47 protein-coding genes and 1 riboswitch (2 of these 48 cut by a window edge) are annotated in these 57,671 nt (G+C 70.2%); of the genes, 14 read left to right on the forward strand and 33 right to left on the reverse strand.

What is annotated here, in order from left to right; translation table 11 throughout:
- Positions 1 to 299: the final stretch of an ABC transporter substrate-binding protein gene (locus ABD208_RS15375; protein ID WP_344104497.1), read on the forward strand. 1,042 nt of this gene lie to the left of the window's left edge; the window shows 299 of its 1,341 coding nt (coding positions 1,043-1,341); the start codon falls outside the window, past its left edge; the stop codon is at positions 297 to 299.
- 8 nt (positions 300 to 307) lie between these two features.
- Here the strand turns inward: ABD208_RS15375 and ABD208_RS15380 are convergent, their stop codons facing one another.
- From ABD208_RS15380 to ABD208_RS15430, 11 genes are all read right to left on the reverse strand, one after another.
- Positions 308 to 4,186 carry a LamG-like jellyroll fold domain-containing protein gene (locus ABD208_RS15380; RefSeq protein ID WP_344104499.1) on the reverse strand — a complete coding sequence of 1,293 codons (3,879 nt, stop codon included), beginning with the start codon at positions 4,184 to 4,186 and terminating at the stop codon, positions 308 to 310.
- Between the two features lie 27 nt (positions 4,187 to 4,213).
- The gene (locus ABD208_RS15385) at positions 4,214 to 6,619 is read right to left on the reverse strand and encodes a glycoside hydrolase family 32 protein (protein WP_344104501.1); all 2,406 of its coding nucleotides are present in this window, start codon (positions 6,617 to 6,619) and stop codon (positions 4,214 to 4,216) included.
- A 27-nt stretch (positions 6,620 to 6,646) separates the two neighbouring features.
- Entirely contained in the window at positions 6,647 to 8,275 is a 1,629-nt protein-coding gene (locus tag ABD208_RS15390) for a hypothetical protein (RefSeq protein WP_344104503.1), read from the reverse strand.
- 103 nt (positions 8,276 to 8,378) lie between these two features.
- Entirely contained in the window at positions 8,379 to 9,356 is a 978-nt protein-coding gene (locus tag ABD208_RS15395; RefSeq protein WP_344104505.1) for a glycoside hydrolase family protein, read from the reverse strand.
- Complete coding sequence (locus tag ABD208_RS15400; RefSeq protein WP_344104815.1) at positions 9,356 to 10,147, reverse strand: carbohydrate ABC transporter permease; 792 nt, start codon at positions 10,145 to 10,147, stop codon at positions 9,356 to 9,358. The genes ABD208_RS15395 and ABD208_RS15400 overlap by 1 nt, the downstream gene beginning before the upstream one ends.
- A 122-nt stretch (positions 10,148 to 10,269) precedes the next feature.
- Complete coding sequence (locus ABD208_RS15405) at positions 10,270 to 11,217, reverse strand: carbohydrate ABC transporter permease (RefSeq protein WP_425561117.1); 948 nt, start codon at positions 11,215 to 11,217, stop codon at positions 10,270 to 10,272.
- Positions 11,218 to 11,306: 89 nt separating this feature from the next.
- Complete coding sequence (locus ABD208_RS15410) at positions 11,307 to 12,596, reverse strand: extracellular solute-binding protein (RefSeq protein WP_344104507.1); 1,290 nt, start codon at positions 12,594 to 12,596, stop codon at positions 11,307 to 11,309.
- Positions 12,597 to 12,641: 45 nt separating this feature from the next.
- On the reverse strand, positions 12,642 to 13,733 hold the full coding sequence (locus tag ABD208_RS15415; RefSeq protein WP_344104509.1) for a LacI family DNA-binding transcriptional regulator: 1,092 nt from the start codon (positions 13,731 to 13,733) through the stop codon (positions 12,642 to 12,644).
- A 129-nt stretch (positions 13,734 to 13,862) separates the two neighbouring features.
- Positions 13,863 to 15,455 (reverse strand): FAD-binding protein, encoded by a 1,593-nt coding sequence (locus ABD208_RS15420; RefSeq protein ID WP_344104511.1) that lies wholly within the window; start codon positions 15,453 to 15,455, stop codon positions 13,863 to 13,865.
- Between the two features lie 59 nt (positions 15,456 to 15,514).
- Entirely contained in the window at positions 15,515 to 16,858 is a 1,344-nt protein-coding gene (locus ABD208_RS15425) for a phosphoheptose isomerase family protein (protein ID WP_344104513.1), read from the reverse strand.
- Between the two features lie 138 nt (positions 16,859 to 16,996).
- Entirely contained in the window at positions 16,997 to 20,629 is a 3,633-nt protein-coding gene (locus ABD208_RS15430; protein WP_344104516.1) for an ATP-binding cassette domain-containing protein, read from the reverse strand.
- A gap of 174 nt (positions 20,630 to 20,803) precedes the next feature.
- Between ABD208_RS15430 and ABD208_RS15435 the strand changes: the two genes are divergently transcribed.
- Positions 20,804 to 21,121, forward strand: coding sequence for a hypothetical protein (locus tag ABD208_RS15435; RefSeq protein ID WP_344104519.1), 318 nt, complete (start codon positions 20,804 to 20,806; stop codon positions 21,119 to 21,121).
- A gap of 28 nt (positions 21,122 to 21,149) precedes the next feature.
- Here ABD208_RS15435 and ABD208_RS15440 read toward each other — a convergent pair whose 3' ends face one another.
- The 3 genes from ABD208_RS15440 to ABD208_RS15450 form a co-directional block, all read right to left on the reverse strand.
- On the reverse strand, positions 21,150 to 23,252 hold the full coding sequence (locus ABD208_RS15440) for an MBL fold metallo-hydrolase (protein ID WP_344104522.1): 2,103 nt from the start codon (positions 23,250 to 23,252) through the stop codon (positions 21,150 to 21,152).
- Complete coding sequence (locus tag ABD208_RS15445) at positions 23,252 to 29,419, reverse strand: hypothetical protein (protein WP_344104525.1); 6,168 nt, start codon at positions 29,417 to 29,419, stop codon at positions 23,252 to 23,254. Before ABD208_RS15445 ends, ABD208_RS15440 begins: the two co-directional genes overlap by 1 nt.
- A 378-nt stretch (positions 29,420 to 29,797) precedes the next feature.
- Entirely contained in the window at positions 29,798 to 30,526 is a 729-nt protein-coding gene (locus tag ABD208_RS15450) for a dienelactone hydrolase family protein (RefSeq protein WP_344104528.1), read from the reverse strand.
- Positions 30,527 to 30,928: 402 nt separating this feature from the next.
- Between ABD208_RS15450 and ABD208_RS15455 the strand changes: the two genes are divergently transcribed.
- Positions 30,929 to 31,564, forward strand: a complete 636-nt coding sequence (locus ABD208_RS15455; RefSeq protein ID WP_344104531.1) for an Abi family protein — start codon at positions 30,929 to 30,931, stop codon at positions 31,562 to 31,564.
- Here the strand turns inward: ABD208_RS15455 and ABD208_RS15460 are convergent, their stop codons facing one another.
- The gene (locus tag ABD208_RS15460; RefSeq protein WP_344104533.1) at positions 31,565 to 32,503 is read right to left on the reverse strand and encodes a diacylglycerol/lipid kinase family protein; all 939 of its coding nucleotides are present in this window, start codon (positions 32,501 to 32,503) and stop codon (positions 31,565 to 31,567) included. It abuts the gene before it with no gap.
- Here ABD208_RS15460 and ABD208_RS15465 point away from each other — a divergent pair.
- Positions 32,494 to 33,147: a GNAT family N-acetyltransferase gene (locus ABD208_RS15465; RefSeq protein ID WP_344104535.1), complete on the forward strand. Its 654-nt coding sequence runs from the start codon at positions 32,494 to 32,496 to the stop codon at positions 33,145 to 33,147. The genes ABD208_RS15460 and ABD208_RS15465 overlap by 10 nt on opposite strands.
- Positions 33,148 to 33,163: 16 nt before the next feature.
- On the opposite strand, the gene ABD208_RS15470 is transcribed toward ABD208_RS15465, so the two are convergent.
- Genes ABD208_RS15470 through ABD208_RS15480 form a run of 3 tightly spaced genes read right to left on the reverse strand, consistent with a single transcriptional unit; the run spans position 33,164 to position 34,445 of the window.
- The gene (locus ABD208_RS15470; protein WP_344104538.1) at positions 33,164 to 33,655 is read right to left on the reverse strand and encodes a DUF6174 domain-containing protein; all 492 of its coding nucleotides are present in this window, start codon (positions 33,653 to 33,655) and stop codon (positions 33,164 to 33,166) included.
- Between the two features lie 56 nt (positions 33,656 to 33,711).
- Entirely contained in the window at positions 33,712 to 34,095 is a 384-nt protein-coding gene (locus ABD208_RS15475; protein WP_344104541.1) for a hypothetical protein, read from the reverse strand.
- Positions 34,092 to 34,445, reverse strand: a complete 354-nt coding sequence (locus ABD208_RS15480) for a hypothetical protein (protein WP_344104544.1) — start codon at positions 34,443 to 34,445, stop codon at positions 34,092 to 34,094. The genes ABD208_RS15475 and ABD208_RS15480 overlap by 4 nt, the downstream gene beginning before the upstream one ends.
- Before the next feature lie 136 nt (positions 34,446 to 34,581).
- Positions 34,582 to 34,645, forward strand: a riboswitch (guanidine-III (ykkC-III) riboswitch).
- An 11-nt stretch (positions 34,646 to 34,656) separates the two neighbouring features.
- Between ABD208_RS15480 and ABD208_RS15485 the strand changes: the two genes are divergently transcribed.
- Positions 34,657 to 34,971: a DMT family transporter gene (locus ABD208_RS15485; RefSeq protein WP_344104547.1), complete on the forward strand. Its 315-nt coding sequence runs from the start codon at positions 34,657 to 34,659 to the stop codon at positions 34,969 to 34,971.
- Between the two features lie 71 nt (positions 34,972 to 35,042).
- Here the strand turns inward: ABD208_RS15485 and ybiA are convergent, their stop codons facing one another.
- From ybiA to ABD208_RS15505, 4 genes are read right to left on the reverse strand one after another with little or no spacing between them, the layout of a single operon-like run.
- Complete coding sequence (gene ybiA / locus ABD208_RS15490; RefSeq protein WP_344104549.1) at positions 35,043 to 35,639, reverse strand: riboflavin biosynthesis intermediates N-glycosidase; 597 nt, start codon at positions 35,637 to 35,639, stop codon at positions 35,043 to 35,045.
- Between the two features lie 43 nt (positions 35,640 to 35,682).
- Positions 35,683 to 36,279 (reverse strand): TetR/AcrR family transcriptional regulator, encoded by a 597-nt coding sequence (locus tag ABD208_RS15495; RefSeq protein WP_344104551.1) that lies wholly within the window; start codon positions 36,277 to 36,279, stop codon positions 35,683 to 35,685.
- Positions 36,263 to 36,997: a YqeB family protein gene (locus ABD208_RS15500; protein ID WP_344104554.1), complete on the reverse strand. Its 735-nt coding sequence runs from the start codon at positions 36,995 to 36,997 to the stop codon at positions 36,263 to 36,265. The genes ABD208_RS15495 and ABD208_RS15500 overlap by 17 nt, the downstream gene beginning before the upstream one ends.
- A 52-nt stretch (positions 36,998 to 37,049) precedes the next feature.
- Positions 37,050 to 37,787 (reverse strand): SDR family oxidoreductase, encoded by a 738-nt coding sequence (locus tag ABD208_RS15505; protein WP_344104557.1) that lies wholly within the window; start codon positions 37,785 to 37,787, stop codon positions 37,050 to 37,052.
- 189 nt (positions 37,788 to 37,976) lie between these two features.
- On the opposite strand from ABD208_RS15505, the gene ABD208_RS15510 reads away from it, so the two are divergent.
- The 6 genes from ABD208_RS15510 (at position 37,977) to ABD208_RS15535 (ending at position 44,591) form a co-directional block, all read left to right on the forward strand.
- Positions 37,977 to 38,876, forward strand: a complete 900-nt coding sequence (locus ABD208_RS15510; protein ID WP_344104559.1) for an aminoglycoside phosphotransferase family protein — start codon at positions 37,977 to 37,979, stop codon at positions 38,874 to 38,876.
- A gap of 157 nt (positions 38,877 to 39,033) precedes the next feature.
- Positions 39,034 to 39,432, forward strand: coding sequence for a (deoxy)nucleoside triphosphate pyrophosphohydrolase (locus tag ABD208_RS15515; protein WP_344104561.1), 399 nt, complete (start codon positions 39,034 to 39,036; stop codon positions 39,430 to 39,432).
- Complete coding sequence (locus tag ABD208_RS15520; protein WP_344104563.1) at positions 39,429 to 42,434, forward strand: DUF3427 domain-containing protein; 3,006 nt, start codon at positions 39,429 to 39,431, stop codon at positions 42,432 to 42,434. The genes ABD208_RS15515 and ABD208_RS15520 overlap by 4 nt, the downstream gene beginning before the upstream one ends.
- A 717-nt stretch (positions 42,435 to 43,151) precedes the next feature.
- Positions 43,152 to 43,841, forward strand: coding sequence for a hypothetical protein (locus tag ABD208_RS15525; protein WP_344104565.1), 690 nt, complete (start codon positions 43,152 to 43,154; stop codon positions 43,839 to 43,841).
- Entirely contained in the window at positions 43,838 to 44,200 is a 363-nt protein-coding gene (locus ABD208_RS15530; RefSeq protein ID WP_344104567.1) for a signal peptidase I, read from the forward strand. Before ABD208_RS15525 ends, ABD208_RS15530 begins: the two co-directional genes overlap by 4 nt.
- A gap of 31 nt (positions 44,201 to 44,231) precedes the next feature.
- Positions 44,232 to 44,591, forward strand: a complete 360-nt coding sequence (locus ABD208_RS15535; protein WP_344104570.1) for a flavoprotein — start codon at positions 44,232 to 44,234, stop codon at positions 44,589 to 44,591.
- Between the two features lie 298 nt (positions 44,592 to 44,889).
- Here ABD208_RS15535 and ABD208_RS15540 read toward each other — a convergent pair whose 3' ends face one another.
- On the reverse strand, positions 44,890 to 46,419 hold the full coding sequence (locus ABD208_RS15540) for a hypothetical protein (RefSeq protein ID WP_344104572.1): 1,530 nt from the start codon (positions 46,417 to 46,419) through the stop codon (positions 44,890 to 44,892).
- A gap of 121 nt (positions 46,420 to 46,540) precedes the next feature.
- Between ABD208_RS15540 and ABD208_RS15545 the strand changes: the two genes are divergently transcribed.
- Positions 46,541 to 47,158 carry a DUF4291 domain-containing protein gene (locus ABD208_RS15545; protein WP_344104574.1) on the forward strand — a complete coding sequence of 206 codons (618 nt, stop codon included), beginning with the start codon at positions 46,541 to 46,543 and terminating at the stop codon, positions 47,156 to 47,158.
- A gap of 178 nt (positions 47,159 to 47,336) precedes the next feature.
- On the opposite strand, the gene ABD208_RS15550 is transcribed toward ABD208_RS15545, so the two are convergent.
- From ABD208_RS15550 to ABD208_RS15580, 7 genes are all read right to left on the reverse strand, one after another.
- The gene (locus ABD208_RS15550) at positions 47,337 to 47,906 is read right to left on the reverse strand and encodes a hypothetical protein (RefSeq protein WP_344104576.1); all 570 of its coding nucleotides are present in this window, start codon (positions 47,904 to 47,906) and stop codon (positions 47,337 to 47,339) included.
- 194 nt (positions 47,907 to 48,100) lie between these two features.
- The gene (locus ABD208_RS15555) at positions 48,101 to 49,000 is read right to left on the reverse strand and encodes a DNA-processing protein DprA (RefSeq protein ID WP_344104578.1); all 900 of its coding nucleotides are present in this window, start codon (positions 48,998 to 49,000) and stop codon (positions 48,101 to 48,103) included.
- A 1,129-nt stretch (positions 49,001 to 50,129) separates the two neighbouring features.
- On the reverse strand, positions 50,130 to 50,546 hold the full coding sequence (locus tag ABD208_RS15560) for a VOC family protein (protein ID WP_344104580.1): 417 nt from the start codon (positions 50,544 to 50,546) through the stop codon (positions 50,130 to 50,132).
- Entirely contained in the window at positions 50,546 to 51,118 is a 573-nt protein-coding gene (locus tag ABD208_RS15565) for a YcxB family protein (RefSeq protein WP_344104581.1), read from the reverse strand. The genes ABD208_RS15560 and ABD208_RS15565 overlap by 1 nt, the downstream gene beginning before the upstream one ends.
- A gap of 68 nt (positions 51,119 to 51,186) precedes the next feature.
- Positions 51,187 to 51,888 carry a cation efflux transmembrane domain-containing protein gene (locus tag ABD208_RS15570; RefSeq protein ID WP_344104583.1) on the reverse strand — a complete coding sequence of 234 codons (702 nt, stop codon included), beginning with the start codon at positions 51,886 to 51,888 and terminating at the stop codon, positions 51,187 to 51,189.
- Positions 51,885 to 52,286, reverse strand: coding sequence for a Cd(II)/Pb(II)-sensing metalloregulatory transcriptional regulator CmtR (cmtR, locus tag ABD208_RS15575; RefSeq protein WP_344104585.1), 402 nt, complete (start codon positions 52,284 to 52,286; stop codon positions 51,885 to 51,887). The genes ABD208_RS15570 and cmtR overlap by 4 nt, the downstream gene beginning before the upstream one ends.
- A gap of 25 nt (positions 52,287 to 52,311) precedes the next feature.
- Entirely contained in the window at positions 52,312 to 53,031 is a 720-nt protein-coding gene (locus ABD208_RS15580) for a hypothetical protein (protein ID WP_344104587.1), read from the reverse strand.
- Positions 53,032 to 53,119: 88 nt separating this feature from the next.
- Between ABD208_RS15580 and ABD208_RS15585 the strand changes: the two genes are divergently transcribed.
- Positions 53,120 to 53,842, forward strand: a complete 723-nt coding sequence (locus ABD208_RS15585) for a TetR/AcrR family transcriptional regulator (RefSeq protein ID WP_344104590.1) — start codon at positions 53,120 to 53,122, stop codon at positions 53,840 to 53,842.
- A gap of 19 nt (positions 53,843 to 53,861) precedes the next feature.
- On the opposite strand, the gene ABD208_RS15590 is transcribed toward ABD208_RS15585, so the two are convergent.
- The gene (locus ABD208_RS15590) at positions 53,862 to 54,461 is read right to left on the reverse strand and encodes a TetR/AcrR family transcriptional regulator (RefSeq protein WP_344104592.1); all 600 of its coding nucleotides are present in this window, start codon (positions 54,459 to 54,461) and stop codon (positions 53,862 to 53,864) included.
- 110 nt (positions 54,462 to 54,571) lie between these two features.
- On the opposite strand from ABD208_RS15590, the gene ABD208_RS15595 reads away from it, so the two are divergent.
- Positions 54,572 to 56,059, forward strand: coding sequence for an FAD-dependent oxidoreductase (locus tag ABD208_RS15595; RefSeq protein WP_344104595.1), 1,488 nt, complete (start codon positions 54,572 to 54,574; stop codon positions 56,057 to 56,059).
- A 17-nt stretch (positions 56,060 to 56,076) separates the two neighbouring features.
- On the opposite strand, the gene ABD208_RS15600 is transcribed toward ABD208_RS15595, so the two are convergent.
- Positions 56,077 to 57,198 carry an App1 family protein phosphatidate phosphatase gene (locus ABD208_RS15600; RefSeq protein WP_344104598.1) on the reverse strand — a complete coding sequence of 374 codons (1,122 nt, stop codon included), beginning with the start codon at positions 57,196 to 57,198 and terminating at the stop codon, positions 56,077 to 56,079.
- Positions 57,199 to 57,259: 61 nt separating this feature from the next.
- Positions 57,260 to 57,671 carry the end of a cation:proton antiporter gene (locus ABD208_RS15605; RefSeq protein WP_344104600.1) on the reverse strand. It continues 1,277 nt past the right edge of the window, so only the last 412 of its 1,689 coding nucleotides appear in the window; its start codon lies off the right edge, out of view; its stop codon occupies positions 57,260 to 57,262.

Consider the following 57,671-nt stretch of genomic DNA (forward strand, 5'->3'; position numbering starts at 1 on the left):
AGGCGCAGATCCGGTTCAACAAGGTCAAGGGCGCCATCCCGGCCCGCACCGACATCGACGAGAACCAGTTCACCGCCTACCAGAAGACCGCGATCGCGTCGTTCCAGAAGGACACCATCGTGTCCTCGATGGCCCACGGCGCGGCCATCCCCGTGGGCCATCTCACCGACATCACGAGCGCGACCACGGCCTTCAACAAGCAGGTCCTCGACGGCGGCGGCGACGTCGCCGCCTTCCAGAAGGCGCTGGCGGAGGCGGCATCCAAGGCCGGAGCCGCCACCGCCACCGCCGGGCCGTAGCCCCGGTGTCAGCCGGCCGACACCGGCACGTTGACGTCGTCGACGCTCAGGTGCCCCCACCCGCCCGTCGCCTCGTCGACGATCTCGACGTAGACCTCCTCGCCGACGTACTCGGAGGCGTCGAGGTGACGCCGCTGGTACTGCGCCCGCAGCGCCTCCTCGGCGTTGCCGCTGACCTTGGCCAGCACCTCACCGTCCGCGGCCCGGACCAGGGCCACGTAGAGCTTGTCGGGGTCGTGGCCGCCGGCGGTGAGCAGGTCGATCGCGCCGTCCCCGCCGAGCGTGAACGTCTCCGACCGCAGCCGGCCGGTCCCGGCGTCGCCGACCGCCTCGTCGAACCCCCACAGGTGGCACCGGTCGGTGCTCCCCCAGGCGTTGGCCTGGCGGAACGGCCCGCCCCAGCCCCAGTCGTCCGCGTCGGTGACGTTGGCGTCGCCGTAGGCGTCGCCGTCCACGACGGTCCAGCCGGTCAGGTCGCAGGTCTCGAAGTCGCCGTTCGGCAGCTCGCCGACACCGGGACCCGGGGCCGGCGGCGCCTCGTGGTGCGCCGGCACGACCGGCCCGTACGCGCCGTCGAGGTTCCACACCTCCAGCGACCTGACCCGGACGTTCGTCCCGCCGACGACGCGCAGGCCGACGGCGTCGGCGAGCGTCGGGTAGACGCGTGTCGTCATCGACCTCCCGCCGCCGACGAAGGCCTCGACCACGGACCGGTCGACGTACACGTGCATCGTGACCTTCCCGTCCGCGCCGATCTCGAGCGCACCCTCGTGGACGCCCTTGCGGGTGTCCGGGTCGAGGCTCGAGAAGTTCCGGTCGAGCCGGAGCTTGCCCGCCCGGTCGGCGGTCAGGACGGTCCGTTCCCGGCCGTCGCCGCTGCGCCGGAGCTCGAGCCCGACGCCGCTGCCGGACCCCGGCCTGATCCGCAGCTCGGCCTTGACCTCCAGCAGATCGCTCAGCCGGCCCTGCTTCCGGCCGAGCGCGGCGTTCGTCGTCGCGGCCGAGGCGTCGGCGATCGACACCACCTTCTCGGACCGCAGCGACCGCAGCTCCTTGACGGGCGTGACCCCGGCGTCCCCGTCCGCGGTCAGGTTCAGCTCGACGGGCAGCCCCATCGAGTGCGCCCACCCGGCGTCGTGGTGATCGGACTCGCTGCGGCCGTCCTGGGTGATGGTGAACAGCAGCGAGCGGCCCTTCGGGTCCACCATGCCGGACGGGCCCGTGAAGTGCTCGCCGTGGTCGAACAGGCGCGGCTCCTCGTGGTCGGGGACGAACCGGTGCTCGTCCCGGTCCCACTCGCCGACCCAGTAGTACGTGTTCTTCGCGGTGTTCTCGCTGTACCCGTCGAACCACGGGTTCACCACGAGCACGTGCTTCTGCTCGCCGCCGCGCTCCCCGAGCGGCAGCAGCACCGGCAGCTCCCAGACCTGCCCGGTCTTCGGGTACCTCGCGGCGTCCCCGACGAACAGCGGGTTCCGGTACTCCCAGTGCAGGAGGTCCCGGGAGGTGTACACGAGCGCCGTCCCGCCCACCTTCTTCTCCCCGTCCACGATCCCCGAGCCCACGATCTGGTACCAGACCGGCTTGCCGTCGTCGCCCGTCTCCTGCCACACGAACGGGTCACGGAACTGCCCGAACCACGGCGTACCGACGGGCGAGGACAGGTCCTGCTGCTGCACCGTGACCGGCTCGGGCTCCAGCCGCCAGTCCGCGAGCGGGCTCTCGGGCGTGCCGGGCGCGGGCCAGGCCAGGCCGGTCGCCTGGTTGGGGACCTTCGCGTCGTTGCCCGCGGTGTAGAAGAGGACGGGCTTCCCGTCCGCGTCCGTCGTCGCGCTGCCGGACCACACGCCGTCCGGCGTCACCGGCTCCTGCGGCGCGATCGCCACGGGCAGGTCCTTCCAGTGCACCAGGTCGGTGCTCACGGCGTGGCCCCAGTGGATCTGGTGCCAGTACGGGCCCTGGGGGTTGTGCTGGTAGAAGATGTGGTACTTCCCGTCATACCACAGGGGGGCGTGCGGCTCGTTCATCCAGTGCTCGGGCGGCAGGAAGTGGTACTGCGGGCGGTAACGGTCGCCGTCGTACCGCGAGCGGTCCGGGCGCAGCCCGGCCGTGGACGCGTCGCCGCCGCCGGCGGCCGCGCCCGCGATCTGCTCCGCGGTGCGGACCTCGTCCGTGACGGTGAGCTCGTCGATCGCGCCGTTCCACGAGTTGGCGTGGAACGTGCCGTTGATGACGGCGGCCTGGTTGTGCCGGCCGACCTGCAGCGGCTGACCCGCGGCGGCCAGGATCCGGGTGCCCGCCCCGAGCTTCTTCGTGGCGACCTCGTCACCGTTCAGGTAGAGCCGCATCACGCCGGAGGCGGCGTCGTACGTCGCGGCGACATGGCTCCACCCGTAGGTGGGAAGCGTCGCGCCGGCAGGCGCCCGCAGCGTGTGCCAGCCGACGCCGTCGCCCAGCTCCAGGCCCCACGCACCATGCCGGTACATGCCCAGCAGGTACCCGGCCTTCGCGGCCGCGTCGTGCTGGTTGACGATCGCCGACGCCTGCCCGCGGTCGCCCCACTCGTAGGACCGGGGCGCCACCCACGCCTCGACGCTCAGGCCGCTGCTCGGCGTCAGGGCCGCACGGCCGTCGCGCCGCAGGTACGTCGAGTACCCGTCGAAGAGCAGCGACCCGCCCCGCACGCCCTCGCGCCACAGCGGATCGGAGTCGGGCTTGTCCAACGCGTCGTTGAACACGTACGCGACGTCATCGGTCACGTCCGAGCCGTCGTCGTGCGCCTGCTTGCCGGAGCCCTCGTCGAACGACCAGTGCATCGGGTCGTTGACCAGGGTGCGCACGTGGTCGGCGTTGAGGTGCCCGGTCGTCGAGCCGTCGACCAGGCGCAGCTCGACCTGCTCCCCCTCGTGGGCGGAAAGATCCAGCACGACCTCCTCGTACGTTTCCCGCGTCGCGTCGACCCCGGCGCGCGCGAGCTCGCGCCCGTCCTCGGCGGCGTACACCGCGACGTACACCCCCGGATCCTTCGTCCCGCCCAGCAGCAGCCACACCTCACCGCGCCCGCCGACCAGGAACGGGTCCGACGTCAGCGTCCCGGTCAGGCCCTCGTCGCCGCCGCCCCACAGGTGGTAGGCACCGTCCGCACCGAAGGCAACGCCGTCCGGCGTCGTCGTCTCGCCGGAGACGTTCGCCCCGGCGAACGCCGGACCGTCCGCCGTCCACCCCGCGAGGTCCCCGCTCTCGAAACCGGGGTTGTCGAACTCGTGCCCGACGACGGGCTCGAGCGGGTCGATCGACTCCTCGGCGTACGTCCGCACGTCGTCGAGATTGAGATGCCCCCACCCGCCCGACGCCGTGTCCACGACCTCCAGGTACAGCTCCTCACCGAGATGGGCCTGGGCCCGCCACACCACGCGGGCGAGCCGCTCCGAGTCGGCGAAGGCGGTGTTCGTGGCGCGCATCAGCTCGGCGTCGTCCGACGCACGGCGCAGGGCCACGTACAGGTTCTCGGGGTTGTTGCCGCCGCCGAGCAGGAAGCTGATCTCGCCGATCCCGCCGAGCGTGAACACCGACGAGCGCATGCGCCCGGTCGGGGCGTCGCCGCCGGTGGCGGCACCCCACAGGTGGTACGTGCCCTCGGGGTTGAAGCAGCAGCCCCAGCCCCATCCGGTGGCGTCGCTGACGTGGGGGTCCGTGAACGCGTCGCCCTCGGTCACGGTCCAGCCGGTCAGGTCACCGGTCTCGAAGCCGGGGTTCTCGATGGTGGCCGACGCCGCGGCCTGCACGGGCAACGCCACCGCCAGGGCCGCGGTCAGCGCGAGCAGCGCCGCCATCGCGGCGGGCAGCAGGCGCCCCCGGCGTCGTCGTACGAAAAGCGAGGTTCTCATGATCATTCCTTCGTGGGTCGGGGGGTGTCAAGGAGTGGCGGACGACGACGCGGCCTGCAGCTGCCAGACGTCGACCTGGGTGAAGCGGGTACTGCCGCCGTCGGACCACAACCTCAGGCCCGTGCTCGCCGCCTTGCCGTCGGCACCGCGACTGGTCGGGTAGATGCGGTTCGAGAACGCGGCGGCGTCGTTGACGAACACGTCGATCACGGAGTGGTCCACCAGGACGTGGAACTTCTGCGGCTTGCCGAACGCCGCCTCGTCGTAGGCGCCGCGCAGCAGCACGGCCTCCTCGTCCTCGAAGTTCCGGCTGGAGCGGGTCTTGTCGATGACGAGGTCGGCGCCGTCGTAGTAGATCCGCGTGAGCTCCGCGCCGTCCGGGGAGGCGGCGAGGCACAGGCCGTACCGCGGGCCGGTCGCGGCCGGGTCCACCCGGGCGATGATCTCGACCTGGTTGCCGGAGGCGCCCAGCGCGCGCTCCCCGGTGACGGTCACGCCGGACTCGGTGTGCGGTGCGCCCGCCCGCAGCGTCGTGAGCTGGGGCAGGGCCCGCTGACCGAGGGTGCGGCCGTCGCCGAGCAGACGCCATTCGCGCGGGGCGCTGAACGTGTGGGCCCAGCCGAGGTCGTTCTGCATCCTCGAGCTGGAGCGCTCGTCGACGATCCCGATGGCGACGGGCTTGCCCGCCGGGCCGCGGGCGACGGTCGGGGACAGGTGCCCGTGGATGACGTCGAGCATCTTGGGCTGCGCGTAGTCCGGCGTGAACTGGCTGCCGTTCCACGTCCCGGTCCAGTAGACGGACCGCGTGTACGGCGCGGTCAGCTTGGACACCGACCGGCCGATCGGGCTGACCACCAGGATGTACTTGTCCTGCCCGTCGTGCGTGCCGAGCTTCTCGAAGACCGGCATCTCCCAGATCGCCGAGCCGATGTCCATCTGCGCATACGGCACCGTGGAGAACGGGCTCCCCGCCCGCGTCCACTGCCCGGTGACCGACCCGGCGGTGTAGTGCTCCACGGCCCCGCCCGCGTCGGTCGCCGCGCCGATGACCATGTGCCACGTGCCGCCCGGCTCCTGCCAGAGGTACGGGTCGCGGAAGTCGGCGACGTGCGCGGGCGCGTTCTTGTCGATGAGTCCCGCGTCCGCCTTGGTCCAGTGCACGAGGTCCGTGTCCGCGCTGGACGCGCGCGTGATGCCCGGGTCGAAAGGGCCGCCGAAGTTCACCGTGGTGAAGAACGCGTGCGCCGTGCCGTCCACGGACACGACGTCCCCGGACCAGATGCCCTTGGACCCCTGACCCGTCAGCCCGTCCCCCGCGACCGCACCCTGCTGGGCCTCCCGGTCGTTGAGCTGCGGGTACAGCGCGTCGGGGAGGTTCGCCCAGTGCACCAGGTCCGTGCTCGTCATGTGGCCCCAGTGCATCTGCCACTTGAACGGGCCGTTCGGGGTGCGCTGGTAGAACATGTGGTACTTGCAGTCGTGCAGCACGAGGCCGTGCGGCTCGTTGGTCCAGTTGGCGGGCGGCATCGCGTGGTAGCGGGGCCGGAGGATGTCGTCCGCGAAACGCAGGTCCGTGACCTGCAGGGCGACGTCGTGCGCCGGGCTGGCTCCCGCGATCCCGGCGGTGTACTCGGCCGTCAGGGCGTCGGCGCCGCGAGCGACGTCGTAGATCCGCGTGTCGTCGTACGCCGCGTCGAGCGCGTTGACGAGGAAGACGCCGGTGGTGAGGTCCTGCGCGGCCTTGCCGATCACCAGCGGAGCCCCCGCTGCCTGCCGGAACTGCGTCCCGGCCGGCACGGCGACCCGGGCGACCCTGGGCCCGGCGGCGTCGTCCAGGTGCAGCCGCAGCTCCCCGGCCGTCGTGTCGACGACGGCGGCGACGTGCACCCACTCGTACAGCGGGAACAGCCACGGCGCCTTGACGGTGTGCCACTGCCCGCCGAGGTTCGCGGTGAACCACCACTCGCCGTACGTGTTGATCGCGATGTCGAAGCCCGCGTCGCCGGTGCGCTGGTGGATGATCGACGACGGCGTCAGGCTCGCGTACGGCTGCTCGGCGTCCGCCGGGTAGCTCTCCAGCGCGATCCAGGTCTGGATCGTGAGCTGCGCCGCGAGCGGCTTGGTGAACTGGCCCGTCGCCCACGTCGAGAAGCCGTCGGTGCGGAACGCGCTGCCGCGCACGCCGGGCACGCGCTCGGCGGGGTTGCCGGCGACGCGTACGGTGAAGTCGGTCTGGCTGACGGCCTCGCGGATCGCGGTCGATCCGTTCGGCTGGTCGTACGACAGGTGCAGCACCGGGTCCCCGGCCGCGGCCGCCGCGGGCCGGAACAGCGCGCCGGTCGCGACGACGGCGGCGGAGACCGCGGCGCCCTTCAGGAACGACCTCCTGACCAGGACCGGGGTTGCAGTTCTCGTTTCTCGGCGTCCCGTCATTGGAACCACCTTCCGTTTCTCGTGTTCTCAGATCTCGCAGCGGGCCGAGGACGTCCGGCCGGGCCGGGACCCGGCCGCGGCCCCGGCGACGTACGCCGCCGGGGCGACGTGGGCATCGGCACCAGCGGCAGGAGCACCGCCGGTCCGGACGTGGTCGGCGTTGAGGTGGCCCGACGCCGAGTTGTCGACGAGGCGGAGCCGGACCGTCTCGCCGGCGTGCCCCGTCAGGTCGAGCACGGCTTCCGTGTAGGTCTCCCGGGTGGCCCCGACACCCACGCGCGCGAGCTCGCGCCCGTCGGCCGCCGCTTCGGCCGCGACGTAGACCTCGGCGTCCTGCGTCCCGCCGAGCAGGAGCCGGACCTGCCCGCCGGTGGCGACGGTGAACGCGGGCGACGTCAGCGTGCCGGTCAGGCACTCCCCCTGGGACCCGCCCCACAGGTGATACGTCCCGTCCTTGCCGAACGGGGCGCCGTCGGGCGTCGTCGTCGCGGAACTGACCGTCGCCTCGGAGAACGCCTCGCCGTCCGCGCTCCAGCCCTGCAGGCTCCCTGCCTCGAAGCCCGCGTTGGCGAACTCGCCCCCGACGACGTCGCCCGTGGTGTCGAACGCGTCCACGTTGAGGTGTCCCCAGCCGCCGGTAGCGTCGTCCACGACCCGCAGGTAGAGCCGCTCCCCCAGGTGGGCGGAGGCGTCCCACCGCACGCGCGTGTACGCCTCGGAGTCGGCGAAGGCGGTGTTCGTGGCGCGCAGGAGTTCCGTGCCGTCGGACGCGCGGTGCAGCGCCACGTACAGGTCCTCGAGGTCGTTGCCGCCGCCGATCAGGAACTCGATCGCGCCGGTGCCCGTGAGCGTGAAGGCCGACGACGTCAGTGTGCCCGTCTCGTCGTCGGTCCCGTCGTTCGCGCCCCACAGGTGGTAGCGGCCGTCGTGACCGAACGGCCCGCCCCAGCCCCACTCGGTCCGGTCCGTGACGTGACCGGGCGTGAACGCCCGCCCCGTCGCGGTCCAGCCGGTCAGGTCACCGGTCTCGAACCCGGGGTTGACGGGCTCGGCGACCGACCCGGCCGTCGTGTAGGTGCGGACGTCGTCGAGGTTGAGGTGGCCCCACCCGCCCGAGGCCCGGTCGACGACCTCGAGGTACAGCTCCTGGTCGCGATGGGCCGACGCGTCCCACACCACCCGGCCGAGCTGCTCGGAGTCGGCGAACGCGCTGTTCGTGGCCCGCATGAGCTCGGCGCCGTCGGACGCGCGACGCAGCGCGACGTACAGGTTCGCGAGGTCGTTCCCGCCGCCCAGCAGGAAGCTGATCTCCCCGGTCCCGCCGAGCGTGAACACCGACGAGCGCATCCGCCCGGTCGGCGTGTCGCCACCGGCGGTGGCCGCGCCCCACAGGTGGTAGGTCCCCTCGGGGTTGAAGCAGCAGCCCCACCCCCACCCGGTGGCGGACGAGACCGCGGCACCGGTGAACGCCGTACCTTCGACGACGGTCCAGCCGCTCAGGTCCCCGGTCTCGAAGCCAGGGTTCTCGATCGTGGCGGGCGCGGCCGCCTGCACGGGCAACGCCACGCCCACGGCCCCGGCCAGGGCCAGGACCGCCGCGAGCGCCGCCGCGACCCATGCCCGCGGTCGCGGTCGTCCTTCTGCAAACATCCTCATCACATCTCCTTTGATGTGTTCCGATACAGCTGATGCCCTGATCTCGGGCGCGACAAGGGCGGGTACCGGCGGGCCCGCGGGCCCGCCGGGTGCCGCCGGGCGGTTACGACACGAGGTGGTCGAAGCGGCCGTCGGTGACGTGGAGCCGGCCGTCCGGGCTCCAGCCGACCGGGAGCGGGTCGGAGAGGGCCCCGACGAACTCGCCGGCGTCGTCGACGTGGTGGAAGGCGAAGAGCCACCAGGCGCCGTCACGGTCCTGGACGAGGCGGCCCGCGTAGAGGCTCTCGTCGGTCAGGCGGGTGGCCTTCTCGACGTCGTACGGGCCCAGGGGCGAGGGCACGGGGACGCTCCAGACGCCGCCGCGTTCGCCGGCGGCGCGGCGGTCCTCGCTCAGCTCGCCGTGCAGGCAGCTGAAGACCAGGACGTCGCGGCCGTCGATCGTGGCGAGCTGCGGCACCTCCAGCTGCCCGAATCCCGCGCCGGGCGCGGACAGGGGCGGGCCCACGGTCCAGGTGGCCAGGTCGGGTGAGGTGGCGTGCCCGACGACGCCGCGGCCGTCCGGGGCGCCGTGGTTGGCGCGTGCGGTGACGAGCATGTGCCAGCCGTCGCCGTCCGCGTCGGGGAAGACCCAGGGGTCGCGCCAGGCCTCGTCGAACCAGGCGTCGTCGTCGTACCTCTCGTACCAGGTGGCGTCGGCCTCGGCGGCCGCGGTCGCGGACGTCTTCTCCCAGGTGTACAGGTCGGCCGAGGTGGCACGGCCGACGCGCTGCACCAGGCCCTGGTCGGCGCGGCTGGTGCCGGTGTAGAAGAGGTGCCAGGTGCCGTCCGGGTCGCGGACGACGGATCCGGTCCAGGTGGTGAGGTCGTCGAACGCGCCGTCGTCGGACACGACGAGCGCGTCCCGCACCTCCCGCCACCGGCGGAGGTCGTCGGAGACGGCGTGGCCGACGGTGACGTGGAAGTGGCGGCGGCCCGGGTCGCCGAGCGCGCGCGAGGCCTTGAGGTAGAAGACGTGGTACCGGTCGCCGTCGTCGGCGAACCACATGTCCCAGGTCCAGGTGTCCGGAAGAACGTACGGCATCAGCCCTTGACCCCCGAGGATGCGATGGAGTTGATGAACGAGCGCTGGAACGCGAGGAAGAGCGCCACCACGGGGATCGTGATGAGCGACGAGTACGCCATCACCTGACCCCAGGAGGTGTCGAGCTGGAAGAAGTACTGCAGGCCGATCATGACCGGCCGCAGCTCCTCGCTCTGCACGACCATGAGCGGCCACAGGTAGGAGTTCCAGGCGGGCAGGAAGGTGAGGATCGCGACGGTCGCGATCGCGGGCCCCGACAGGGGCATGACGACGCGGCGGTAGATCGCGAACCAGCCGGCCCCGTCGATCCGGGCGGCCTCGTCGAGCTCCCGCGGGATCGAGTCGAAGTACTGGTAGAAGAGATACAGGGCGAACGCGTTGGCGACGAAGGGCACGATCTGCACCTGGTAGGTGTCGAGCCAGCCCTGCTTGAACGCGAGCGTGAACCCGTCCGCCTCGAACGAGGGCAGCTTGTTCACCCACCACAGCAGCGGCAGCGCGAGCGTCTCGAACGGCACGATGAGGGTGGCCAGGACGAGCCCGAGCACGAGTCCCCGGCCGCGCCAGCGCAGCCGCGCGAGGGCGAACGCCGCCATGCTGTTGACGAGGATGCCCAGGGCGACGGTGAGCCCCGAGATCACCACGGAGTTCAGGAGGAACCGGGCGAACGGCACCCGGTCGAAGACCCCCGCGTAGTTGGCGGCCGAGATCTCCCCGACGGGCAGGAAGGCTCGCCAGGAGCCGAGGTCGGCGAAGATCTGCTGGTCCGGCTTGAGCGAGGACATCAGCATGAAGACGATCGGCAGGGCGAAGAACAGCACGAGCACCGAGCGGACGGCCGTGACGAGGACGGCGTGGGTGCGGCCCCTGCGCGTGTGCGTGTGCGTGTGCGTGGACGACGACGTCATGGCGCTCATCCCCGTTCCCGGCTGAGGCGGCGCTGCACGAGCGACACGGTCAGCACCATGAGGAAGAACACCAGCGAGATCGCCGACGCGTAGCCCGTCTGCAGCTGCTCGTACCCGCTGCGCACGGCCTGGTAGACGACGGTCGTGGTGCTGTCCAGCGGCCCGCCCTGGGTCATGACGCTGATCTGGGTGAACAGCGAGAACGCAGCGATGGTGATGGTCACGAGGATGAACGTGCGCGTCTGCAGGAGGCCGGGCCAGGTGACGTAGCGGAACTGCTGCCAGGTCCCGGCGCCGTCGAGCTCGGAGGCCTCGTAGAGCTCCGCCGGGATCGTCTGCAGGCCGGCGAGCCAGATGATCATCGTGAAGCCCACGCCCTGCCACACCGACATCAGCATGATGGCCGGCAGGGCCCAGTCCGGGTCGTTCAGCCAGTCCACGGGGGTGAACCGGCCGAGGGTGAGCGCCTGCAGCAGCTTGTTGATCAGCCCGTCGTCCTCGTACATGAACCGCCACAGCAACGAGACGACCACCATCGAGGTGACCACGGGCAGGAAGTACACGGTCCGGAAGAACCGCGTGCCGCGGACCTTCGCGTTGACCAGCACGGCCAGCAGGAGCGCGAGCCCGGCCTGCACCGGGACCACGACGACGGCGAAGTAGAACGTGTTGCGCACGGAGGCCCAGAAGACCGGGTCCGTCACGAGCAGCGCGAAGTTGTCCAGGCCGGTGAACTCCGGCGGGTTCGGCGAGATCAGCCGTGCGTTCGTGAACGCCAGCGCGAACGCCAGCACGATCGGCACGATCAGGAAGACGAGGAACAGGGCCAGCGCCGGGCTGATCATCCAGGCCGCGGCGGTCGCCTCGCCGGCCCGCGCGCGGGTGCGCCGCGGTGCCGACCGGGGCCCGCCGGACACCGGGGCCGGCGGCGGATTCAAGGTGGTCGATGCCATGAGATGAGTGCTTTCGGTCCAGGGGCAGCGGCTGCGGGCACGGTGAGCCGTCCCGCGGCCGCTGCCACGGGGAAGAGGGTCCTGTCAGGTCAGGACGTGTATCCGCCGTTCTGCTGGATGTCGCGGTCGATGTCCGCGACCGCCTTGTCGAGGATCTCCTGGGGCTCGCCGCCCGCGAGGATGTCCTTGGCCGCCTTCTCGAAGACGGACGAGATGTACGGGTACGCGGGCGTCTCCGGCCGGACGACGGCGAACTGGTCGGCCATCTCCAGGTAGATGCGGTTCTCCCCGCCCTCGGCGTAGGCCGGGATCTCGGCCGCGGCGTCAAGCGTCGCCGGGATCAGCCCGACGGCGTTGCCGTACTCGACGAAGTACTTCGTGTCGTGGGCGAACTCCAGGTACGCCCGTGCGCCGTCGGCCTCCTCGCAGCCTTCCGCGAGCGCCCACTGCCACGATCCCGCCCCGATCCTGGGGCCGGCGCCGAGGTCCGGCGGCGGCAGGACGACGGCGTCGTCGAACGCCTCCTTGACGGTCGTGTCGGCCCAGTTGCCGGTGTAGAGCAGGCCGCTCTTGCCGTTGACGAAGTCGGCGGTGGAGTCCTCGCCGGAGGTCTGCGCCATGTAGCCGTCCTCGACGAGGCCGCGGAACCAGGTGGCCCACTCGAGCGCCTCGGGGCCGTTGAGCACGCCGTCGGCGCTCTGGAAGTCCGACCGGTCGATCAGGTCGGCGCCGAAGCTCTGCAGGTACGGGGAGTAGGCGTACGGGAACCACTCGCCCGATCCGCCGGTGCCCAGGTCGAGGGCGTGGTCGAACTCGCCGAGGCCGTCGATCTTCTCCAGGGCCCCGGAGAACTCCTCCTTGGTCCACGGCTCCTCGACGGTCGGGATCCGCACGCCGGCGTCCTCGAGGATCGACTCGCGGCTGAACAGGGCGAGCGCGACGTCGAAGTACCCGTAGGCGTAGACCTCACCGTCGACGCGCCCGAGCGTTCCCTCGAGCTGCCCCTCGAAGGTCTCCTCGGGCAGGCCGAGCGGCTGGATGTAGCCCGCCCAGGCCCAGTTGGCCACGTTCGGCCCGTCGACGTCGACGATGCACGGCAGGTTGCCCGACGACGCCGCGCCGACGACGGCGTCGTTGTACGCCTCCTGCGGGAAGTCCTGGATCGTGACCTCGTACTCGGTCTGGCTCGAGTTGAAGTCCTCGACGATGGTCCTGACGACGTCGAGCTCGGCGTCGTTGCCGCCTGCGTGGGTCCACAGGTCGATGGTCTCCGGACCGCCCTGCGAGCCGCCGCCTGCGCCTGCCGCACAGGCGGCTGTACCGGCGACGGTGAGGACGGATAGGCTGGCCGCGACGATGCGGCTGATTCTGCGGGACAAGGTGCCCTCCAGGTCACTTGTTCGTGGGTCTGCTGTGCTGCTCCGTCAGGCCTGGCGTTGCCGCGCCAGGTCCGAAGGTTCGCGCCGCTCACCCGGGTCATGACCCCGGGAGGGCGGCGCAACCGAGGCCCGGTGGATGACCGGGCCCCGAAGTTTGCGTGCCGGGGCGGCGGGCCGCGCGCCCGGTCCCGCCTCGATCTGGTCGAAGAGCTGCTCCGTTGCCCACGCGCCCATCTCGTAGTGCGGCAGCTCGATGGTGGTCAGGCCGGGGTGGACGCCCTCGGCGACGATCTCCTGGTTGTCGAAGCCGACGATCGAGAGGTCCTCGGGGATGCGCAGGCCGAGCTCGGCCGCGGCCCGGTAGACGCCCATGGCGAGACGGTCGTTGAAGCAGAAGATGCCGGTGGGCCGGTCCGCGTGCGCGAGCAGCTGCCGCGCGGCGGCGTACCCGCCCGCGGGGTCGGTCTCGGCGGTGACGACCCGCAGGTCGTCGTCGTGCAGCCCGGCCCGTGCGGCACGACGCCGGAAGCCCTCCTCGCGGCCGAAGGCCGCCGGGATCTCGTCGACGTCGTTGATGAACGCGAGCCTGCGGTGGCCCGCGGTGAGCAGGACGTCGGCGGCGTCCTCGCCGCCCGCGACCTCGTCCGGGACGACCCACGGCACGCCGGATCCGGTGCAGGTCGCGTTGATCAGGACGGTCGGCACGGACGCGAGCTGCGGCGGCAGCTCGACGGGCCGGTGGTACATCGAGGCGTACAGGATGCCGTCGACCTGGCGCCTGAGCAGCTCCTCGATCTCCCGGTTCTCGACCTCGCGCTGGTAGCCGGTGGACACGACGAAGACGACGGCGTCGCGGGCGAGCGCCACGTCCTGGGCGCCGAGGATGATCTTGCCCGCGAACGGGGTGGTGGCGATCTCGTCGCCGACGAACCCGATCGTGTTGGAGCGCTGGGTGCGCAGGCTCTGCGCCAGCGAGTTGGGCACGTACCCCAGACGGCGCGCGGCGTCCTCGACCCGCACCCGCGTGTCGGGGTGCACGCGCTTGCCCGGCACGTCGTTGAGGACGTGGGACACCGTCGTGATGGAGACGCCGGCCTCGGCAGCGACCTGCTTGATGGTGACTCGTCGCTGCGTCATCGGCTGCCCAAACGTTTTGGCATGCCGTAACCGTGCACCCGCCGCAGGGGGTTCGTCAAGTCCCCCGGGCGGGTGGAACGGATCGTTACCGGCGCGTGACGACCGGCCCGCCCGCGGGCGGCCGGCGCCTCAGCGCAGGGGGATCGACTGCGCGTGGTGGAAGACGTCCGCCGGGTCCCAGCGGCGCTTGACCGCGACGAGGTTGCGCGGGTTGTCGCGGTAGTTGCGCAGGAAGTAGAGCCGCAGCGCCCGGTCGACGTCGCCGCCGGCATGGGTGCCCAGCGCGGTGTCGGGGTAGTTGAAGTAGGCCCCGGCGACGGTGCCGCTCGGGTCCCGGGCCGGGTCGGGAGTTCCGCCGTACCCGGCGTAGACCTCCCGGTAGAAGTCGGTGATCCAGCGCAGGTGGGCGTCGGCCTGGACGTCGTACGGGGGCCGGCTCCCCTCGCCGGGGCGTGCGGCGTTGAGCCAGTAGGTCTGGTACTGCAGCTTCATGATCGCGGAACGCTGGGGCACCGCCGTCGCGTCGGGCGCGATCCGGTTGACGGCGCCGCCGTAGCTGTCGACCTGCAGGAGGCTCTGGTTCATGTCGGCCGCCGCGAGGCCGACCGGGGTGATGTTGAGCCACTTGTAGATCGCGGCGACCTGGTCGGCCGGGAACGCGCGGTTCAGGTAGGCCGACTTGTACTTGCCGAACTGGTTGTGCCCCGAGCCGTTCATCGTCTGGAGGGCCTCCAGGTAGGTGGTGTGCTGCACGTTCTCGCTGCCCACCGCCGTCGTCGTCCATCCGGGATGACCGCCGAGCGCGTGGCGCGACGGCGCGTGGGGCACGATCGCCCCGAAGCGCTTGCGCGCCTGCGTGTGACGGTGCTCGACCTCGGCCCGGTGGTCGCTGACCGTGACCCCCGGAGGGGAGACTGCCTGGAGCACCATCCCGAGCTGCCCTGCCGAGACGTGCGTGAGCTTCAGCAGGCTGAAATCGGTCTCGGGCATGATGCTCACGAACTCCGCGTACGAGGCCAGCAGGTCCGCGAAGGAGCCCTGGTCGACCGACGCCCAGTCCCAGGAGAGGGTGTAGATCGACGCGAACTCCGGCGCCTCGGGGAGCTCGTCGAACCAGTACCGCAGGATGACGCCGAAGTTGCCGCAGCCGGCGCCCCGCAGGGCCCAGAAGAGGTCTTGTTCGTCCTGCGACGGGCTGCTCGCCGAGACGCGGTGCAGTTCGGCGCTGTTCGACGACGCGTTCCAGGTGACGACGTCGACCGCGCTGAGGTGGTCGACGACGAGTCCGTGCAGCCGCGAGAGCAGGCCGTATCCCCCGCCGGTGATGTGACCGCCGGCGCCGACGGAGTAGCAGCTTCCCGCGGGCACCGTCTTGTTCCAGCCGTTCAGCAGGGTCCGGTAGACGGTCCAGTTCTCGCAGCCCGCCTCGACGAAGTAGGCGGCCTGCCCGCCGTCCCAGCCGACGCCGTTCATCCCGGACAGGTCGATGACGGCCCTGGTCGTGTCGTTGTAGACGAAGTCCTCGTAGCAGTGGCGGCCCGAGGTGATCTTGACGTCGCGCCCGTAGCGGCCGATGGCTTCGTCGATCTGCGCGACCGCCTCGGCGTCGTTCCGGGGGACGTAGACCGCCTCGAGGTTCGGGGCGAACCAGCGGCGGTCGAAGCCCTGCCGGTCGCTGAGCACGACGGGGCGCGAACCGGGGTTCGCGGAGGTGGTGGACATGTGCTGGACTCCTTTGTCGACAGGACGGATGCGTGGCCGGGGAAGGTGGCCGGCGCGTGTCAGTAGCCGAGCTCCTGGAACCTCGCCCGGGCGAGGTCGTCGTACGCGTCCGCGCCGACCTCCCAGTAGTTCTGCCAGTAGGTGGGCGTGTGGTTGCGGGCGACCATGTGATAGGTCCACTGGGCGGTCAGCAGCCAGAGCACGAGGTTCCCCGACAGCCCGCTGAGGGGGCAGACCGGCTCGTCGAACCCGGGGACGTCGAGGACGCCCGCGCCGTTCCCGCTGTGCGTGCTGATGGCGACGTCGACCTCGTCGCGGAGCGAGCCGGCGCCGCCGGCTCCGCCCGTGCCGCCGTCGTCGTCGAACGGCCCGAACGCGACGACCATCGCGCCGATCTCCCGGGCGTACCGGGCGACCTGGATCTCGTCGGCGTTGTCCGGGCTGATCGCGCCGATGAGCACCATGTCGTTCGGCGTGAGCTGCGTCTTGCAGAGGTCGTAGGGCTGCATGACGAAGCTGCCGGCAGCCGTCTCGTAGGCCTCGTTGACGAACATGTTCTGCGTGCCCTCGTAGGGCGTCCCGGCCTGCGGGTGCCCGTAGACCAGGATCCGCGGGCGCTCCGCCGAGCCGGCGAGGAGCAGGATGCGGTCGGCCCAGGCGCGCGCCACGCGATCGATCGCCTCGAACTCGTGCTCGCGGATCTGCGCGAAGCTCGCCAGCGCCTTGTCCAGGTAGTCGCGCGCGGCGCCCGCGCCGTCGTCGGCCCCCTGCGTGCCGATCCGGCGGCACAACGCCGCCGTGCAGGCCCAGTAGACGAGGAACTGCGAGAGGCCGCTGGACGAGACGACCGGGAACGGGATCTGCGGGGTCGAGATCACCCCGCAGGTCCAGGTGCAGCCGCTGTCGATCAGCAGGTCGCAGATGTCCTCCATCGACGTGCTCATCTTGACCGGCACGAAGGCCCCGACCGGGGTCTTGTAGAAGCGCGCGTAACTGCAGGTGATCCCCACGGTGTAGGCGCCCCGGACGCGCGCCTCGTCCGGGCCGACCTCGGGGATGGTCCCCTTGTCGGGGTTGATGAGCGAGGCGCCGTTGGTCAGCAGGAAGTCGCCCGGCTTCATCACGGCGTAGTCCGCCGCGATGTTCCGGTCGGCGCGCTGCGGCAGCACCGAGGGCTGGCCGGGGAGGCCGGGGCTCGCCGCGAACATGGCGAAGTGCCCCACCAGCACGTGCGAGAAGATCTGGCCGCCGGAGGCCTGGCACTCGTAGGCGACCTTCATGGCGTCGCGGATCGCGGTGAGCTGGGTGTCCCGGATGTGCTGACCGATGCGCACGATCTCGTCGTGGAACAGCTCCATGTAGGGGGTTCCGGCGAGCGGTGGACCGATAGTCGAGTCGCTCATGCGCGTTTCCTTCCAGCCTTCGCGGATGCGGTTGCGTGGGAGGGCGCGGATCCAGAGTCTCATCTGACGCGGCGAGCGCAAGGCGAGGCGCGGGGAGGATCCCGCGGCGGACGCGGGAGCGGCGGGACGAGCACGCGCTCACCCGGCGAGGTGGCCCCACCGTTCCCGCAGCTCGTCCCACGTCCCGGCGGCGGCCTGCCGCCCGCCCCGCAGGACGACGACGTGGTCCGCGCGCGCGAGGGTGGCGTGCCGGGAGGTCGCGGCGAGGATCGCGGCACCGCTCGCGGCGAGCTCGTCCCAGAGCCGGGCCTCGGTGGTGGCGTCGAGCGCCGAGGAGACGTCGTCGAGCACGAGGACGTCGGCCGCGGCGACCAGCGCCCGCGCGAGCGCGAGCCGCTGGGTCTGCCCGCCGGACAGCCGCAGGCCGCGATGCCCGACGAGCGTGCCGGCGCCGCCCGCGGCCGCGATGTCGTGGTCCATCTGGGCGGTGCGCAGGGCGGCCTGGACGTCGCGGCCGAGGTCGAGGTGGACGTTCTCGGCGATGCTCCCGGAGATCACGCGGGGCAGCTGGGCGACGTACGTGATCGCCGTCCCCGCGAGCGCCGCGGCGTCGGGGAGCGGCCTGCCGTTCCAGGTGACGCCGCCGTCGAGCCGGCACAGCCCGGCGAGGCCCGCGAGCAGGGAGGACTTCCCGGAGCCGACGGCGCCCGCGACGGCGATCATCTGCCCGGGTCGCACGGTCAGGTCGACCCCGGCGACACCGGTGGTCCCGTCGGGGTGGACCGCCCGCACGCCGGTGAGCCGGAGTTCCCGCAGGGGCGCCACGGGGCGTTCCGGCGGGCGGGCGTCATGGGTGCCCGCCACGAGGTCGAGGTCGGCGGGGACGGCGGCGAGGTCGTCCGTCCCGGCGAGGCGGCGGGCGTCGTCGGTCCAGTCGCGGGTGGGCGCCGCGCGGTTGAGCAGGTTCGCCAGGGTCCACCCGACGGACGTGTAGGTGCCGAGCGCCGCGATGACGACGAGCGTGGTGGCGAGCGGCCAGACCCCGGCCACGTGCAGCCACCAGACGGCGACGGTCGCGGCCTGTGCGATCAGGTGCTGCAGCTGGGTGATCAGGAAGTCCGCCCAGCTCTCCCGGACCCCGGCGCGGACGCGCTCGCCGTCCCGGTCCCGCAGGTGCCCGAGGGCCGCGTGGGTCGCGCCGGACAGCTTCACGGTCCGCACGGCGTCGAGCACGGAGGCCAGGTCGCGGCTGAACGCGGCGCGGGTCTCGCGGGCGCGGGCGGCGGTGTCGCGCAGCATCCGCCTGCCGATCCACGAGGTCCCCGCGCACCCGGCGATGATCGCGGCGCCGATCCCGGCCGCGAGCCAGGACCGCGTGACGGCCACCAGGATCACGACGTTGACGAGGTCGATCCCCAGGCCGCGCACCCTCCCGGCGTAGGAGGTGAGCCGCCCCGCCTCGGCGGCCCGCCCGGTGGTCTCCCCCGACGCGCCGCGCAGCGCCTTGGCGTGCACCCCGTGCTCGAGCTGCCCCCGCAGCACCGCGAGCCGGATGCGCAGGTACGACTCGCCCCACCAGTAGGAGTCACGCCGGGCGCTGATCAGCCGCAGCAACGGCATCGCCAGCCCTGCCGCGACGAACACCACGGCCGCGGTCCAGTGCTGCTCCCCCGCCTCGAGCCCGGTGATCAGGCCGGCCCACACGACCGCCATCAGCACACCGCCCGTCCCGATCAGATCGGGCAGCCACCACGCGATCTCGGACACGACCCACCACCGCGGCCGGGCCAGCATGGTGCGCACGGCGAGGCGCCGGAACGGCTTCCACCCGGCGCCGTCCGCGCCGTGATCGCCCGTGCCGCGGTCCTCCGCGCCGAGCCCTGCCTCGTCCCCCTCCGCCGTCGCCTCCTGGAGCGCCGGCCCGGCCGCGCCCGCCGGTTCCATCAGGCCGTTCCCGCGCGGGCCCGCGTCGTCGAGAGGCGCGTCGTCGAGAGGCGCGTCGTCGAGGGCCCCGGACGGTGCGCGATCGTGCCCGCCGTCGTCGGCCACGAGGGCGGCGAGCCGCCCGCCGCGCCGTTCGACGTCGTCCCAGCCGCCGTGCTCGACGACGCGCCCGTCGTGCAGGACGGCGACGGCGTCCGCGTGCCGCGCGGTGGCGAGGCGGTGCGCGACGACGATCGCTGTGCGTCCCGCCAGGAGCCGGCGCGCGGCCGTGGTAACGGTGCGCGCGGTGTGCGCGTCCATGCGGGCCGTGGCCTCGTCCAGCACGATCAGGCGCACGTCACGGACCAGGAGCCGCGCGAACGCGACGAGCTGTTCCTCGCCCGCGGACAGGCGCCGTCCGTGGTGCCCGACGACGGTGTCCAGGCCGTCCGGCAGCGACGCGACCCAGGGCTCGAGGCCGAGGGCCGCGATCGCGGCCGTGAGCCGTTCCCCGGGAACCGGCTGGTACAGGGTGAGGTTGTCGCGCAGGGTTCCGGCGAGGATCTCGGTGCGTTGCCCGACGACGCCGACCACCGAGCGCAGGTGCTCCAGGTCCAGCCCGACGACGTCGGCCCCGTCGAGGAAGACGGTCCCGGGCGGTGGCTCGACCGCGCGGGACAGCACCTTGGTGAGCGTGGTCTTGCCCGAACCCGTGCGGCCGACGAGGGCGAGCGTCTGCCCGGCCGGGACGGTCAGGTCGATCGGGCCGAGGGTGAAGCCGGTGCCGGCCTCCGTGGTGTAGGAGAAGGTCAGACCGCGAAAGGTCACACCGGCACCGCCGGCGTCCGCGGGGCGCTCCCCGCCCGCCGGTTCCGGCGCCGACGCGAGCAGCGTGCGGACCCGGGTCAGTGTCCCGAGGGCCTCCTGGATCTCCGGCATCGCGGAGAGCAGGGCACGCGCCTGGCCCGTGAAGGAGGACACCAGCAGGAACAGCGTCACGAACCGCGCCGTGTCGAGCCGGTCCGTGCCGACCGCCCACACCCCGCCCAGCACCGTCGCCCCGGTGAGCGCGGCCAGCACCAGCGCGAGCCGCACGCCGACGACGCCCGAGATCCACCGCACCGCGGCCGACCTGCGCAACGTCTCCGCGCCCTGGCGGGCGTACCGGCGCAGCGCGAAGCCCTGCGCCGCGCTCGTACGCAGGTCGTCGGAGGCGGCGAGCATCTCCTCGAACCGGGCCGAGTCCGTCGACCACGCCTCCTCGGCCGCCACGGAGGCCTCCTGGATCCGGCCGGTGCGCCCCCGCGCCGCCCCCCAGGCGGCCGCCATGGCCAGCGGGAACGCGATCCAGGCGGGCCACCAGGTCAGGCCGGCGGTCACCCAGGCGACCCCCGCGCCGATCACCGAGCCCGCGATCCCGCCGCCGAGCCGCTGGGCATCGCGGAACAGCGTCGTCGGATCGGAGTCGACCCGTTCCAGGAGCGCGCCGACCGCCTCGTCCTCCAGCGCGGGCAGCGGACGGCGCAGGGTCACGGCCAGCAGCCGCCCGCGCAACCGCGCCTCACCGGCCGCGGTCCACCGCCGCCAGATCAGCCCTTCCGCCCACGTCATCACCAGCGACGCGGCAACGAGCGCGGCGAACCCGGCGAGGTGGGCCGTGCTCGGATCGGCGGTCAGCCGCCCGGCCACGACGGCCGACCAGGAGTCCGCGACCGCGCCCGCCACGGTGAACGGCAGCACCATCAGCGCCAGCCGCGTCAGGAACGCGCGCCAGCCCGGATCCCCGCCGAGGGCGCGCGCACGACGACGCGGCCACCGCACCGGCCGCGGCCACCGAGCTCCGGACATGAACCAGCCCCCTTGGTTCCTCAACCGACAACGAATCCCCGTACACATGTTCCATCGCGGCGGGCCGGCAGGCCAGCGAAATACGCTGAGAGCAGCCGGCCCCGCGACAAGGCGCCGACCACAGCACCGATAAACCGTTGAGGTGGTAACCGAACCGGGCGGACAATCGTGGGCATGCCCCGCAGACTCATGTTCGTGCAGCTGAAGTCCGGGTACGGCACCGACCGCGGTCCGTCCTGGATCTGCTGGGTCGACTTCACGAGATCCTGGGCCACCGCCCGCTTCCACGGCCGCGAGCTGCGGCGCTGGCGGGTCGTCGGCGCCAACTTCTACGACGCCGAGACGGGCGAGGAATTCTGGGTCTCCGGTCCCAAACAGGACCGCACGGACACCCGCTACGGACCGGGCGCCCCCGAGATCGACGACGACGCCCGAGACGCCTACGAGAAGTTTCTCAACGGCGCCCCACTCCCAGGCCGCACCAACGGCTGACGTCGCCCAACGAATGTGTTGTACCGACTCAGCCCTTGGCGGTAGACGCGCGCCACGTGCATCCTGGGTCGACGACATCCAGATGACGGGAAGTCAGCCGCGCGGTGAGCTCTTGACGGGCCGACGGATCGCCGTGCACGAGCATCGTCGCCTTCGCTCGTACCTGCGTCGCTATCGCAACCAGCTCTCGTGCTGATGCGTGCGCACCGAGACCGTACTTGCGCACTCGGGCACTGACCTCCACGGGTGTCGGCGCTCCGCCATTCAAATCCGGCAGGTTCCAGGTACCTCCGGTCTCGTCCATTGCCAGCAGCTTTCCACCGGGGGAGTTGGGGTCCTGATACCCGACAACTGCTACGAGGGACCGTTCGTCGGGCAGCACCTTGCGTGCCCATGCCAACGCCGGCCCGGCGGTCATCATCCCGGAGGTTGTGATGATCACGCCCGCCTTGAACGTGTCGGAGACCTGCGAGGTGCGTCCGCGAGCTACCGGACGAACCTGATCCGACCAGATCTCCATGGCAGATCCGGTCACACCAGAGTGTCTCTGAAACACATCAGTCACGTCCCGAGCCATGCCATCGACCAGCACGGGCACGTTCGGCAAATTTGCGGCGATCAGCATCGCGATCTCCTGCGCCCGTCCGAGCGCGAACGCCGGGACCAGAACCCGCCCACCAGCTGAGAACGTGAGTTCCACGTCACGCAGGAACTGCGCCTCAACGGTCATGCGAGAATCGTGGTCCCGTTCAGCACCGTAGGTTGACTCCAACACCAGCAGGTCCGGTTCGTGGATGTGGTCAGGTAAGTCCCAGCCACCCACCGACAGCTGTCCGGGCCCCGACACGTCGCCGGAGACGATGAGGGAAGCCTTCCCGTCCCCTAGCCACACGCCGGCGGCGCCGAGCACGTGCCCGGCGGGGAACAGCTCGACCTTGAGGTCCCCGACCTGCCACGGCTGCCCGAACGGGATCTGCTCGACCACGCCGAGCGCTGCGAGGACGTCCTGCTGGGTATACGGCACCGGCCCGGATCCGGCAGTGCGGGAGAAGATCTTCGCGGCATCGGTCCACATGGTCGCCAGCAGATCCGCAGTCGCATCCGTCGCGTAAACGGGTACATCCGGATGCTTTGCGATGACCGCCGGCACCCACCCGACATGGTCGGCGTGGGCATGCGTGAGCACGATCGCATCCACCGGCCCACTCTCCAGCGCACCGGCGAGCCCCGGCGGGGGCATCTGCTCGACGCTCGCTGCGTTCGGCCGAGTGCCGACATCGACGAGTATCCGGCTGTCTCCGGCTGTGACCAGGACACACGATCCGCCGACCTCGACACCGCCACCAAGCATCGAGACCGACAGAGCCCGCGCCTCCGCCAATTCGCGGCCCGCCTTCGGGTCCGCCAGCTCTGCTAGGACCGTCGTCATCAACTCATGAAAGTGGTCATCGTCCAAGTTCGGGACCACGACGCTAGCTGCCGTTAGCAGGGCAGGAGTACCGGCTAGCGCGACACGCAGGTGCCGGGCCAGGACCCGCGGTGCCGAGAGCGCGGCTCGAGCCGAGCGAGCTGCCTGTTCCTGAGCCCGCGCCCGTTCCTGCTCCTCGCTCAACGCCTCCGACAACTCGGCCATCTGAGCGGTCAAGCGAGCGTTCTGCGTAGCGAACGCAGTCGCCCGCCCCTCCGCCATCGCTCTGCCCCGCTTGGCTTCTTTGACCTCTTCCGACAGGCGCGCGATCCGGCGCTCCTCAGGAGTTCCTCTCTTCGCCGCACGATGCGCGCGCCGTACAGCCTTGGCGTAGGCACGGATCCCGTCGCGAACGCCGACAAGGACAGCCTGCGCTTCGTCCTGCGTACCGGTCACGAGCACAAGGGCATCGCCTGAGAGCGGTACGCCTGAATCTGCGACATGCGCCGCGAGCGCCGTACGCGCGTCTGGCTCGTTGACCAGCCATGCGATCGTGTCGCGCACCGCCTCGACGTCCGCTTCGGCGCGCCTCGCATCGTCGTGCGACCCGTGGTGCATCTCGACGACGTACCTGGCCAACGCGCACAGCTCCGGGGCTACCGGTACCTCGTTCGCGGTATCTCGAGCACTCCCCGGCTGCTCGCTGGTGAATGTTTCGGCCATCAGGCCGTCCTAGAGCGACTGCGGTTGAGCATGTCCAGGTCGGCTGCCAGCACAGGCTCCACGCCCCAATGCCCCTCGCGGTCCGGTGCCAGCACTTTCAGTGCGCCCAGGGCGTCGCATACCTGCTCGATGCTCACGAACCCATCGCGTTTCACGGCGGCTTCCAGTTTGTCGCCCTCAAGCTCAAGAAGCCCGACGATGTCGGCCCAGGGCTCCCTAGCGTTTGCAGTCATCTCCGACACACCTGCCAGCACGAGCGCCAGAGCGCTCGTGTGATCCACGGACGGCTTGACTCCCGCCTCTTCAGCAAGCTGCCCGGGCTGCTTCACGCGCGCGGCCACAACATGGTCGATGAGCTCGTCCGCGCCCTTCTGGGGGCCAGGCGCGTCCGCTGTGTCCTTCAGCATGTACATGTTGCTCAGCCATCCACCCAGCTCGCGGGCCGCCCGCGCCTGGCTGTTCGGATCCGGCAGCGGCAAGGCATCTGCACCCGCCAGCAGACGCATCCCGTCATCCCCGACACGAGTCAGTTCGACGAGGTTCGGGTGCCCCACCCACGCGGAGGCCGACGACGGACCTGCGACCACTATCACGGACACGTCTCGTTCGACTTGCCTGAGAGCTGTGGTCGCCGCGTCAATCACTTCTCGCACGTGGACGTGGCCGGCGTTGCGCACGTCGACAACCAAGCGCACTGCGTCCGTCGTCTTGCCGACAGCGGCCGCAACCGAATCCGCGCGTCCGGTCTGCATGAGCTGAAACCGGCCAGCACCCCGGACTGAGGGAGCAACCTCCTCCAGGGCACGCACCACCCGGTCCAGCCCGGTGGCCCGTGACCCGGCGACGACCGCCACACGAGGACCACGGGCATAGACCTCGGTCAGCTGCCGCTCAGTCAGAGGGGAGACCGAGCCACGCAGACCATTGATAGGACGCCGGAACAGCGACCCGTCGTAAGCTGCCGGTACGGCCAGCTTGTCCGCTGCGTCGGTCAGTTCTTCCAAGACCTCGAACGCTGTGCCGAGCAGCCGTCGCACCGCTGGGGTCCGCAACCGGTACCGGGTTTCGTCCCGAGCCAGAACGCCGAGTGCGACGCACTCGGCGACCAAACCACGGAACGCGTCGGCGCCTAGTGCGTCGAAACCAGCCGGCCACACCTCACGGCACTTAGTCGACAGCTCACGAAGCGACATCGACGCATCTGAGCCACGCTCGTGCGCCTCGTTCGCCATGACGTACGCGATCACCTTGTACCTGGGGTCGAGCGCCAGAGTCAGCAGGAACTTCCTGCGCAACGTCTCCGTCAGCTTCGGCGTGAAAGCCTCATCGACGTCTTCGCGCCGAATCACGGACGGCGGAGAGCCGTCCTCGATCAGCTTGGATGCCATGTGCTCCACCAATGCCTGCCCGATCAGCTGAAGCTGAGCGGGCATGTTATTTGCCCGCGAGAGCACGGAAGCAATCGTGACCTGCAAATCGAACTGGTAACCAATGGCAGCCAGCGGGCTGGTCAGCAACGCCTGCGCATGCGTCGGTCGTAGCGGCCCGACGACGATCGGGTTGCCCAGGTGTGACAGCGGTTGGTTGGGCAGGCTCTCGAACCGGGCCGTAGCGTGCAAACCCGCGAGCACGACCTTAAAAGCGCGGTTGGAGTCAAGCATGAGTTTTCGGAACCACTCGACGTTATCGAACCGGTTCCCGGCCGCATCCGCATCGAGGAACTCGTCCGCCTCATCCAGCATTAGCAGGAGCCGCCGCTCAGGGTCGACGGTCAGCCAATGCTTGACAGCGTCGTACACCGCCCCGGGCACGTGCTTCTCCGGCACATGCTCAGTGACGATGCCCCGCTCACGCAACACCCGCCACACCAACGGCCACACGTCGGCAGGGTCTGACCCTGACCGCACCGAGTAAATGGTCTCGACGATCGCGACCCGCTTGCTTGAGTCCGCCTCGAAATCCCGCTTGGCCTGACGCAGCAACGCAGACTTACCCAGTTGCCGACCGCCGGAGACGAACGACGAACCACTCATGTCCACCAGAGCCGCGCGTTCCTCCGTACGCCCGTAGAACATTTCCGGGAGTGTGTCACCAGGGGTGTCACGGTATGGGTTGGATGCGGTGAACGGCAGTGTGATCGCCGCCAGCGATGACACACGAGGCTCAGCCTGCGCAGACAGGTAAACCAAAACTGCTGGGTCCATCACCACCGCAGGCGGATTCGCGTGCCCGCGAGCCGACTCCCCTACCGCGCGCCATTCCGCGGCAGTCAGCGCCGAGCGGGCCAACCACAGTATGAGGACAGTTGTGTCAGGCGGGTACTGCGCCAGCGACTCAATGATCGAGGCTGGCGTGGTTGCCTTACGCACGAGCAAGACCTTCAACGACTTTCCGTCAGCTGACCTACCCGACCCGAGGACCGGGGTCAAGGGCTTACCGAGGACAGCCACACCGGTCAGAGTGACCAACTGCCGCTCACGCGACCCGCCCTGCTCGATGGTCCGGCCCTCGAACTCGATTCCGGCCTGACGAAGTACCAGGCGCAGCTTGTCGACCTCGCTCATCGCAGACGGCCCGCGATCCTGTGAGTTCACCGCACTGATGTCCAGCCATGCTGAGAACGCCTCCCGGGCTTGCTTGGCCCGCGGACCCGACAAGGTCAGCAGGTCCAGACCCGAAGCGGCCAGCTCCTGCGAGACAGGGTTGTGCTTGTTCTCACGCAGGGCCCGGTTGAGTGCCTCGAGCTTCGAGGCTGGCTGCACCTCTGCGGCGCCGCGCGAGGACAGCAACGTCGGGATCGTCGGGAAGAACCGAACGAGGTGCTCACCACGTGTGTCCGGCCCGGGCAAGATCTGCCCCTCGTGCAGCTGCTGTAGTTGCTCCTGCGCGGAGGCGACCTGCCCGTCCCGGGCAATGCTGGTCAGCCGGGCTGCGTGTTCGGCGACGGACGGATCGTCCTGCGCCCCCGCGTCGATCGCCGCGACCGTCTCCGCCACGATCCTCGCCTGCTCCCGGTCCATCACCGCGGTCAAGTCCTTGACACCAGCCCGGATGCGCTCGTAGTCACGTCGGCCACGTTCCTTCAGCGCCTCAACAACCGACGCAGCGCGCGCCCACAAGTCGTCACCCAACACCCCGTGCACACGCCGGACATCGACGTCAGCCTCAAGTGCGTCCAGCTCGTCCAGGACAGCCGCGTCAGCATCCGCCACGTCACGGACCCTGATGGAAGCCAATGCCGCACCCGCCTTCTCATCAGCGGCATGCACGGCGTTGACCAGCACCTCGGTCAGATCATGCGCACCCCGCCTTGCCAGAGCCTCGTATACATCGGCCGGGTCAGGAACCGGTGCCTGCGCGAGCGCGACGAATACCTCAGAAGGCACCGGACCATCTGGGAGTAGGTCACCTGGATCCAGCACAAGATCCGTACCGAGCAGTTCGCCGTGCCGCACATACGCCGCAGGCGGTTCCGAGGCGGTCGGAATGCTGCCGTCGCATGCCGCGAACGTCTGCGCCAATAGCTCGACCGGGCCTCCGGCCGCCGCTTCCTCCAGCCCCGCTGCCTTGCAAAGGCGCGCCAAGTCGTCCAGTGCGTCGGCGCGCGCCGCGGCGATGCGCTCACGCAAACGCACGAGCGCACTCGCCTGCCACGAGCCGCCCATCGCCGCTGCCTGCATCAAGGCATCCAGTTCGTCGACTGCAACCGCCCATCGGGAGGCAAGTTCAATGACCTCGTCCCATCGGCCCACCAGGGTCTGACGCGACTTGCCGGCGATCTTGACAACCCGGCGCCCTCGACTCCTGTTCAGCGCCTGGAAAATCGGATCAATGTTCTTCTCTGCGCTACCCCGCAGACGGTCCACGATCTGCTTGCGCACTGTCGGAGCCAGTGCCCTGTCGTCAGTGCGCACGGCTTCGAACACCTCGTGCAGCTTGCCGCCTTCCGCCAGCCAAGCCGTGTAGACGTCGGCCGCGGGCATGTAAACGATCGTGCGAGTCCGAGCTCGCTCAGCAACCTCCCCCGCCTCACGCACGACGTCGGCGATGCGTGCGGTCGCGGCGGATGCCGCGCCAGCCGACGCCACCGCTTCCGGCGCGACGACCACAACACCCTGGCGGGCAGCGTCAACCAGGGCATTGGTCACTTCACTCAGCGCGTCGGACGATGAGACAACCGGTAGAAGCTCGGTCAGAACCTCCGCCGGACCGGCCGAGGGTGCAAGCAGCGCGGTCTTCGCCGCGGCGGCCCATGCCGTCAGCCGGCCAAGGCGATCATCTCCGAGTTCCTCCCGGTCGATGGCAGCCGCGAGCTGGGAGATCTCAGTCGCCAGCGCGCCCGTCTGGTTCGTCAGCACAGCCGCGTACCCGACCATACGCCGGGCGGCGACCTGTGCGGCGTTCGCACCGGAAGCCTGCGCCAGATCGGCCGCCAGGCCGTAACGGGCCTGTCCGATCAGGAAGCACTGCTGCGCGTCGGCCGCCTCAGTGCCCCACGTCGCACGCTCGTCGATCGGCTCCTCGGACTCCACGACCGGCTCCGGGATTACCGGAACCTTTGGCAACTGCTCAGCCGAGACCACCGTAGGTTCTGTGACAACGGGCGCCAGCACAGCCTTGCCTGTGTACTTTGCCAGGGCCGCCGGTAGCGCCGGCATCGGCCGCACTCGAGCAGGCTCGGGAGCCCCGGCACGCGAGGCCTCACCCTGCTGGTCGATCTCGGTGTCAGACTCGCCGTGTACCGCGGACTCGTCGTTTTCGACGATCGCCGGTTCTTCGGACTCGACCGCCCCGGACTCAGGTTGCGAGGTCACGACCGGCTCGACCTCAGTCTCCGCCTTCGCCCCTGGCATCGAAAGTGCGGACTCGTCCGCGACCAGCGTTTGAACCTCTGCAGACGCTGACTGCGCAAGGTCAGCCTGGATGGCCTCGTCGCGGGCGTCCCGCTCGGGTGACGCACTCCTGGGTGCGCCCCTCTCGTTGTCACCGACGTCGTCAAGCAGCTCCGGACCGGCTCCCCAGCCAACTGGCACGACGTCGTCCAGGGACGGCAGCGTGACCTGGCCCATGCTCGCGGCCGAGACGATCGCCTCGAACTGCCCCAGGCCAGTCCGAGCATCAGTGAACGCCTGCCACTGCGTGGCCTGGTCGACCAACTCACCCCTACGGGCGGCGACGGCCAGGTCAATCACGGTTACCAGGGCATTCAGCGCTTCGTCGGCCGGGTGCTCCTGGACAAGCGCAGCCTGCTCAGCAAGCTCGACCAAGTCATCGCGGCCGGTCACGAACTCAGGCACCACGACCTGCGTCAGGCGTAGCAGCCACCAACGCGATGGGTCGATCCGCGGAGCCTTTTCGTCTTCGTGCTCCCTGACCAGCCCATCCAGGTCTCCGGCGCCCAGCCTGACCGCGCGCACCCAGAGCCTGCTCGCAAGCCGATGCATCGGCCCTGTCGCCTCCGAGGAGGGCAGCACTCCGGCGTCGAGCCGGTCAGCCCATTCGCGTGCTGCCGCAGCCAGCATCTGCGAGACGTGCCGGGGGTCTGCCTGCTCGACGTCGACATCATCCAGCGGCCCACGATCCTCCATCGCGGGAACCAGCTCACCTAGGCGGACCGCCAACTCCTGCTCGCCGACACCGGGTGCAATGGGATCCCCGGACAGTGCGCCGACTCTACCCGCGGGCGACATATCGTCCAGCCGAATCAATGGCGGACGTCCATCGCTTGAGCTCCTCGAGTCGAGGTACAACGCGCGTGCGGTCTCGTCGAACTCTGCGAGCAGGTTCAAGGCAATCGTGGGACCGTTGCCTGCACCGTTGGACGCCACAGCCAGCAGTACGCGCGAGAACCGTCGCGGCATACGCCATAGCAGGTGCACATGGAATATGAGCTCCGGGTGGTTGACATACACCCGAGCGGACTTCTCAACTGACGGGCCTGCCAGCGCAACCCACTCGTCGAACGTCAGGGAATGAGACACAACCGCCAACGCAGGCATGAACACTGCGTGCGCGAACTCGTCGAGTTGTCCCACCCGCGAGCGCAGGCGAGCAAGGATCTGCGCACCCATCGAGGGCGATGCCTTGTCGGTGGCACGCACTCCGATGTCCTTGAGGATAAACCGGCGTGGGCTCGAAGGCAGCAGATTCACCGCGGCCATCACCATCTCTGCGTCCAGATCCCCGACCGCAGCCCGCCACATCTCCAGGAACTCAGGACCAGGCGGTGCGTCACCTCCCGGAGCAGGACTGTGACGCGACGTCTGTCTGCGCGGGTTCCTACTCAACGACGTGCTCCTCCTTCGGGCTGCAACGCCAAGCTGGTCAGGACCATTGCAGCGTTGATATTGGCCGGGGTCTCTGGGGTGCAGCGGCAACCACGAGGACGCGCACCTCGGTGGCGGTTGCTCGTTGGTCAGCGACTGCAAGCGTAGCCCTCGACCTGCATCGATGCATGATATCGGGGGGTGATATTGCCGCCGATGAACCTGCTTCGCCCCGCGGACAGCATGCCCACAAGACGAACAAGCCTCCTCTTGACCGCCTTACCTCAGGTGCCGGGCGAAGAACCGCCCCGCGTCCTCCGCCGCGTGGCGGGGGACGCCGGTGTGGCCGCCCAGGTTCGCCTGGAGGGTCTTCTCCGCCGAGCCGAAGGCGTCGAACAGGTCCAGGGCGAGCTGCCGGTCGTTGCCGTCGTCGTCCCACTGCAGCAGGACGTGCAGCGGGATCGTGACCAGACGGGCCTCGGCGAACATCGCCCGGGGCACGTAGCTGCCCGCGAACAGCCCCGCGGCGGCGAGGCGCGGCTCCGTCACGGCGAGCCGGATGCCGACGGCGATCGGGCCGCCGGAACAGCCGACCGGCCCGCGGATCCCCGGCACCGTCAGGAGGGCGTCCAGGACGGTCCGCCACTCGGGAACCGCCCGCTCGACCAGCGGGAGGACGAGTCGCTCGACGAGCTCGTCGGCGACGCGCCCGCCCGCTGACAACGTGCGCAGCAGGTCGGCGCGAGCCTGCTCGACGCCCGGCAGCCGCGGCCGGTCGCCGCCGCCGGGCACCTCGATCGTCGCGGCGGCGAAGCCACCCGCCACGGTGCCCCGCGCGCGTGCGGCCAGGCGCGGGTACATCCGGTCGAGCCCGCCGGGGTGACCCATCAGGATCAACGGGACCGGAGCGGTCTCAGCGGCGGGCGTCCAGAGGATGCCGGGGATCTCGTCGTGGACGAAGTGCCGCTCGACGACGTCGTCGTGACGCCGTTCGGTCGTGAATCGCATGGTCGTGCCTTTCGGGAGTGCACCAGGGTCTGGCGCTCCCGGACGACCTACCGCCCGACCGTGACTCCCTCGGGGAGCACCCATGTCGATACTGCGTTCACGGGTACCACCTCCTGAAGCTCTCGCACGGCCTCCCGGCACGCTACCGCCCGCGGAGCCCGACCGGCCAGGCCTTTTCTCGCCGAACCTCGGCCATCCGTCGCGCGACGGGACCTCCGTCGCTCGTTCCTGAGGCACAACCGCCAAACATACGGAATACTAGAGATAGAGCGCGGGTCCGAGTACGTCAAAGGCCCCGGGGGGTTTCCCTCACCGAGGTGGGTACGCCGTGATTCCCGGGGCTCTCGCAGAGAAGCCTAGCGCACGACCCTGTTCCTACGCGACTGCAACAAGGACTCCGTCTTGTCGATCTATGCACCGGTCCGCACGACCATGCTGAACCTGCTCTCGTCCCCTCGGCTCAGCACGTACTCCGGCGCATGCGCGGGGGACCTGGACCGTGCCGTCGCCCTCTACCGGTGGAACCTGAACGCCTCACTCGCCATGTTCTCGTCCATCCACTACTTCGAGGTCGCACTGCGCAACACGATGCATGACGCGCTCACCAGGCACTTCGGCACCCGCAGCATGGCCTGGTACGAAAGGCCGGGTCTGCTCAGCCCTGGAAGCCTGTCGAAGATCCGACAGGCCGAATCGGCTGTCCGCGCCAACGGCCACACCGTGACCGTCGACAGGGTCGTCGCCGAGTTACCCCTGGGCTTCTGGTGCTCCCTCCTGGCCAACTCGTACAACCGATCCCTGTGGCAGCCATGCCTGTCGCAGGTCTTCCGGAACACGCGCAGGCAACGACTGTTCGACGAGATCGACGCGATCAGGAAGCTCCGCAACCGAATCGCCCACTGGGAACCTGTCATCGCACTGGACCTCACCGCTGAGTACACCAGAATCGTCGACACCGCAGAACGAATCAACCACCGCCTGGCCTGGTGGATCGACGCCACCAGCACGATCGGCGCCGTCCTCGAGCAGCGGCCCTGATCAGAGCACGCGCACCGCGCCCGGCTGGATCGTGACGCTCAGCCGGGTCGTCTCGCCCAGGTCCTCGCCGTCGATCTCGAAGACCCTCGGCTCCGACAGCTCCAGTTCCAGGCTCGTCAGCCGGGCGTGGTCGATGCTGTCGCTGCTCTCGGCCCGGGACGCGCCCGTGGCGAACCGCATGATGCCGTTGTCCCAGACCATGTTGCGCAGGGTGTCGGCCCACCCGGCGGCGTCGGACGCGCGCAGCACCAGGAGGTCCAGCTCGCCGTCACCGGGGTCGGCGTCGGGCAGCAGGTTGACGCCGCCCTGCAGCGTCCCGCAGTTGCCGACCAGGAGCGTGTGCACGTGCTCCTGGACCGGTTCCGCGCCGTCGACGACAACGCTCACGTCGAGGTTGTCGCTGGCCTCCACCGCGCGCCCCAGCGACTCGACGTACGCGAGCCAGCCCGCCTTCTTCTTGAGGTCGTCGTCCGTCTCGGTGATCATGTGCGCGTCGAGGCCGAAGCCGGCGAGAACGGCGAACGCGTGACGCTCGCTCCGGCCGCCGAGCTCGATCTCGAGCCACCCGAGGTCGATCGTCCGCGGCTCGGACGTGAGCGCCCTGGTGACCGCGGCCCCGAGGTCACCGATCGGGACGCCGAGATTCCGGGCGAGCAGGTTCCCGGTGCCGAGCGGCACGATCCCGAGCGGCGTCGTCGTGCCGGACTCCCCCAGATGCTCCGCGACCGCACGGACCGTGCCGTCCCCGCCCGCGACGACGATCACGTCGGCGCCCGCCTCGATCGCCGCTGCCGCGGCTCCCTGACCGGGGTCGTCCTGGGACGTCTCGAACCAGACGGTGTCCAGGTCCGACGACGACGCCCCCTCGAGCGCTCCCTCGAGGTCCTCCCTGCTCGTCTTGGACGGGTTCCAGATGATGCCGACGCGCCGTGCAGTCATCCCGACCAGCTCCCTCTCGTCACCACGGACCAGATCTCCCGCGAACCACGCCCGACGACGCCGTCGCGCGCCCCCTCACGGTACCCGGCCAGCGTAGACGACCCTGTCCAGCTCGACCCTCGCTTGCGCGCGCCGGGCGACGTCGTCGTACCCTCACGTCCGTGACCGTGATCCGCGACGCCGCCCCCGCCGACCTGCCCGAGATCCTGCGCCTCGTCCATGCGCTCGCCGAGTACGAGCGCGAGCCCGACGCCGTCGAGGCGACCCTCGACGACTTCGCCCGGGCCCTGTTCCCCGACGACGGCGCGCCGACGACGCACGCGCTGATCGCGGAGAACGACGGGACCGTCATCGGGATGGCCGTCTGGTACCCGACGTTCTCGACCTGGACGGGGCGGAACGGGATCTGGCTGGAGGACCTGTTCGTCGACCCGGAGCACCGTGGGGGCGGCGCGGGCAAGGGCCTGCTGACGCGGCTCGCGCAGATCTGCGTGGAGCGCGGCTGGACGCGGCTCGAATGGGTGGTGCTGAACTGGAACGAGCCAGCGATCGCCTTCTACGAGTCGCTGGGGTCGCAGCCGATGGACGAGTGGCACACCCGGCGGCTGGACGGGGACGCGCTGCGGAGGCTGGGGAAGGCCTGACCGGGCGGCCGTCAGGTCAGTCCCCGACGGCGGCGACGCGGGTGATCTCGTAGCACTCCTCGTCGTCGATCGCCTCGGGGATCGGGTCGAGGAAGACCTTGACCGGGTAGCCGAGGCGCTCGTCGTACGACACCTCGGTGACCTCGCCCGCGCGCTCCTCGATCCGGTCGAGGATCCCGTCGATCGTGGTGCCGCCCGCCTCCCGGTACTCCCGCGGGCCGTCGAGGAAGGCGGTCTCGCCGGGCACCTGTTCCACCTCGGTCACCCTGCCGCCGGTCACCGTCACGTCGTACCTGCCGATCAGCGCCCGGTTGCCGCACCACGACCCGAGCCGGAAGGTGTAGTCCGCCGGACCGCCGTCGTCCCAGCGCTGCCGCGCCTGGCGGGCGTCGTCGGCCACCACCTCGGGGTCGAGGCCGCCGGCCTCGCCCGTGCTGCACGACGCCGCCGCCGCCACCACGAGCAGGGCGCAGCCCGCACCCCGGGACATTCTCACGAACAGGCTCATGCCCGCCCTGTGTCCGGGCGGGCCGGTATCTTGCGCGGCCCTCGCGCCGGCGCCGCTCACGACATCCCGAAGACGACGGCGTCGTCCGGGGTGGCGGGCCGGAGTTCCGGCGGGGCGGGCCAGGGCAGGGCGATCCGGGTGACGGGGACGTCGATCGCGCCGAAGTCGTCGGTCTGGACCACCACCTGGCCCGGGCGGACGTCCACCAGCCGGACCCTTACGGCCGGGGCGTCCGGGCGTTCCAGGACCCAGGCGTTCGCCAGCCACGCGAGGCCGAGGGCCTCCAGGGCTTCCTCCGCGTCGAGCCACTCGACCGGGGGCGAGACCTCCCGGCCGAGGAGCGAGATCGCGACCCAGGCGTCGTCGTGCGGGCGGATCCAGCCGAGGAGTTCGCCGTCCTCGCGCCGGTGCTCCACCCAGTCGGGGCCGACGGCGCTCACCGGCCCTCCGCCCGGAACTCCGCGGTGACCTCGATGCGGCCGACGATGTTCGCGTTGAGGGCGTCGAGGTGCTCGGCGGGGATCCAGTACTCCAGGATCGTCTCGCCGCCGACCTGCTGGACCTCGTAGCCGTCCAGGAACGACCTGGCGACGTCGAACCGCGTGACGAAGCCCGCGCCGGAGTGCCTGACGTTCCAGTCCCGGGCGATGCGGGTGGCGTAGTCCTCGTTCAGCACCGGGTAGAAGATCGGCTGGTCGGCCAGGCGCGGCGGCCACGCCCGCCAGCCCGAGGCCTCCACCAGCGCCAGCTCCTGCGGCCCCGTGGGCCGCCACAACGTCACCGTCTCCATGAGGCGCCATCCTGCCGCGCGGGCGGCCGGGAGGTCACGCGAATTGGACGACGGCGCGACTTCGGCTTCCTGACCAGGGCCTTCATCGTCGTCGGTGGCGCCCGTGAGGTGCCCGCGCCCGTGTGAGAGCATGGCACCAGAGCCCGAGCGGGCTCCCGGACGAGGGGTGTCGTACCCGGCGCGCGACAAGACGACATCGAGGGAGCCCGTCATGTCATGGTTCGTTCTGGTGCTGTCCGGTGTTCTCGAGGCCGTCTGGGCGACGGCGCTCGGCCGCTCGGAAGGTCTGTCCCGGCCCGCGCCCACCGTCGTCTTCGCACTGGCGCTCGTCGCGAGCATGGCCGGTCTCGCCTATGCGATGCGCGACCTGCCGGTCGGCACGGCGTACGCCGTGTGGGTCGGTGTGGGCGCCGCGCTGACCGTGGGCTACGCGATGCTGACCGGCGACGAGCCCTTCTCCGTGGTGCGCCTCCTGCTGATCGCGGGGATCGTCGGCTGCGTCGTGGGGCTGAAGGTGACCCACTGAGCGTTCCCGGACGATGCCCGACGATGCGCGCGGCCGAGCAGGCGCTGCCGGGCACCCGGCGTCGTCGGGCATCAGTCCCCTGACGGGGCCGCTCGTAGCCTGGTGCGGGCTTCCATGAGGGCGAAGCCGAGCAGGTTGAGGCCACGCCATGCGGCCGGGTGCTCCACGTTCTCGTTCCTGGCGCCCATGCCGATGCCCCAGACGCGGTCGCGTGGGCTCGCCTCGACCAGGACGCGGTCGCCGGTGCGCAGCAGGTAGTCGCGACGTCCGGGGTCCGAGCCGAACTTGTGAACGTTGCCGCGCACCACGATCTCGAACCTGGCCTCGGCCCAGACGGCGTCGTCGAACTCCCGGACCAACCGGCCCGCGGCCTTCGCGAGCGCCGGGTTCGGGGCGTCGATCGCCTGGCGTTCCGCGTCACGGTCGCCGAACAGGCGCGCCTTCTCCGCCATCATCCAGTGCTCGGCGGTCGCGTAGGTGATGCCGTCCACCGCGAACTCCGACGGCCACCACTGACTCAGGCAACCGGTGCCGAGCCGGCCGTCCGGGTGGGGCTGATGGCCCCAGAACGGGAGGTACTTGACCGCGGCTCCGGCCGCGACGGCCTGCACGAGTTCATCGACGGATCGCACGGCCTCGACCGGCGTCGTCCCTGCTTCAACGGACATGAGCCGAGCATGCCAGGAGACACTGACATGCCACCGCGACGCCTCAGCGGGGTACCAGGAATTCCTTCGCGGTGGCGATCAGGAGGTTCTTCTCGCCGGCGGCGGTGAAGCCCGGTTCGAGGGCCACGCGTTCGAGGTAGCCGTCCATGAAGAGCATCAGCCAGGCGACGATCCGGGCCGGCTCCAGGTCGGTGCGGATCTCGCCCGCGGCCTGGCCCCGTTCCACCCAGGGTCGGAGGCAGGCCCGCTGGGCCCCGGCGTCGACCTCGAGGGCCGCGGCGACCTCCGGGAGGTGCATCACCCCGGCCGTCGCGTGGACGAAGCCGGGCATACGCGGGTCCGCCGCCTCGTCGGCGCTGCGGGCGACAATCTCCAGGAGCACGCCCAGCGAGTCCTGGCGGCCGTCCCACCGCGCGGCCGACTCCCGTACCTCGCGCGTGCCGTACTCCAGGATGCCCAGCAGGATCGACAGCTTCGTCGGGAAGTAGTGGAACAGCGTTCCCGAGCCGATCCCTGCTCGCCGGCAGATCGTCGCCGTCGTCGCGCCGTCGAACCCGTGCGCCGCGAAGACGGTCAGGGCCGCGTCGACGATGACGAGCCGCCGGTGCTCGTGGCGGGCGGGATCAACGGTTCGTGCCACGGGCGTCCGCTTCAGCCGGCTTGGCGGGCTCGGCCGGCCTGGCCGTACGAACCCGGCGCACCTGGAGGCGGTCGCCGCGGTCCCGGGCGACCAGGCCCGCCGCGGCGAGGGCCTCGTCCGCGGCGCGGCGCTCGCCCTTCTTCTTGCGGGCCTCGCGGCGGTCGCGCAGGAGGGCGTGCTCGTCCGGGGTGAAGCCGGGGCGGCCGTCGGTCCAGGGTTCGAAGGCGGCGTCGTACGGATCGGCGTCGCGCAGCGGCCAGCCGTCGGCGGCCAGGGCCTGGTCGATCCTGGTGCGGGACAGGTCGGTGATGTCGAGCCGTGCCCGGAGCTCGCCGCGCGGCCCGAGCACGATCAGGTCCTTGCCGTCGCGGAACAGCGCCTCGGCACCCGCGCGCTCGACCCAGGTCTCACGCTTCTCCTGGCGGTGTTCGAGGTGGTCACGGGCCACCTCGAGCTCGGCGGACTCGGCGGCGACCACAGCAAGGAAGATGCCGCCGAGCAGTCCGGCACCGCCGAGGAGCGGGAGCGACCAGGTCTGGTCGAGCGCGGCCAGGCGCTCGACCAGGCTGTGGACCGGGAAGGGCGTGCGCTCGATCAAGCCGGCGAGCCCGCGCGCGAGCGCGGGGCCGAAGAGGCCGAGCAGCACGCCGACGACGGCGCCTCCGCCGACGAGGATCAGGGCGACCACGGGTGACTGGCGGAGGCGCGTCGTCGTCATGCGCAAATAATAGAGCGGTCGCTCCACTAAAGGAAGCGCCGCCCGGCGCCGCTCACCAGCGCACGGGGCCGGCCGCGTCGATGAAGGTGCCTGACGGGTCGGCCGCGTCGAGGGTAGCGGCGCGGTGGACGACGTCGGCGGCCTCGTCGGGCGTGACCGGCGCCTGCTCGCGGTTCCCGGGCGCGAGATCGGTCTGGACCCAGCCGGGGCACACCGACGTCACCTTGATCGGCGTGTCGGCGAGCGCCTTGGCGAGCACGATCGTGATCGCGTTGAGCGCCGCCTTGGACGACTGGTAGGCCGGGACCACCATGCCGTACCAGGGGGAATCCGGGTCGGTCTGGTGCGCGAGCGATCCGACGGCGCTCGAGACGTTCACGATCCGGCCGGCCGGGCTCTTGCGGAGCAGGGGCAGAAAGGCCTCGACGACGGCGACCGGGCCGAGGACGTTCGTGGCGTACGTCTGCTCGAACATCCGCAGGTCAAGGACCTCCTTCGGGGAGGTGTTCGTCGCCTCCGGGAGGATGCCCGCGTTGTTGACGAGGACGTCGAGGCGGCCGAATCGCTCGGCGACCTGGGCGGCGGCTGCCGCCACCGACGCGGGATCGGTCACGTCCATCGTGAGGCTGGTGGCATGGAGCCCTTCGGCGGCGAGCTTCCCGGCGGCTTCCGCACCGGCGTCGGCGTTCCGGGCCGCGACGACGACGTGATGGTCACCCTCACGTCCCAGACGCCGGGCCGTGGCCAGCCCGATTCCCTTGTTGGCACCGGTGACGAGCGCGATCTTCACTTCAGGTCCTTTCGTGACGGTCCGCGGCAGCCCAGGTCGAGCGGCCGCAGGAACGATCACACCAAAGGGCCTGGTCGAACTCCGGCGGGAATCGGCCGACGCATCTGGGGCCCGGCGGCGGGCGTAGTGGCGGAGGCGGCGGCGAGAAATCCTTTGCCCGGACCCGTCGGTCCATTCGATTCTTGGGCCATGCCGATGCACGACGACGAAGTCGCCTCCGACCCTGGCCTGGTGCGTGAGCTCGTCGCCGCGCAGTTCCCGCGCCTCGCGGACCTGCCCGTCACCGCGGGACCGGCGGGTGGCACCGATCATCGTCTCTTTCGGCTCGGTGCCGAGTTCCTGGTCCGGATGCCCAAGGTCGCCTGGGCCGCCGATCAGGCGACGTCCGACTGGCGCTGGCTCCCCCGGCTCGCCCCGCATCTGCCGGTCGCGGTGCCGGCCCCGCTCGCCGTCGGCGAGCCGGGCCTCGGCTATCCGTTCCGCTGGTCGGTGGTGCCGTGGCTACCCGGGCGTCCACCGACGCCATCGGGCGACGACCCGATCGCCGTTGCGACGCAGCTCGGCGGATTCGTGGCGGCGCTGCGCGCCGTGGCTCCGGCGGACGGACCGTTGAAGGCCGACGACGCCCGCGGTGGGCTGCTCGGCTGCCGGGACGAGGAGGTCGTGCGGGCGATCGAGGAGTGTGGGGACCGGATCGATCAGCGGGCGGTGCTGCGGGTGTGGCGGGATGCGGTGTCGGCGGCGCCGCCTGCGGTACGGAGCTGGATCCACGGGGATCTGCTGCCCGGGAACATGCTCGTCGATGACGGCAGGCTGACCGGCGTCATCGACTGGGGTGCGGTGGGGGTGGGTGATTCTGCGGTTGATCTGTGGCCTGCGTGGACGCATGGGTGGGACGACGGGGCGCGGGGTGCGTTCCGGGAGATCGCTACCGACGGGATGGCCGACGTTGACGACGCGTGGCAGCGGGCGCGGGGGTGGGTGGTGGTGATGTGCGCTGTTGCGATTCCGTACTACTGGGAGACGTTTCCGGAGTTCGCGCGGGCCAGTCAGGAGCGGCTCGCGGGGCTCGTCACAACCGAGAGCTGAACTGGACGGCGCGACCCTTCCTCGACCCGACTCACGCACGACACACCAGAGGCAGCATGGCGGCTGGTGAGACGCATTCACCCGTCGCCTGGTCACCATCGGTGCAGGTGACGCCCTAAGCTGACCGGGATCGATGACGAACTGATCCGGGGGCAGTATGAAGAAGCAAGTCGCGGTCGTTGGCGCGGTAATCGTGCGAGACGGTCTCATCCTCTGTGCGCAACGTGGTCCACAAGGGACGCTCGCTGGCCTCTGGGAGTTCCCCGGCGGCAAGATCGAGCCCGGCGAGACAGCCAGGCAGGCGCTTGAGCGCGAAATTCGAGAAGAGCTGCGCTGCACTGTCGAGGTCGGCGACGAGGTCGTCACAGTCGCGCATGAGTACGACTTCGCCGTGGTTGACCTCACGACGCTGTGGTGCACGCTGATCGATGGCGCCCCACAGCTCACCGAGCACGCGGACGTGCGGTGGCTGCCGTCGTCAGAACTCGACTCTCTGGAGTGGGCTCCGGCAGACATCCCCACCGTGAAGCAGATCATGAACGACTTCGCCGCATGAACCCAGATAACCCGGAATTGGCCTGGGGGACAGACGGATTCACGCAGGACCTCCAGTATGGCTACCTCGGTCCCATCGATTCAGCGCCGCAAAAGCACAACCCAAAGCTCATTCTGAACACCCCCGGCACGTCGGTGCTTCGGATCCTTCGCGAACAGATCGCCAAGTGTGAGGAGTTTACCTTCTCTGTGGCGTTCGTGACGCCCCGAGCGATCGCCCTGCTGAAGCAGGAACTGGCAGAATTTGAGGGCGAGGGGCGCATCATCACCTCGAACTACCTGGGCTTCAACTCGCCAGAGGCGTTCGCCGAACTGTACAACCTGACCCGGCTGAAGATCGACGTTCGCCTCCATGGGGCCGAGGCGTTCCATCCAAAAGGCTACATTTTCGAGCACGCTCGGACCGTCACCACCATGGTCGGCAGTTCGAATCTGACGGAGAGTGCACTCGTCAAGAATCATGAGTGGAACCTCAAAGTCTCTGCGCTCCGTGAAAGTGACCTCGGGCGCCAGCTTGCGACGCTGGTGCAGGATCAGGTCAGAGATTCTGTGCCCCTCAGCCGTGAGTGGATCACCAAGTATGCGGAAACCTATGTTCCGCCGCACGCTCGACCCAAGCGACTCGCGCCGTTCATGCCAGTGCCCTCGCAGACAGAACCATTCACACCGTATGACGTCGTCGAGCCCGACCCGGACGCGGTCGAAGCTACGGTGGGCGCCGTCGAGCAGACAATTACAGCAGTGCTGCCGCCCACCATCACCCCGAATCGGATGCAGCAGGACGCACTCAATCAAATTGCCCTCGCTCGATCCGGAAGCGCGCCGCGCGCTCTGATCATTTCCGCAACAGGCACCGGAAAGACGATCCTGTCCGCCCTCGACGTCCGGGCCGTGGATCCCCAGCGACTGCTGTTCGTCGTCCACCGCGAGCAGATCCTGGACCGGACGATAGTCGAGTACCAGCGAGTACTCGGTGGGGATGTCTCGGACTACGGAAAGTTCAGTGGCAGCCAGAAGCGCCCTAACGCTCGGTACATCTTCGCCACCGTGCAGACGTTGTCTCGGCCCGGTGCCTTGGAAACGTTCGACCGCGACTCATTCGATTACGTCGTCTTCGACGAGGCCCATCGGTGTGGATCTCCCTCCCACCGGCGAGTCCTTGACTACTTCACCCCGGCGTTTACGCTCGGCATGACGGCAACACCCGAGCGCAGCGACGGGTTCAACGTCTTCGAGCTGTTCAACTACGTGGTCCCGTACGAGATCCGGCTCCAGCACGCTCTCGAAGAGGACATGCTGGCCCCGTTCCACTACTACGGGATCACGGACGCCACCTTCGATGATGGCACGACGGTCACCGCAGAGACCGGACTGCCTCACCTGATCTCCCCAGCACGGGTTGCGCACCTCATCGATAAGCTCGAGCTGTATGGCCAAGCCGGAGTCAAGCCCTGCGGCCTCATCTTTTGTAGCAGCGTCGACGAAGCCCACGCCCTCTCGGACGCGCTTAACGAAGAGCTCCTGCATGAAAAGCCACTCCGAACCGTCGCCCTGAGCGGCAGGGACTCGACCGAGCGCCGTGAGCAGATGGTCGAACGTCTCGTCGCCGGGGATCTTGACTACATCCTCACCGTCGACGTCTTCAACGAAGGCGTCGATATCCCGCCGGTCAACCAAGTCGTCATGCTGCGCCAGACCCAGTCCGCAATCGTCTTCGTCCAGCAGCTAGGCCGCGGGCTACGCAAGGCACCCGGCAAGGACTACCTCGTCGTCATCGACTTCATCGGCAACTACGCCACCAACTACCTGATCCCGATCGCCCTCTTCGGCGATAACTCGCTGAACAAAGAGTCACTCCGACAGGAACTCATCGCCGCCGAGGAATCTGGAGTCCTGCCCGGGCTGTCGAGCGTCCGATTCGACAAGCTCGCACAGGAACGCGTCCTGACCTCGATCTCCACGACGAACCTCGTCACGAAACGCAAGCTGCGCGACGCTGTCGTCGCGATGCAGAATCGAGTAGGCGGTGTCCCGCGACTCTGGGATTTCTATCGCTTCGAGTCGGCAGACCCCGTGGTGCTCGCAACCATCGACGGCACCTATCCACGGCTGCTGAAGTCACTTCTCAGGGTCAACGTGAACCTCACACCTGCCGAGGACCGCGCGCTCCAGGTCTTCTCCCAGGAAGTCCTCGCCTCTAAGCGACCGCACGAATTCGTTCTGCTAAAGGGTCTACTCCGAGAAGGCACCCTCTCGTGGGCACGCATCGAGGCACTTCTGCGTGAAACTAACTTGCCAACATCGGACCAAATTGTGCGGAGCGTCGCCGACAGCCTCACACTCGACACACACCACAGCGCGGATCTGAAGAAGTACGGCGATCCCCCAGTCAACCGAACGGATGCTGGCATCGCCCTCGCGCCAGAAGTCCTCAATGCCTACCGCGCTTCATCGACCTTCTCGGAAGAGGTCGATGACCTCCTCAAAACTGGCTCTACCCTCGTTCGCGACAGATACGATCCCTCCAAGCCATTCACTCGCGGTCTCCAATACACGCGCGACGACGTAGCCCGCATGCTGTGCCTCCCACGCGCGTGGAAGTCGATCTTCATGGGTTACAAGGCCGACCTCGACTCAGGCGCGTGCCCAGTCTTCGTCACCCTGCACAAGGCCTCGGACATCACCGCCACTACGGCTTACGAAGACCAAATTCTCGACCCAACAACGATGCTCTGGTACACGAGGAACCGAACCACCCTCAACGGCGATCAGGAAGCTGCCATCGTCGCTAACGAGGTGGAGATCCATGTTTTCGTCAAGAAGGACGACACTGAGGGCCGGAACTACTACTACCTCGGCCGAGCCCATGCCCATGACGCTGAGCAGACGACCATGGCTGGCAAGGATGGGAAGCGGGCCTCTGTGGTTCGGATGCACCTCCGTTTTGAGGTCCCCATTGATGCTGGTCTTTACGACTACTTCCACCCTACGATTACGAGCTGAGAACGATGAACATCGCAATGCAGATGCAATTGGGCACTGTTGGTGAGTGGGTCAGCGGCTTGGGATCACTTCTGGCCGTGGTAGTCGCAGTGCTGCTTTACTCGTTTGAACGCAGGGATCGTCAGGCTGCAGAACAACGAGAGCAGGCTATGCACGATCGCGAGCACGCTCGTCAAGATACCTTGGATCGCGACCGAAGGGAGGCTCAAGCTAGAAGCGTAGCCGCCTGGCAGCACTCGCGCCTCGGGAACGTAAGCGAACTTGACGCTGATAACGGGCTTCCACCGCTCGAAATCCGGATCCTGAGTATCGTCAACGGGTCGGCCCAGCCCGTCTTCAACGTCCGGGTCCAACTTTGGGGAAGCCCACCGAACCAGGCCACTCGTAGTCCGCTACGAACGCTTGACGCGCTCGGTCCCGGAGAACGTGACGACCATGAGCCTCGCAATCATCCAGGCCACCTTGGAGAAATCGTCGTCCAATTCACTGACACCGCTGACTCGCATTGGGAGCGGCGCCAGAACGGTGGCCTTCGGCAGATCAGCGATCGCGAAAGATGGCCTCTGTAGCAAGCAACTGATCGGATCACAGGTCAGCTAGTTTCTACAGAATAACAAATCAGGTTGTTGAGACCGACGAAAGTCCGTCCGGTGGCGCCAGCAATCTGCTGTGCCTGCGCCCCTCCTAAGCAGGCGATGACGGCGTACTCTGTGTTTGGTGCGGTTTCCCGTAACGGAAACTCGTACGACTGAGGTCGGCTCGCGGCTCTGCGTCGGTGGAGCACTTGCGCTCACAGCAATCGCCCGGCCGAAGTCCTCGCGAGGAGGCAACGACTATCTCCTGCTCGTCCAGGAGCGCTCGGACAAGGTTCTCAACGCACGACGCCAGCTCGCGGTCATCCCTAAGGGCTTCCACGGTCCCCTGAACGACGTCGCCGGCGACGCGACGATTGGCGCGACGATCATGCGTGAACTGGAGGAAGAGCTCTTCGGGCGGAAGGATGTCGACTCCACGATCGGCGAATCCCGGCACGCCGACCCGATGCATCCCGACCACCTGTCCGCGCCGATGGCCTGGCTCACCAGACACGACGGCGGGCAGACCTGGCGGACGGAATGCACCGGTATCGGGTTCAACATGGTCAACGGGAACTACGAGTTCGCCGGTCTCATCGTCATTGAGGACGAGACATGGTGGGAGCAGTTCGGCGGGCAGATTGAAGCCAACTGGGAGTCACACGCCCTACGACGCTACTCCTCGAAGGACGCCTTGGTCGTGGATACACTCGCGCACGACCCGTCATGGAGCGGCGAAGGACTGTTCGCGCTGCTTCAAGGCATCCGCCGCCTGCACCGGACCGGTGACGACCGTATCGACCTACCAATGATCGAGCTGGAGCCGCGATGAGTGACAACTGGTACTCGGGAAACGCCAACGACGACGCCGACCAGCACCGCGGCTGGCTCCTCGGTCACTTCATCGCACCCCAGACACCCGGTTCGACCGTCCGGCAGTCCGACCACCTCGAGGTCAAGTGGGGCATCCACCCCGCCGGACAACAACGGCCCGAATGGACCGCGGACGACCAACGCACCACGATGCTCCTGCTCGTATCCGGCCGCTTCCGTCTCGACCTCACGACGGGCTCCACCGTCCTGGAACGCCAAGGCGATTACGTCGTCTGGGGACCGGGCATCGACCACTCATGGCAAGCCGAGAAGGACTCTGTCGTCGTCACGGTGCGCTGGCCGTCGCTCGCCGGCTGACTGCGATCGCTCGCCCGGTACGCTCACGTCTATGGGCCGAGGCGTTCTGTACGTCGCCGTGTGCGCAGCCGGTGCGACAAGACTGGTGCCGTCAAGATTCCTGCCGATGGCCGCAGACCGTGGCTGGGACGTGCACGTCCTGGCCACAGCGCAAACCGCTGAGATCTTCCCCAACGTGATGCGGCAGATCGAGGTGACGACCGGGCGCCCGGTGCGAACCGACTTCCACACGACCGTGGGCTATTCACTCCCGGATCCGGATGCTGTCATGCTCGCACCGGCCTCCTATAACACGGTGACGAAGCTCGCTCTGGGCATCGCGGACACCTACGTGCTGACCCGTCTGACGGAACAGGTCGGCAGGCGGATTCCGATCGTCGTCGGCCCGTAGGTCAACGAGAAGTTCGCGAAGCACCCGACCTACGCCGCGACCCTTGAGCGCCTGCGAAGCTGGGGTCTGCACGTCGTGATCGGTCCGGACGAGCCTCATCAGTCTGGCGACGCTGCCGCTGAGACCTTCCCTTGGAACGAGCTCCTGAACGCGCTCGAGCCAGACGCAGCCTGAGGAGCCGCAGCGTATTCAGTCGTCGTGACGAATCCTGACCGAGACGCCCGGTTCAAGTGGCGCAATCCTGTGTCGTTCCGTGGCAAGGCCGCGCGCTCCACCGAGCGCACGGCCCAAACGCCGCTCACGGGTTCGAGTACATACAAACCTCCACCCGATCGAACCGCCGCTCCGCCAGGTCCTCCCGCGTGATCGTCCAGTACACCGACGCCATCGGCAGCCCGTCCCACTGCGCCAGCAGCACCCAGTCCCCCGGCTCGGACCGCCCGGTCTGCTCGTGAAGCGCGGCCGACCTCGCCGCCGGGTCGCCCCACCCCTCGTGGTCGAACGCGTGGCCGCCGAGACGCCACTCCCCGCTGCCACCCGCCGGTCCGACGGTGTCCGGGATGCCGTCCCACACATACATGATCTCCTCGGCCCGCGGGTGCACGGCCCGGAGTTCCTTCGTGACGTCCGGCAGCGTGTACCCGTGGCCCACCCGCAGCTCGCCCGCGCGGCGCAGGTCCTCGTCAAGGTCTTCGGGCGTGTCGTACTCGTACGGCTCCCAGTCGTAGTTCGTCTGGCGTTCGACGACCGGCGCACCCGCCGGCACGTACACCGCCGACCCCTCCGGGTAGATCTCCAGGTCGGGGTTGGCGCACAGCAGCAGGTGCCCGTCCGGCGGGAGCGGGAGGTCGGTGGCCCCCGGCGGGATCGCCGACAGGTCGATCGTCGCCAGGAGCTGGTGCTCCCGGACGTCGCCGTCGTCGTGCACGGTGGCGGGCACCGACGCGTCCGCCGGCAGCATCAGCGGGCTGCCCAGCCGCGCCGCGACCGGCCCGTCCCACCCGGCCCCGAGCCGCACGTCAGGCCGCGCGAGCGCGAGCCAGCGCTCGACGTCGGCCCGCGGGATCCCCTGCAGGGTCGATTCCTGCAGGAACAGGTCGATGTGCCCGACGACGGCGCGCGGCAGCCCCCGGACGGGTCCCGGCACCGCGGCGGGCAGTTCCCAGCCGGGCTCCGGCGCGGGGACATCAGTGTCGCCCAGCGCAGCCAGCCACTCCGCGGCCGACGCCCGCACGGAGGCGTCGTCGTCGGACAGGCCCTTCCGCGCGAGCTCGGCGGCGCGCGGATGCGTGGCCAGCGCACGCCGTGCGGCGTGACGGTACCGGGTGCGCCCGACGGCGAGGGCGGTGAGCCTGGCGACGAGCGCCTCCGGGGCCACCGGGAACTGCTCGAGGACGGTCAGGGCGACCGCGGGGCTGTCGACCCAGCGGTCGTAGTCGAGATAGCCGAGCGGGCCGGGCTCCGGGCGGAGGCCCGGGGCCCCGGTGGGATAGCCGTCGACGTCGTCGCCCAGGAACTCCGCGAGGAGGTCCGGGCGCTCGGCGAACAGTGGCCACCAGCGGTGGGCGTGCTCGGCGGCCCGCGCGCCGCCGGCGGGGGTCCGCAGGTGGCCGGCGACGCGGCGATCGGCGTCGTCGTCCGCTGCGTCCTCGGCGAGGACGTCGCGGAGGATGCGGACGTCGGACAAACGCGGGAGCAGGCCGTCCAGGCGATCGTGGAACTGACGGTCCTGGCCGCGGGTCTCGGCCGCATGGGTGCGGAGTTCCGCCACGAGGTCCTGGGCGGGCGGGTCGTACGGCGGGACGGCGGCCTGGGGAGGTGCGTGCATAGGAGCACGATAGAGACATCGTCCCCGGCCGCGAGGTTCGCGCGCCGAGCGCTCCGCCGGCCGGCGAACTCCGGGGGAAATCGATGGCGCCCGGCCCCGGCCCATCGCTACCGTCGCGCCCGTGCCAGACATTCCGCAGCGGCAGGTCCGTGCCGTGTTCGACGACACCACAATCGTCGTCTACCAGGCCTACCCGCCCGAGATCGCCGGGGCCGCGGTCGCGGCGGGCACGTTCGTCGCGCCGTTCAAGCGCGAGCGGATGACATGGATCAAGCCGTCGTTCCTCTGGATGATGTACCGCTCCGGCTGGGCGTCCAAGCCCGGGCAGGAGCGCGTCCTGGCGGTCCGCATCACACGCGACGGCTTCCACGAGGCCCTCGCCGGCGCGTGCCTGTCCCACTTCGACCGCACGATGTACGACGACGCCGCGGCCTGGGAAGCCCGCAAGCGCGAGACCGAGGTGCGCGTGCAGTGGGACCCGGAGCGGACGCCGTCCGGCGCGCCGCTCCCCCACCGGTCGCTGCAGGTCGGGCTGAGCGGGAGCGCCGTCGACGCCTACGTGAGCCGCTGGATCGTCGGCATCGAGGACATCACCGACGACGTCCGCGACTGGCGCGCCCTGCTCTCGACGGACCCCGGCGTCGTCGGGGCGATGCTCCCGCCCGAGCTGCCGTACCCGCTGCCGGACGACGTCGCCGGCATCGTCGGCGCGACCCCTGCCCCAGCGTCGGGTCGATGAGGTCCAGTTCCGGGCGTGGGCCGTTCTGCTCGGCTGAACCGCGCGCCACCGCAAGCATGCCGGGACCTCCGAACGGCAGCAGCGTGCCGTCCACATCCAGGAACAGCACGGGGCGGGATAGGTCCGGCACGCACCGCACGATAGCGGAAGCATCAGGACGGAACCCGCTGCACAGCACCTACGGGCGTAACGGATCTGGGCACGCACCGCCGGTCCACGGGCACTTGACCGGGTCGAACGCCGGGCGCCCGTGGGTCTTGAGGAACCGGCTGGTGGCTCCGTAGCCCGGATCGAGGATGCGAGCCACCGTGAAGACGGACACCTCGACCGCGCCGGCCCGCTTGAGGGCAGCGGCCGCAGATTGTGCGTTCGACCCGCTCACCCAGGAATCATCCACGAGCAACACGTGCTGCGGGACGTCTGCCGATTTGACGACGAAATTCTCCGGCCGCAGGCGACGCCTCTGGAAGTCTGGCGAAACCGCGAGCCGCACCTCGCCGTCAGGTCGCCGCGCGATACTCCTGACGATCTCGCCGAGCCGGGTGCGTCCTTTCGACGACGGCAGGACGGCCCACCCGATCGACCTTCCGGACAAGTTCATGACGCACTCGATATGTCCGCGGAGCCCGAGTGCGACCAGCATCTCCATCACGCGCTTGACCTCGCGGCCAGGGTTCGAGCTCTTGTACTGGTGAACCACCTTGTAGCTCTGCGAGTCGTACTCCTCGGCGTAGACGAGCACGCCCACGCGGTCAGCCAGCGGCACCCCGGACCTCGCGTGCTGCTCGCACTCGTGGCACCTGACGTCGACGGAGTGGTTGAGCGGCTTGGCGCATACCGAGCAGGTCTTTCGCGTCTCGAAGACGGCATTCTGGAGATGTCTGCCGTGCGCCGTGCGCAGGTAGTCCGCGACGGGTTCGACCGTCTCCGGGATCCGGCGGCTCACGCACTCATCAGGGCAGCAAGCGCCTTGTCCGCTCTCTTCGGCTGCTCACGGATGTCGTGGACCGCCTCACCGAGCTCATCAAGCGAGGACACGACGTAGACGCCCGGCTGCCCGTTGAGTTCCGCGCCCCAGGTGGTCGTCCTGACGACGGAATCGGTCAGAATGACAGGCCGTCCGTGCTGTCCTGCCAGACGAGCCTGGATCCTCGTCCCGCTGTGCTCGTTCGCCTCGACGACGATCGTGGCCAGCCCGTACCCGGACATCGAAGCGTTCCGCATGGGGAACGACTGCTTGGACGGCGCAGCCTCGGGGAAGAACTGGGACAACACGAGCCCTCGCTCGGCGATCTCGCGCTGCAGTGCCGCGTTGGCAGCCGGGTAGGACTTGGTGATGCCCGTACCGATGAAGGCCACGGTCCGTCCTCCTGCATCCAGAGCAGCGCGGTGCGCAGCGGTGTCGACCCCGGCCGCAAGGCCACTGATCACGGTCAGTTCCTGCGAGACCAAGAACTCGGCGATCCGAGCCGCCAGCCGGATCCCTTCCGCGGACGCTCCGCGCGAACCGACGACAGACATCCCTGGGTCGTCACTTCGGAGCGCACCCTCGAAGAACAGGAAGGGCGGCGTCTCACGGATGTCGAGGAGCTGCTGGGGGTATCGGGCGTCGAGCACGGTAACCAGCCGAAGACCACGGGCAGTCCACGACTCCAGTTCGGCCCGCGCTCGCTCCAGACCGTCGTCGGCCGGGCCAAGATCGAACAGGGCTTCGTCGGACTGCCCGCGCACTGCAACGGCACTACCTTCGAGCACCACGGTCGACGCGATATGACCCCAGCTCTTCTTGCGCTCATGCAGGAGCGCAAGAAGAGCTACGGTCTCATCATCGTTGGGTACCATGGGTCCACCTTAGGGGTGACGAAGCCAAGCTACAGCGGACCATTGCCAAGAGAGCTCCGGACCGTTACCGAACTGTTGTTCGGTTGTGTACCCCACACCTCCCAAGGTCGAACAGCGGCGTGCGCACCATGGCGTCATCGACGATATGGGCCCCAAAATTATCGGAACGCACCTGCCTGCCGATCGTCAACGCGATCGGAGGCTTCCCACCTGCCGCGACGATCTCTCGCCCCGCCGATCGCAGCGTGCTACCACTGGTGAACGTGTCATCAACGAGCAATACACGCTTGCCAACCAGTGACGCACTGTTAGGCACAATACGGAAGAGGCCATCGATCGGGTCGGCCCGATGCGACCGGGCCCGGACGGGCTCCGTCTTCTCCAAGAGCGTAAAGGTCCAGCGATCTGCAACCGCGCGTGGCACACAGTCTACGAGGTGCTTGAGATGATCCCAGCCATCGCGAGTCTCCGGGTGAGATGGAAGAGGTGTTATGAAGTCGATGCGCCCCCAAACACGTTCCATACATAGTAAGTGCATACGAAGAAACTCATGGAGCAGCGATCCTAACGGCAGATTGAGCCACCTATTCACGGGGCCGTCGTTCTTGGCGTACCAGATCGCAGACTCAAGACGGTCATGCGTGCTGTACGAAATCGCCAACACCCCATCGAGCACGCCGTATTCATTACAGTTGTAGCAGCGAGGCCACCGGACCTTCCGCAACTCAACCACCTTACGGCCAGCACTATCCTCCACCAATAGCGGCAACTCGGATCGGACTCCCGTACCGCCCCAGCAGGTATCACAGACGCCACCTGGAATGTCTGGACGCACGTCCAGCAGGAGACCTTCGGCCCTCACCCACTCGACCCAATCAGCCGTCGACCAGCCCTGGCTCGAAGCCGGGCGCACGAACGTTCTGTACATCATTGCCTTCTTCCATGTTGGAACGGAACAAAATATTCCTCGATTGGCTGGGTGGAGAAATTACCATAGCAAACCCAGCAGCTTTGACCGATTGCGCCAGAAACATCGCATGAGCCAATCGCTACGGAGCGCCGTAAAAGCGCTACAAACAGCAATTGAGTAGCAGCTTGGTACTGCACGCGACAACGGCCAAGAGTCGGTTCACTCCGGCAGCACCAGCTGCCCGATGGCGTCCGGGTTCCACGCGACCTCCCAGCGGAAGCCGTCCGGGTCCGCGAAGTAGCCGGTGTAGCCGCCCCAGGAACGGTCCTGCGGGGCGTGGACGACAGCGCCCGCGCGCCCGGCGAGTTCCAGCGCGGCGTCGACGTCGGCGCGGGTGGGGACGTTGTGGGCGAGCGTGAAGGGCGGGGCGCCGTCGCCGCGGGCGATGGGGCCGACCTCGTCCTCGAACGCGGCGGCGTCCCACAGGGAGAGGACGACGCGCTCGCCGACCTGGATCATGACGACGTCGCCGTCCGCCTCGAACGCCGGGTGCCAGCCCAGCCCGTCGACGTAGAAGCGCCGGGAGGCCGCGAGGTCCCGGACGGCGAGCGTGACGAAGCTGAGGCGCTGGTCCATCACCCGACCGTACGCTCCGCCGGCCGTCGTCGGCCGTCGACCTGCGACACCTTCTCCCGGATCAGCTGCCGGACGGCCGCATGTTCCTCGACGCGGAACGCCCGCTTCGGCATCATCAGCCGGATGGCGACCAGGCCGGTCGACAGGTCGAGGTGAAAGGCGGTGTCCGTCTCCTTCGCGCGGCGGATGGCGGTCCAGGCGATCTCCTGCGAGCTGCTCACGCCCGCACTGGCGACGTGCGTGCCGGTGAGCCGCAGACTGGTGTGCTCACGCAGCACGGCGGCCCGCCAGAGCATCGCCGCCATCCAGCGCGTGTACCCGAAGCAGAGGCCCGCGAACGCGGCGGTCACCACGGTCAGCACGAGCGGCTCGGTATCCCCCGACGTGGCGCACAGGGCGATCAGGACGAGGCACAGCACCACCATGACCGTCCCGATCACGGGCATCGCCCTCGTCGTCGGCATCAGGCGCACGTACTCGCGGTAGTCGTCCCGGACCGGCTGGTACGACCCCTCGATCAGGGTGTCCGAGGGCGGCACAGCGGCCTGGGCAGGGGCGTCGTCGTCGCGCATGAGGCGTCATCCTGCCGTGGAACCCGACGACGGGACAAACCGTCCGGCACGGAGGCCGCCGGGCGATCTCACCTCGCGCAGCAGCCGTCGGCGCAGCCCTCGGCGGGCCCGGCGCCGTCACCGTCGTCGTGGTCGTGGTCAAGGAGCTGCGCCACGGGCGTGCAGCAGGCGTCGCCGTTCCACGCCTCGAGGCCTTCCCGGACCGCGACGGCCGCGATGACCAGGGCGGCCAGCGGATCGGCCCACCACCAGCCGAACAGGCTGTTGAGCAGGAGCCCCGCCAGGAGCACCCCGGAGAGCCAGGCGCACAGCAGGGTCTGCCGGGAGTCCGCGACCGCCGAGGCGGACCCGAGTTCGCGGCCGGTCCGGCGTTCGATCCAGGACAGGGCCGGCATCACGACGACGCTCACCCCCGCGAGGACGAGCCCGGTCGTCGAGTGCTCCGCGCGCTCGGCGCCGATCAGCGTGCGCACGGACTCCACGGTGACGAACGCGGCCAGGGCGAAGAAGGCGAACGCGATGACCCGCATCGCGGTCCTCTCCCGGGCCTCGGGGTCACGGCCCGCGAACTGCCAGGCCACGGCCGCGGCCGACAGCACCTCGACGACCGAGTCGAGGCCGAACCCGATCAGCGCCGCCGAACCCGCGGCTCGCCCGGCCCAGATCGCGACGACCGCCTCGATCACGTTGTAGGCGATCGTGGCCAGCACCACCAGCCGGATCCGGCGGCGCAGCACCTCCCGCCGGGCCGTGGTCAGCACCGCGTTCACCGGCCGGCCTCCCCGTTCGTGGTCACGCCCGTGGCGGACGTCGCCGTCAGGCACGCTCCGGCGCAGCCCGGGTTCGGGCAGGCCCCCTCGATGCACTCGGCGTCGTCGTCGACCGCGAGCGTCACGTCGATCAGGAGCAGCAGGGCACGGGTGAGGCGCGGGTCGGCGATCTCGTACCGCGTCCGGCGGCCCTGCGGCTCGGCCGCCACGATCCCGCAGTCCCGCAGGCAGGTCAGGTGGTTCGAGACGTTCGAGCGGGTCAGCCCCAGCTCGTCCGCCAGCGCGCCCGGGAACCCCGGCCCCTGCAGCAGCGAGAGCAGGATCCGCGACCGGGTCGGATCCGCCATCGCGCGGCCGAGGCGGTTCATCACGTCGAGCCGCGAGGCAATGGTCAGCATCCACTGACCATACAGTCTCCGCTGATCAGTTGTCCGCCCGGCCCCGGGACCCGGACACGGCGCCCGGGCCGACGCGGCCCGCCAGCAGCAGCGCGCCGAGCGCCAGCAGCCACAGGCTCCAGAGGATGTAGCCCGCGAAGTTGACCAGGTCCGCGGGCTCCCAGCCGAGCGGGACGAGCAGCCCGGCGAGGATCGGCGGGACGCAGGCCAGGCCGGCCACCCGCGACCAGGCAGGCAGCGCCCGCCCCAGGGCGAGGACCGTGGCGGCCGTCCAGCCCGCGGTCAGGACGTAGCCCAGCGACTCCCCCACGAGCTGACCCGCCACCAGGTTCAGGAGCGCGAACCGATCGGCGGCGGCGGTCACCTCGGCCGCGGTCGCGCCCGGCGCCGAGGCCGCCGCGGCCAGCGACGGGACCAGCAACGGCCAGCGCAGCAGGCCCGCCACCTGCACGGCGCTCGCGGCGACGCCGAGGCCGAGCGCCCACCGGGACCACCGCCCCGGCCCCGCAACCCGCGCGAGGTCGAACGCCGCCGGGCCGATGAGGCCCGCCCCGAGCGCGAGCAGCGCGAACAGGCCGCCGATCGCGACGGGCTGGGCGGCGAAGTCACGCAGCACGCCGGCGGGCGGACGCTGCAGGACGTCGGGGTAGCCGAACACGACGGACAGCCCGGCGAACGCGAGGTTCGCCAGCAGCGCGCCGGAGATCAGCAGGACACCGGCGCGGCGCGCCCGGGGATCAGCCATAGGAAGCCCTCTCTGTACGGTGTGCAGAGATAATTCTGCACACCGTACAGAGAGCGCGTCAAGGGTGCGGCCCCTACGCTGTGCGGTGATGGACGCTCCCGGACCGCCCCGCCCCGGACCACGGCGGACGCTCACCGAGCAGGACCTGCTCGACGCCGCCTTCCGCCTGCTCGACCGCGGCGGCCCGCGCGCGCTGTCGGTGCGGGCGCTCGCCTCGGAGGTCGGGCTGACCCCGAACGCCGTCTACACCTACTTCCCCACCAAGGACGCCCTGGTCGCGGCGGTGACGGACACCCTGCTGGGGCGCGCGCCCGTCGCCGTCCTCACCGACGCGGGCCGGCCGTGGCGCGACCGCGTCATCGCGTTCGCGCTCGGCCTGCGCTCGCTGCTGCTGGACCACCCCGGCACCGTCCCGCTGCTGCTCGCCTCGGGTTTCCGCGGGCCGCACGCCCTCGCCGTCGGCGAGGGCCTGCTCGCCGCGCTCGGCGACGGCGGTCTCGTGCCCGACGACGCCGCCCGCGCCTCCTACGCGCTCACCACCCACCTGCTGGGCACCGTGGCGCTGGACGTGGCGGAGCCGGATCCGGCCGAACCGGATGGCACCGGATCCCGCGGCACCGGAGCCGCCCGCGACGAGGAGGCCAGAGCCGCCCGGCGCACCCGGGAACTCCGGGCACTGCCCGCCGACGCCGCGCCCCGTACCGTCGCGGCAGCCGCCGCCGTCGGCGCCTACAACACGACCACGCAGTACCGCTGGGGTCTCGAGCGGCTGCTGGACGGGGTCTGCGGCGACGCCGCGAGCGACTCGTAGCGCAACGCCCCGGGCCGGGTCACCCCGCGAGGTAGCGCTGCACGGCCGGCGCGACCCAGCGGACGACGTCGTCCCGGCTCATCGCGACCGCGGGCTCGAAGCGCAGCACGAGACGCGTCAGGGCCAGGCCCAGGAGGTGGGAGGCCACCAGCGCCGCGCGCGCCGGGGCGTCGTCGGGCACCTCCCCCGCCGAGCCCGCCGGCCCGGCAATCCGCGCCAGCGGCGCGACCTGCTCGGCGAAGACCTGCTGCATCCGCGCCGCCCCGGCCGGGTTCGTCACGCCGACGCGCAGCATCGCGACGAGGACGGCGCTCGCCGGGCCCGTCTCCCACAGGTCGAGGAAATGACGCACGAGCGTGGCCCCGAGCTCGTCGCGCGGCACGCCGGTGAGGTCCGGCAGGCGCAGGTCGACGTCGACCGCCGCCGCGAACAGACCCTCCTTCGACCCGAAGTAGCGGATCACCATGGACGGGTCGATGCGGGCCTCCTGCGCGATGGCGCGCACGGTGGCTCGCTCGTAGCCGTCGGCGGCGAACCGCTCGCGCGCGGCGGCGAGGATCGCGGCGCGGGTGGCGTCGCCGCGGCGGGCGGGGGTCGCGGGTGCGGTCGTCTCCGGCATGCCAACAAGTGTAGGCCAACAAGTGTTGACACTGGTCGCGCCAGCCTCCTACCGTTGTGTCAACAGACGTTGGCCAACAAACGTTGGCCTCGGAGCGAAAGGGAATCGCCATGAGCGAGAGCACCACCCGCACCGACACCGCGGGCCGGCCCGGCCCGGCCACCGAGACCGACGTCGTGGTCGTCGGCGCCGGCCCCACCGGCCTGCTCCTCGCGGGCGACCTGGCGGCGGCGGGCGTCCGGGTGACGGTCGTCGAGCGACGGCCCGAGGGCATCAGCAACCTGTCCCGCGCGTTCGCCGTGCACGCCCGCACCCTCGAGCAGCTCGACGCCCGCGGCCTCGCCGACCAGGTCCTGGCCACCGGCGCCCGCCTCGACACGCTGCGCCTGCTGGACACGCTGGTGCTCGACCTCGGCCACCTGCCCTCGCGCTACCCGTACCTGCTGGTCACGCCGCAGTACGAGGTCGAGCGCGCCCTGCTGGAGCGCGCCCGCGCCGCGGGCGTCACCTTCCGCCACGACGCGGAGGTGACGGCGCTGGCCCAGGACGACGACGGCGTCACGCTGACCCTGACCACGCCGGGCGGCCCCGCCACGCTCCGCGCCGCGTACGCCGTCGGCTGCGACGGGCACCGGTCGGCCGTGCGCGAGCTCGCCGGGCTGCCGTTCCCGGGCCAGGCGGTCATCCGCTCGATGGTCCTGGCCGACGTACGCCTGAGCGAGCCCCCGCAGAGCGTCCTGACGGTGTCCACCCGCGGCGACGTGTTCTGCTTCCTCGCCCCGTTCGGCGACGGCTACCACCGGGTGATCGGCTGGCACTGGGGCCAGGACGTCCCCGAGGACACGCCGCTCGACCTGCCGGAAGTGCGTGAGCTGATGCGGCTCGCCTTCGGGACCGACCACGGCCTTCTCGACGCCCGCTGGACCTCACGCTTCCACTCCGACGAACGGCAGGCGCCGCACTACCGCGTGGGCCGCGTGCTCATCGCGGGCGACGCCGCCCACGTCCACTCCCCCGCCGGCGGCCAGGGCATGAACACCGGCCTGCAGGACGCCGCCAACCTGTCGTGGAAGCTGGCCGCCGTGGTCCGCGGCGACGTCACCGGCTCCGCCGCCGACGCCCTCCTGGACACCTACGAGTCCGAGCGGCACCCGATCGGCCGCCTCGTGCTGCGCGGCAGCGGCGCCCTGGTCCGCGCGGCGAGCTCGCGGGGCGTCGCGGGACGCGTTTTCTCCCTGTTCGCCGGTCAGGTCGTGGACCGCCTCGCCCCGATGAAGCGCCGCGCCACCAGCATCATCTCCGGGGTGGGGCTGCGGTACGGGCGGCCGCGCGGCGCGCACCCGCTGACCGGCCGCCGGGCCGGGGATCTCCCCCTGGTCGCGGGCCCGGCGGGCACGCGCCTCTACGAGGCGCTGCGGGAGGGACGCCCGGTCCTCGTCCTGCCCGAGGGAGCCGACGACGCCGCGGCCCCCGCCGGCATCGCCGACCCGGTCGTCGCCGCTGCCCTCGCCGCCGGCCCGGCGACCGTGCGCCGCGCCGACGGCGGGACGACGACGCTGCTGGTCCGCCCCGACGGCTACATCGCCTGGGCGCGCTGACCCGCGCCCGGCAGCGCTCAGCCCGCTTCGTCGCCCGGCAGCACCTCCGGCGCCCTCGCGGCCAGCCCGTCCGCGAGGGCGAAGCCGTCCCCCGCCCCGACGTACGGCACCTCGCCGGAGGCGCGGTCGCCCTGCGCACGGGTCGCCGCCGGCGTCGTGGCGCCGCTCGCGAGCACCTGCTGCGCGGTGGTGAGCTCACGGATCGCGACGGCGGCCACGCGGCCGGGCCGGCGCCGGGTGGCGCGCGCGTAGATCTCCGGGTCGTGCTGGCCGTCGTCGCCCACCAGCAGCCACCGGGTCCGGGGGAACTCCCGCATCAGCCGGGCGAGGCAGGCGTCCTTGTGGTGCGGCCCGGAGCGGAACCAGCCGGTGTTGGTGGGGCCCCAGTCGGTCAGGAGCAGCGGCCCGGCCGGGTAGCCGTGCCGGGCGAGGAACGCGCGCAGGGTGCGCGCGGTGTTCCAGGCCCCGGTCGACACGTAGAAGAACGGCGCGCCGGGGTGAGCCGCGGCGAGCCGCCGGTAGAGCTCCGGCATCCCCTCGACCGCGCGGCGCGCCGAGGTGTGCCGCACGAACGTGTTCCACGCCGCGAGGAACAGCCGCGGGACGGCCGTGACCATCGTGGTGTCGTCGATGTCGCTCACCACGCCCAGCGGGGTCGCGGCGTCGACGAGCAGGACGGGCGCCGCCACGGCGGCACCGGGCACCCCCGCGGGGGCGAGGGTCGCCTCGTGAGCGCCGGGGGCGAGCGCGACGCCGTCCGGGAGGTCGAGATCGACGTCGATGTAGCCGCCGCGATCGGCGACGACGTCGACGGCGGTCCCGGCGAACCGGATGCGGACCGCCTCGCGCGGGGCCTGGGCCGTGAGGTAGCTGCGGAACCCGCGGCGGTCGGGGACCGGCTCCGGGAGGCCGGCGGTCGCCGGGCCGCGGTGCGGCGGTGCGAGCACGACGCGGGCGAGCACGCGGACCCGGTTCGGGACGCCGGGCCCGACCGCCCCGTAGCCGATGAAGGGCTCGACCCGCGGGCGCCAGCCGGCCCGCCGCAGGAGCGAGCTCTGGGCGGCGACCAGCCTGTCCTCGAACCACGCGGCGAAGTGGGGACGCTGGCTCGGGTGCCTGGTGGTGGTCGCCTCTGTCATGGCACCAGCGTGCCCGGCCGCGCGGCGGGCGGCCCGCGACGACACGCCCGCCGGCGGCCGGTCAGTCCGGGACATCCGTGCCCGCGAGCCGTCCCCGCAGCTCGAGGTCGATCTGGGTGGCGTCCAGGGTGGCCAGGGCGTCCTGGAGGATGTCGGCGTCGAAGGTGCCGTCGTCGCGCGCGTCGAGCAGGGCGGAACGCTGCGCCGCGATGACGGCAAGGCGGTGCCGTTTCATGGCGGGGAACCCCGCCGGGCCAGGCTCGGCGTGCGTGACCTCCTCCGGTTCCGGGACCGTTCCGGCGGCGGCTCGCAGGGTCTCGAACAGCCGCGCCAGTTCGTCCTGGTTCCGCTCCGCGGCCGCGGCCGGATCCTCCGGCGGCGTGACGCGCCGCACCACGGCGGCCACGGTCCCGCCCTGCAGCAACAGGGACATCACCGCCACCGCGTAGGCGACCAGGACCAGGGTGGACCGT

Origin of the sequence: Myceligenerans crystallogenes, assembly GCF_039529775.1 — a bacterium.
Taxonomy (GTDB): domain Bacteria; phylum Actinomycetota; class Actinomycetes; order Actinomycetales; family Cellulomonadaceae; genus Myceligenerans; species Myceligenerans crystallogenes.

Excerpts from the sequence above, each read along its gene's own strand:
- ABD208_RS15380 (WP_344104499.1), bottom strand. The coding sequence starts at position 4,186 with ATGAGAACCTCGCTTTTCGTACGACGACGCCGGGGGCGCCTGCTGCCC.
- ABD208_RS15385 (WP_344104501.1), bottom strand. The coding sequence starts at position 6,619 with ATGACGGGACGCCGAGAAACGAGAACTGCAACCCCGGTCCTGGTCAGG.
- ABD208_RS15390 (WP_344104503.1), bottom strand. The coding sequence starts at position 8,275 with ATGAGGATGTTTGCAGAAGGACGACCGCGACCGCGGGCATGGGTCGCG.
- ABD208_RS15395 (WP_344104505.1), bottom strand. The coding sequence starts at position 9,356 with ATGCCGTACGTTCTTCCGGACACCTGGACCTGGGACATGTGGTTCGCC.
- ABD208_RS15400 (WP_344104815.1), bottom strand. The coding sequence starts at position 10,147 with ATGCTGATGTCCTCGCTCAAGCCGGACCAGCAGATCTTCGCCGACCTC.
- ABD208_RS15405 (WP_425561117.1), bottom strand. The coding sequence starts at position 11,217 with ATGGCATCGACCACCTTGAATCCGCCGCCGGCCCCGGTGTCCGGCGGG.
- ABD208_RS15415 (WP_344104509.1), bottom strand. The coding sequence starts at position 13,733 with ATGACGCAGCGACGAGTCACCATCAAGCAGGTCGCTGCCGAGGCCGGC.
- ABD208_RS15420 (WP_344104511.1), bottom strand. The coding sequence starts at position 15,455 with ATGTCCACCACCTCCGCGAACCCCGGTTCGCGCCCCGTCGTGCTCAGC.
- ABD208_RS15425 (WP_344104513.1), bottom strand. The coding sequence starts at position 16,858 with ATGAGCGACTCGACTATCGGTCCACCGCTCGCCGGAACCCCCTACATG.
- ABD208_RS15430 (WP_344104516.1), bottom strand. The coding sequence starts at position 20,629 with ATGTCCGGAGCTCGGTGGCCGCGGCCGGTGCGGTGGCCGCGTCGTCGT.
- ABD208_RS15435 (WP_344104519.1), top strand. The coding sequence starts at position 20,804 with ATGCCCCGCAGACTCATGTTCGTGCAGCTGAAGTCCGGGTACGGCACC.
- ABD208_RS15440 (WP_344104522.1), bottom strand. The coding sequence starts at position 23,252 with ATGGCCGAAACATTCACCAGCGAGCAGCCGGGGAGTGCTCGAGATACC.
- ABD208_RS15445 (WP_344104525.1), bottom strand. The coding sequence starts at position 29,419 with ATGGTGATGGCCGCGGTGAATCTGCTGCCTTCGAGCCCACGCCGGTTT.
- ABD208_RS15450 (WP_344104528.1), bottom strand. The coding sequence starts at position 30,526 with ATGCGATTCACGACCGAACGGCGTCACGACGACGTCGTCGAGCGGCAC.
- ABD208_RS15460 (WP_344104533.1), bottom strand. The coding sequence starts at position 32,503 with ATGACTGCACGGCGCGTCGGCATCATCTGGAACCCGTCCAAGACGAGC.
- ABD208_RS15470 (WP_344104538.1), bottom strand. The coding sequence starts at position 33,655 with ATGAGCCTGTTCGTGAGAATGTCCCGGGGTGCGGGCTGCGCCCTGCTC.
- ABD208_RS15480 (WP_344104544.1), bottom strand. The coding sequence starts at position 34,445 with ATGGAGACGGTGACGTTGTGGCGGCCCACGGGGCCGCAGGAGCTGGCG.
- ABD208_RS15485 (WP_344104547.1), top strand. The coding sequence starts at position 34,657 with ATGTCATGGTTCGTTCTGGTGCTGTCCGGTGTTCTCGAGGCCGTCTGG.
- ybiA (WP_344104549.1), bottom strand. The coding sequence starts at position 35,639 with ATGTCCGTTGAAGCAGGGACGACGCCGGTCGAGGCCGTGCGATCCGTC.
- ABD208_RS15500 (WP_344104554.1), bottom strand. The coding sequence starts at position 36,997 with ATGACGACGACGCGCCTCCGCCAGTCACCCGTGGTCGCCCTGATCCTC.
- ABD208_RS15510 (WP_344104559.1), top strand. The coding sequence starts at position 37,977 with ATGCCGATGCACGACGACGAAGTCGCCTCCGACCCTGGCCTGGTGCGT.
- ABD208_RS15515 (WP_344104561.1), top strand. The coding sequence starts at position 39,034 with ATGAAGAAGCAAGTCGCGGTCGTTGGCGCGGTAATCGTGCGAGACGGT.
- ABD208_RS15520 (WP_344104563.1), top strand. The coding sequence starts at position 39,429 with ATGAACCCAGATAACCCGGAATTGGCCTGGGGGACAGACGGATTCACG.
- ABD208_RS15530 (WP_344104567.1), top strand. The coding sequence starts at position 43,838 with ATGAGTGACAACTGGTACTCGGGAAACGCCAACGACGACGCCGACCAG.
- ABD208_RS15535 (WP_344104570.1), top strand. The coding sequence starts at position 44,232 with ATGGGCCGAGGCGTTCTGTACGTCGCCGTGTGCGCAGCCGGTGCGACA.
- ABD208_RS15540 (WP_344104572.1), bottom strand. The coding sequence starts at position 46,419 with ATGCACGCACCTCCCCAGGCCGCCGTCCCGCCGTACGACCCGCCCGCC.
- ABD208_RS15555 (WP_344104578.1), bottom strand. The coding sequence starts at position 49,000 with ATGGTACCCAACGATGATGAGACCGTAGCTCTTCTTGCGCTCCTGCAT.
- ABD208_RS15560 (WP_344104580.1), bottom strand. The coding sequence starts at position 50,546 with ATGGACCAGCGCCTCAGCTTCGTCACGCTCGCCGTCCGGGACCTCGCG.
- ABD208_RS15565 (WP_344104581.1), bottom strand. The coding sequence starts at position 51,118 with ATGCGCGACGACGACGCCCCTGCCCAGGCCGCTGTGCCGCCCTCGGAC.
- cmtR (WP_344104585.1), bottom strand. The coding sequence starts at position 52,286 with ATGCTGACCATTGCCTCGCGGCTCGACGTGATGAACCGCCTCGGCCGC.
- ABD208_RS15580 (WP_344104587.1), bottom strand. The coding sequence starts at position 53,031 with ATGGCTGATCCCCGGGCGCGCCGCGCCGGTGTCCTGCTGATCTCCGGC.
- ABD208_RS15585 (WP_344104590.1), top strand. The coding sequence starts at position 53,120 with ATGGACGCTCCCGGACCGCCCCGCCCCGGACCACGGCGGACGCTCACC.
- ABD208_RS15590 (WP_344104592.1), bottom strand. The coding sequence starts at position 54,461 with ATGCCGGAGACGACCGCACCCGCGACCCCCGCCCGCCGCGGCGACGCC.
- ABD208_RS15595 (WP_344104595.1), top strand. The coding sequence starts at position 54,572 with ATGAGCGAGAGCACCACCCGCACCGACACCGCGGGCCGGCCCGGCCCG.
- ABD208_RS15600 (WP_344104598.1), bottom strand. The coding sequence starts at position 57,198 with ATGACAGAGGCGACCACCACCAGGCACCCGAGCCAGCGTCCCCACTTC.